The sequence below is a fragment of the Clostridium sp. genome (genome assembly GCF_018372875.1).
GTDB lineage: Bacteria > Bacillota > Clostridia > Clostridiales > Clostridiaceae > Clostridium.
In genome coordinates this window covers 57,672-101,790 of record NZ_JAHAIF010000005.1, presented here as the reverse complement: position 1 = coordinate 101,790, position 44,119 = coordinate 57,672, and the positions used below count along the sequence as shown (strand labels likewise).

The 44,119-nt window shown below is 29.8% G+C and carries 36 protein-coding genes, 2 pseudogenes and 1 riboswitch (1 of these 39 running past the window's edge); of the genes and pseudogenes, 3 read left to right on the top strand and 35 right to left on the bottom strand.

Annotation, left to right across the window (positions count from 1 at the left end):
* Positions 1 to 102: 102 nt before the first annotated feature.
* Entirely contained in the window at positions 103 to 873 is a 771-nt protein-coding gene (locus KIB46_RS03300; protein WP_291670873.1) for a DUF2087 domain-containing protein, read from the bottom strand.
* 155 nt (positions 874 to 1,028) lie between these two features.
* On the opposite strand from KIB46_RS03300, the gene KIB46_RS03295 reads away from it, so the two are divergent.
* Entirely contained in the window at positions 1,029 to 2,546 is a 1,518-nt protein-coding gene (locus tag KIB46_RS03295) for a bifunctional UDP-sugar hydrolase/5'-nucleotidase (protein WP_291670872.1), read from the top strand.
* A gap of 158 nt (positions 2,547 to 2,704) precedes the next feature.
* Here KIB46_RS03295 and KIB46_RS03290 read toward each other — a convergent pair whose 3' ends face one another.
* From KIB46_RS03290 to KIB46_RS03275, 4 genes are all read right to left on the bottom strand, one after another.
* Positions 2,705 to 4,348, bottom strand: coding sequence for a SulP family inorganic anion transporter (locus KIB46_RS03290; protein WP_291670871.1), 1,644 nt, complete (start codon positions 4,346 to 4,348; stop codon positions 2,705 to 2,707).
* Between the two features lie 216 nt (positions 4,349 to 4,564).
* Positions 4,565 to 4,789 carry a PF20097 family protein gene (locus KIB46_RS03285; RefSeq protein WP_027097354.1) on the bottom strand — a complete coding sequence of 75 codons (225 nt, stop codon included), beginning with the start codon at positions 4,787 to 4,789 and terminating at the stop codon, positions 4,565 to 4,567.
* A gap of 121 nt (positions 4,790 to 4,910) precedes the next feature.
* Complete coding sequence (locus tag KIB46_RS03280) at positions 4,911 to 5,321, bottom strand: FxLYD domain-containing protein (RefSeq protein ID WP_156562465.1); 411 nt, start codon at positions 5,319 to 5,321, stop codon at positions 4,911 to 4,913.
* Positions 5,322 to 5,424: 103 nt separating this feature from the next.
* On the bottom strand, positions 5,425 to 6,486 hold the full coding sequence (locus KIB46_RS03275) for a serine/threonine-protein kinase (protein ID WP_291670869.1): 1,062 nt from the start codon (positions 6,484 to 6,486) through the stop codon (positions 5,425 to 5,427).
* 85 nt (positions 6,487 to 6,571) lie between these two features.
* Between KIB46_RS03275 and KIB46_RS03270 the strand changes: the two genes are divergently transcribed.
* Positions 6,572 to 7,000 carry a helix-turn-helix transcriptional regulator gene (locus KIB46_RS03270; protein WP_291670866.1) on the top strand — a complete coding sequence of 143 codons (429 nt, stop codon included), beginning with the start codon at positions 6,572 to 6,574 and terminating at the stop codon, positions 6,998 to 7,000.
* A gap of 17 nt (positions 7,001 to 7,017) precedes the next feature.
* Here the strand turns inward: KIB46_RS03270 and KIB46_RS03265 are convergent, their stop codons facing one another.
* The 11 genes from KIB46_RS03265 to KIB46_RS03215 all read right to left on the bottom strand — a co-directional run bounded on the left by KIB46_RS03265 (position 7,018) and on the right by KIB46_RS03215 (position 18,378).
* Positions 7,018 to 7,320, bottom strand: coding sequence for a hypothetical protein (locus KIB46_RS03265; protein WP_156562457.1), 303 nt, complete (start codon positions 7,318 to 7,320; stop codon positions 7,018 to 7,020).
* A gap of 22 nt (positions 7,321 to 7,342) precedes the next feature.
* Complete coding sequence (mgtE, locus tag KIB46_RS03260) at positions 7,343 to 8,686, bottom strand: magnesium transporter (RefSeq protein ID WP_291670864.1); 1,344 nt, start codon at positions 8,684 to 8,686, stop codon at positions 7,343 to 7,345.
* Positions 8,687 to 8,872: 186 nt separating this feature from the next.
* Positions 8,873 to 9,038, bottom strand: a riboswitch (M-box (ykoK) riboswitch).
* Between the two features lie 44 nt (positions 9,039 to 9,082).
* Positions 9,083 to 9,835 carry a tRNA pseudouridine(38-40) synthase TruA gene (gene truA / locus KIB46_RS03255; protein WP_291670862.1) on the bottom strand — a complete coding sequence of 251 codons (753 nt, stop codon included), beginning with the start codon at positions 9,833 to 9,835 and terminating at the stop codon, positions 9,083 to 9,085.
* Positions 9,836 to 9,872: 37 nt separating this feature from the next.
* Positions 9,873 to 10,502: a class I SAM-dependent methyltransferase gene (locus KIB46_RS03250; RefSeq protein WP_363290092.1), complete on the bottom strand. Its 630-nt coding sequence runs from the start codon at positions 10,500 to 10,502 to the stop codon at positions 9,873 to 9,875.
* Positions 10,503 to 10,686: 184 nt separating this feature from the next.
* Positions 10,687 to 12,087: a 6-phospho-beta-glucosidase gene (locus tag KIB46_RS03245; protein WP_291670860.1), complete on the bottom strand. Its 1,401-nt coding sequence runs from the start codon at positions 12,085 to 12,087 to the stop codon at positions 10,687 to 10,689.
* Between the two features lie 10 nt (positions 12,088 to 12,097).
* The gene (locus KIB46_RS03240; RefSeq protein WP_291670859.1) at positions 12,098 to 12,400 is read right to left on the bottom strand and encodes a PTS lactose/cellobiose transporter subunit IIA; all 303 of its coding nucleotides are present in this window, start codon (positions 12,398 to 12,400) and stop codon (positions 12,098 to 12,100) included.
* Position 12,401: 1 nt separating this feature from the next.
* Positions 12,402 to 13,490: a MupG family TIM beta-alpha barrel fold protein gene (locus tag KIB46_RS03235; RefSeq protein ID WP_291670857.1), complete on the bottom strand. Its 1,089-nt coding sequence runs from the start codon at positions 13,488 to 13,490 to the stop codon at positions 12,402 to 12,404.
* Positions 13,491 to 13,515: 25 nt separating this feature from the next.
* Positions 13,516 to 14,835 carry a PTS transporter subunit EIIC gene (locus KIB46_RS03230; RefSeq protein ID WP_291670856.1) on the bottom strand — a complete coding sequence of 440 codons (1,320 nt, stop codon included), beginning with the start codon at positions 14,833 to 14,835 and terminating at the stop codon, positions 13,516 to 13,518.
* Between the two features lie 2 nt (positions 14,836 to 14,837).
* The gene (locus KIB46_RS03225) at positions 14,838 to 15,149 is read right to left on the bottom strand and encodes a PTS sugar transporter subunit IIB (RefSeq protein WP_291670854.1); all 312 of its coding nucleotides are present in this window, start codon (positions 15,147 to 15,149) and stop codon (positions 14,838 to 14,840) included.
* 168 nt (positions 15,150 to 15,317) lie between these two features.
* Positions 15,318 to 18,065, bottom strand: coding sequence for a sigma-54-dependent transcriptional regulator (locus tag KIB46_RS03220; protein WP_291670852.1), 2,748 nt, complete (start codon positions 18,063 to 18,065; stop codon positions 15,318 to 15,320).
* Between the two features lies 1 nt (position 18,066).
* Positions 18,067 to 18,378 (bottom strand): PTS sugar transporter subunit IIB, encoded by a 312-nt coding sequence (locus KIB46_RS03215; protein ID WP_291670850.1) that lies wholly within the window; start codon positions 18,376 to 18,378, stop codon positions 18,067 to 18,069.
* A gap of 275 nt (positions 18,379 to 18,653) precedes the next feature.
* On the opposite strand from KIB46_RS03215, the gene KIB46_RS03210 reads away from it, so the two are divergent.
* Positions 18,654 to 19,766: a DEAD/DEAH box helicase gene (locus KIB46_RS03210; protein ID WP_156562450.1), complete on the top strand. Its 1,113-nt coding sequence runs from the start codon at positions 18,654 to 18,656 to the stop codon at positions 19,764 to 19,766.
* 225 nt (positions 19,767 to 19,991) lie between these two features.
* Here KIB46_RS03210 and hcp read toward each other — a convergent pair whose 3' ends face one another.
* From hcp to KIB46_RS03110, 19 genes and pseudogenes are all read right to left on the bottom strand, one after another.
* Positions 19,992 to 21,656, bottom strand: a complete 1,665-nt coding sequence (gene hcp, locus KIB46_RS03205; RefSeq protein WP_291670847.1) for a hydroxylamine reductase — start codon at positions 21,654 to 21,656, stop codon at positions 19,992 to 19,994.
* 122 nt (positions 21,657 to 21,778) lie between these two features.
* Complete coding sequence (locus KIB46_RS03200; protein WP_291670846.1) at positions 21,779 to 22,372, bottom strand: CHAP domain-containing protein; 594 nt, start codon at positions 22,370 to 22,372, stop codon at positions 21,779 to 21,781.
* A gap of 89 nt (positions 22,373 to 22,461) precedes the next feature.
* Positions 22,462 to 23,502, bottom strand: coding sequence for a methyltransferase domain-containing protein (locus tag KIB46_RS03195; protein WP_291670844.1), 1,041 nt, complete (start codon positions 23,500 to 23,502; stop codon positions 22,462 to 22,464).
* 95 nt (positions 23,503 to 23,597) lie between these two features.
* Complete coding sequence (locus tag KIB46_RS03190; protein WP_156562441.1) at positions 23,598 to 23,846, bottom strand: hypothetical protein; 249 nt, start codon at positions 23,844 to 23,846, stop codon at positions 23,598 to 23,600.
* A 179-nt stretch (positions 23,847 to 24,025) separates the two neighbouring features.
* Entirely contained in the window at positions 24,026 to 24,757 is a 732-nt protein-coding gene (locus KIB46_RS16365) for a metalloregulator ArsR/SmtB family transcription factor (protein WP_156562438.1), read from the bottom strand.
* A 131-nt stretch (positions 24,758 to 24,888) separates the two neighbouring features.
* Positions 24,889 to 25,797: a patatin-like phospholipase family protein gene (locus tag KIB46_RS03175; protein WP_156559181.1), complete on the bottom strand. Its 909-nt coding sequence runs from the start codon at positions 25,795 to 25,797 to the stop codon at positions 24,889 to 24,891.
* 29 nt (positions 25,798 to 25,826) lie between these two features.
* Entirely contained in the window at positions 25,827 to 26,171 is a 345-nt protein-coding gene (locus tag KIB46_RS03170) for a hypothetical protein (protein ID WP_291670840.1), read from the bottom strand.
* Between the two features lie 148 nt (positions 26,172 to 26,319).
* A complete protein-coding gene (locus tag KIB46_RS03165; protein WP_291670838.1) occupies positions 26,320 to 27,420 on the bottom strand; it encodes a DHHW family protein in 1,101 nt (366 codons plus the stop codon).
* 12 nt (positions 27,421 to 27,432) lie between these two features.
* Positions 27,433 to 28,809, bottom strand: a complete 1,377-nt coding sequence (locus tag KIB46_RS03160) for an MBOAT family O-acyltransferase (RefSeq protein WP_291670836.1) — start codon at positions 28,807 to 28,809, stop codon at positions 27,433 to 27,435.
* A gap of 195 nt (positions 28,810 to 29,004) precedes the next feature.
* Positions 29,005 to 29,487: a DUF4358 domain-containing protein gene (locus tag KIB46_RS03155; protein ID WP_291670834.1), complete on the bottom strand. Its 483-nt coding sequence runs from the start codon at positions 29,485 to 29,487 to the stop codon at positions 29,005 to 29,007.
* A gap of 106 nt (positions 29,488 to 29,593) precedes the next feature.
* Positions 29,594 to 31,102, bottom strand: a pseudogene (yjeM, locus tag KIB46_RS03150) (glutamate/gamma-aminobutyrate family transporter YjeM).
* Positions 31,103 to 31,230: 128 nt separating this feature from the next.
* Positions 31,231 to 35,583 carry a DNA polymerase III subunit alpha gene (gene polC, locus KIB46_RS03145; RefSeq protein WP_291670831.1) on the bottom strand — a complete coding sequence of 1,451 codons (4,353 nt, stop codon included), beginning with the start codon at positions 35,581 to 35,583 and terminating at the stop codon, positions 31,231 to 31,233.
* A 218-nt stretch (positions 35,584 to 35,801) separates the two neighbouring features.
* Positions 35,802 to 36,596 (bottom strand): hypothetical protein, encoded by a 795-nt coding sequence (locus KIB46_RS03140; RefSeq protein WP_291670830.1) that lies wholly within the window; start codon positions 36,594 to 36,596, stop codon positions 35,802 to 35,804.
* Between the two features lie 137 nt (positions 36,597 to 36,733).
* Positions 36,734 to 36,918: pseudogene (locus KIB46_RS16360) on the bottom strand (phosphoribosylglycinamide synthetase C domain-containing protein); the annotation flags it as partial.
* A gap of 156 nt (positions 36,919 to 37,074) precedes the next feature.
* Positions 37,075 to 39,702: a PRD domain-containing protein gene (locus KIB46_RS03130; RefSeq protein ID WP_291670828.1), complete on the bottom strand. Its 2,628-nt coding sequence runs from the start codon at positions 39,700 to 39,702 to the stop codon at positions 37,075 to 37,077.
* Positions 39,703 to 39,749: 47 nt separating this feature from the next.
* Positions 39,750 to 41,324 carry an amidohydrolase gene (locus tag KIB46_RS03125; protein WP_291670826.1) on the bottom strand — a complete coding sequence of 525 codons (1,575 nt, stop codon included), beginning with the start codon at positions 41,322 to 41,324 and terminating at the stop codon, positions 39,750 to 39,752.
* Between the two features lie 23 nt (positions 41,325 to 41,347).
* Complete coding sequence (locus KIB46_RS03120) at positions 41,348 to 42,244, bottom strand: YitT family protein (RefSeq protein ID WP_291670824.1); 897 nt, start codon at positions 42,242 to 42,244, stop codon at positions 41,348 to 41,350.
* Positions 42,234 to 43,700 (bottom strand): family 1 glycosylhydrolase, encoded by a 1,467-nt coding sequence (locus KIB46_RS03115; protein WP_291670822.1) that lies wholly within the window; start codon positions 43,698 to 43,700, stop codon positions 42,234 to 42,236. The genes KIB46_RS03120 and KIB46_RS03115 overlap by 11 nt, the downstream gene beginning before the upstream one ends.
* 2 nt (positions 43,701 to 43,702) lie before the next feature.
* Positions 43,703 to 44,119, bottom strand: the end of a protein-coding gene (locus KIB46_RS03110; RefSeq protein ID WP_291670820.1) for a glycoside hydrolase family 1 protein. Its footprint extends 1,020 nt past the window's final position; 417 of the gene's 1,437 nt are visible here — the last part of the coding sequence; the start codon falls outside the window, past its right edge; the stop codon is at positions 43,703 to 43,705.

The following is a 44,119-nucleotide window of genomic DNA, read 5'->3' as shown; positions in this document are numbered from 1 at the left end:
ATGTGTTTAAGTACAAATAATATCTAAAGGTTATTCGTAAAATAGGAAAAAAGGAGCTGTCGCTAACGGATTTTATTCCGCTAATGCGACAGCTCCTTTCTACTACTCCTTCACCCAATAAGCACTACAATCATTTGAACGTTCAATAAATCCATACTCTATTAATGCTCTTCTAATTGTTACATAATCATCGTATACTCTCTTTAATATTTTATTAATATCCTTCTCTGTATATTTTCTACCCTTAACAAAATTCTTAGTAACTTCCCCAAGAATTATAATCTTCTTCTTCTCCTTAGATGGATAAGTTTTTATACCACCTGTTTCGTTCATATAGTTCTTTATAACTGTTTCTCTTTCCTTCTCTGTTATATTATATCTATCATCTATAGTTGTTGCAGTTTTGTGAGCATCGCAAAGCTGTTCATTATCTAATTTTGTAATCTTTTTATTTATATTACTAGATAATAGCTCCATCATAGCAAGAAATAATCTAGCCTGCTTTTCCTTTTCTCTTAACTTGTATCTATGATTTCTTATAGTAGACTGAGCTACCCCCATCTTTATAGCAATTTCTTTATCAGATAATCCATTAGCCATTAATATTATCAAATCTCTTTGTACCTCAGAAATACCAATAAAATTATTATTCATATTTAGCAAGTATTGCAACATAGAACCGTGCTTACCCCCTATATGAATTTCTGTTGCCTTCTTTGCATCATATAGATTTTCATTTACATTATATATTCTTCCCTTTTCAAACTCATCTTCGCAAACAAGGCACCTATAACAATTTTCCTCTTCAATATACCCTTTTTTAACTTCTTCAATTGATGACTCCCAAAATAATTCTTCTCTACCCTTATTCATAGCAACTCTTCCTTTCAAATTTATTCCTTTAGTTATAATTATAGTTGTATTTATATTTTTGTCTATATATAAATAAACATTTTTACTTTTTGTCTTATCAATAATATTTATTACAATCATCCTTTTTTCTGATATAATTCAATTGAGGTGTTGATATGAAAAATTTAAAGATTTATTTTACTTCAGATATGCATGGCTTTGTATATCCAACAGACTATACTAATAATGATGATAAACATCTAGGAATGCTAAATGTAATTAACTCTTTCACAAAGGACGAAAACACTTTAATAATTGATGGAGGAGATACTATTCAGGGCTCTCCATTTACAACCTTTATATCAAAAAAAGATTTTGAAGTTCATCCAATTGGGAAAGTTTTAAACCAAGGTAAATATGATTTTGTTACCTTAGGAAATCATGATTTTAACTATGGATATGATTATCTTGCTAAATATCTAAATACACTAGATGCAACTTGTGTTTGTGCTAATGTAGAAGATAAAACAGGTAAGCTTCCTATCCTTCCATATGCAATAAAAACACTAGGCAATGGATTAAAAATAGGTATATTAGGTTTTACAACAGACTTTATAAATATCTGGGAACAACCACAAAACCTAACAAACTTTTATATAAACGATACCTATACTTCAGTAAAAAAAGTATTTGATGAAGTAAGATCTCAAGTTGATATTTTACTTGGAGTTTATCATGGTGGTTTTGAAAAGGATCTAGATACAGAGAAGATTTTAAGTAGTAGTAATGAGAATATAGCTTATAAAATTTGTGAGGACTTTAACTTTGATATCCTATTAACTGGACATCAACATATGAATATTTGCGGACGATATGTTAATGGAACTTATATAGTTCAAACGCCACAAAATGCATTTAGGTTTATAGAATTAAACTTAGAGTATGAAGAAAAAATTATTTCAATTAAATCAGAATTAAAGACTGCAGAAATAAATCCAAATAAAGAAATGTTCAATGAATTATTACCTTATGAAAGGGAAGTTCAAAAATGGTTAGATAGCCCTGTAGGATTTTTAGATATTCCACTTAATCCTTCTACTCACATAGAAATGGCTTTATCTGGCTCAAATCTTGCTAACTTTATAAATAGAATTCAATTAGATGCAAGTGGTGCTGATATAGCATGTACATCCTTTGCTAACAGCATAAAAGGATTTAATACTGATGTAACTGTTCGAGATATTGTTTCAACTTATGTTTATCCAAACACTTTAGTGGTATATGAAGTTACTGGAGAAATATTAAAGAAAGCCTTATCAAGAAGCGCTGAATATTTTTGTTATGACGGAGAAGAAGTAAGAATTTCAGACTCATTCTTAAAACCAAAGGTCGAACATTATAACTATGATTATTTTTCAAATATAGAATATAGATTTACTTTAAATTCTAACGGAAGAAATAGTATAGATTCAGTTATATTTAATGAAAAAGAAATAAATGATAATGATATATTCACATTAGTTATGAATAATTATAGAGCTAGTGGTGCTGGTGGATATGAGTTCTTTAAAGATTGTAAAATAATAAAAGAAATTCAAATAGAAATGCCAGAAATTATAATAAATTATTTTGAAAAGCACAAAAAAGTTATTGTAGATAAAACTAAATACATCCATGTTAAGCTAAAGAAATAATTTTAGAATAGAATGAAGAAGTTGTAGCAATCTTTATTATATGAATATTCATATAAACATATATTTATATATTTTTATGTTTATATATTTATTGTACAAAGGACCCTATTAAATAGATTTTTTATTCTCTACTTAATAGGGTCCTTTTTAAAATACAATTAAACTACAGCTCTGTTATCTTCAACATAGTTAATTGCTTCCACTGCACTCCAAAATATTTTGTCTTCTCCAATCTTATCCTTGAATCCTGACTTTTCTACTGTATCCTTAACACTCTCCTGCAAACCACATAAAAGAAGTCTACAATCATTTAATACCAGTTCCTCCATTATTTCTTCTAGTGCTTGAATCCCTGTAATATCTATCAAAGGAACTCCTCTCATAGATAATATTAGAACCTTAACATCCTTTAATGATTCAATTTCTGATCTTAGCTTGTCTACAGTAGCAAAAAATAATGGCCCAGTAAAATAAATCACCTTTGTTTTTCCTAAGGAATTATCCTTACTTATATTTCTATTTAATTTCTCCTCATCAACGTCACTAATAAAAATATCCACATTAGATATTTTCACCATAAATAATAGGCTTGCAAAAATTACTCCTATTAATATAGCTTGTGTTAAATCAAAAACTATTGTTGCCATCATAGTTATAAAGAATTTTATAATAGATCCCTTAAACCTTTTAGTGAACATATATTTAATATTTTCCCACTCATTCATTCTCCAAGCAGTTACCATCAAAACTCCTGCTAATGCTGATAAAGGTATCTTTGACATTATAGGTGCTAAAACAAACATTGATATTAATAAAAATATAGAGTGGAATATACTAACCAATCTAGTTTGAGCACCTGATTTTATAGCTACACTTGTTCTTGCTATTGCAGCTGTAGCAGGTACCCCTCCAAAGAAAGGTATAATCATATTACCAATACCTTGAGCAACAAGTTCTCTATTAGGATCAAAGGAATCTCCCTTCATTTTCTTACCAACTTCACCACAAAGTAAACTTTCAATCATTGCTAAAGCAGCTATACTAATAGCAGGAACCACTAATCCCTTAATAGATTCTAAATTAATACCTGCAAAAGTTAATCTATCATCTAAAATCAATTTTTGTGGGATATCTCCTATAACATCAACTGGTAAATTAAATAACATATTAACTATTAAAGCTACTATAAGACCAATTAAAGATGATGGAACTTTTGCATTCCACTTTTTAGGCCATAGAATCATTATAGATACTACAAGTATTCCAATTAGTAATGCATACATATTAGGATTTATAGGTCCTCTTACAAAGTTAAACACCTTTATAATTGCACTATCAGAAGTTTTTGTAGTTACTCCAAAAAAGTTATCTAGTTGTCCAATTGCAATAGTTAATGCAATACCAGATGTAAAGCCTGTAATTACTGGTAGTGGAATATAAGATACCACTTTTCCTAACTTAAGTATACCTGCAACTATTAAAATAAGACCAGCTATTAAACTAGCCACCCATATTCCTTCTAATCCATATTGTTGTCCAAGCAATATTAATATTGCACTCATAGCTCCAGTTGGTCCTGAAATTTGAAAGGAACCTCCCGAAAGAGCACCAATTACTAAGCCAGAGATTATGGCTGTTATAATTCCAGCACCAGCAGATGCTCCACAGCTTACACCAAAGGCTAATGCTAAAGGAAGTGCAACTGCTGTAACAGTTATCCCTGCCATTAGGTCCTTTTTAAACTTTCCTCCATTGTAATTCTTAAACTCGTTAATTAAATCATTTTTGTAATTAGTAAACATTTCTTGCCCCATTTCTTATACTTTTTTCAAACACATGCACTATTTTATACTTTAATGTAAATAAAAACAAGCTTTACATTAAAGTACAAAAAATGTGGGGGATATTTATTTTGCTTGTTCCGTCGCTACGCTCCAAGCCACATCAAAACAAATATCCCCCACACTACTAAAAGTAAGGAAATTATAAAATTATTATTCTTTATTTTATATATGTTACTATACAGCTTGAGTTTCAAGATCAATAACTAGCTTTTTGCATTGTTGACAAACATAAGCTTCACTTCTAGGTCTTCCAAAAGCTGAATTAGTCTTTAACTTTATGCCCCCTTTTGACCATATACCTGCTACTAACTTCTTATCTTCTGCTTGCCACTTTAGTGCATATCTATCACCAAAAAGATTTCCCTTTACCATTTCATTACCACAACTTGAACAAACCATCTTTTTTCCTCCCATAATATATAAAAAGTTAATCACTTAATATATATTATTTATATCCCCTAATAATAACAACTAATTTCTTACTTTTAAGTGAATGACTAGTCCATGATTACAATATTACCTATATAGCACTTGATACTACATCTATCTCATATTTACTAAAATCTTTTTTTATTAGCATAATCTTTACTTCCCTTTTTTCTCCTGGCTTTATATCAGTTTCATTTGTAAATGAACTCTCTATGGTAACCCCATTACTATCGTATAATTTATAATTAAATTGAATGTAATCTATTTTTTCATCTGAAGTGTTCTCAAATATCCCTACTATTTCACTTGAATACTCCCCCTTTTTCACTTCCCAATTAATCTTTTTTGCCATCTCATTATATAATTCATCTTTAGATTTTTTATCATCTTCCATCTGATTTATTGTATCAGAGGCTGACTTTGCCATTCCCCCCATTAATGCTGTACATCCCCCGACTAAAACAATAAGTGTTATTACTACCCCAATTAAAATCTTCTTCATTATTATTCCTCCTTTAAAACAAAAAATGATACTTGTCCATTTTCTTGGACTAGTATCATTATAAAAATAATTAAAATTTCATTGGTATGCTGTCAGCATACACCTATTGAAATATATTTAACATCATGCCAGCAAACATTATAATTAGTATAGTATAAATAGTAAATCCTACTTTTCTCATACTTTTATTATTTCCTTTTAACAAAGGTAACATAGATTGTATATTATTATAGTTTCCATAAAGAAAAGTCAATCCTAATAATGCCATAACCATACTGATATCACCAATAATATAAAAGAAACTTTTTGTACCTATATCAATAAAAATAGCAAATACTAAAAATATATACCATAATGATGCAGCTAAAATATAAGAAGGCTTTCCTCTTCTAAATCCAGGTAAGTTTCTAATAAACATTTTACTCTTTCTATATTTTATTTGTTTGCCACTACATAACTCTAGATCCTCCTTAAGCTCAAGACATGTTTTATATCTTTCATTAGGAGAAATCTTAACACATTTTTCAATTACTTTAGCTAATTTTTCATCATTCTTTTTATCCCTTGGAAGTTTTCCTGTTGTTAAAACATTCATTAAAACACCAATAGAATAAATATCACTTCTACTATCTGTTTGATTAAACCCAAATTGCTCTGGGGATGCATACCCTTCTGTTCCTAATATTTGAGTATCCCTGTTTTCATCACTTTTATGTATTCTTGACACATCAAAGTCTATTAATTTAACTATACCATTATTATCTACAATAATATTAGAGGGCTTTATATCCCTATGAATTATTGGACTATTTAAATTATGTAAAACTTCTAATATTTCGCAAATCTTTATGCTATATTCTATAACCTTATCCTCTGATAATACTCCTTCCCCCTGAATCTCCTCTAGAGTTTTACCATTAATAAATTCTTCAATTACATAAAGTATATCCTCATCCTCAATAACTTCATAAACCTTTGGAATACCTATGTTATCAATCTTCTGCAATTCTTTAAAAACCTCTATTTTATAATTTGATAATTTCTTTTTTACATATATCTTATTATCTACTATATTCTGAACCAACTCTATTTTACTTTTATCCGATTCATTTATTACTGTTAGTTCCTTATACAAGGATAATTTATAACCAATATTATAATTCATCTCCATGTTCCACCTAAACTTTCACTTAACTATAATATACTATATAATATTATTATCTCATTTTTTATTTAAGGATGGAATAACTATGATTGATAAAAAGACTTCTGAATTATTAAACACTCTTAATTCTATAGATAATTATAAAAGTTTAAAAACATATATTTCTAAGGACTTAGATATTAAAGAATTGACTATTTCTGAGTACTTAGTTAACCTTTGTAATAAAAAAGATATAAGCAAAAGTACTCTAATTGCAAATGCAGATATTGATCGTACATATGGATACCAAATTTTAAATGGGAGTAAAAATCCTAGTAGAGATAATATAGCTAAGCTTTGTTTATCCCTACAACTTACATTAGAAGAAACAGATAGAGCCCTTACTATAGCTAAAGAAGGAAAACTCTATCCTAAAGTTATTAGAGATACTTTTTTAATATTTGCTATAAATAACAAGCTTACTGTCTTAGATACAAATATATTATTAGAAGAAAACGGACAAGATATCTTATAGATATCCTGTCCTTTACTTTAAAAAATATAAGTCATATTTTGTGGTTCATAATAAGATAATCCATGTTGTTTAGCTAATCCCTTAATCAGATTATCAATCTTTTCTGCATCTTCAAGTAAACATCCAATAATTATAAAACCTTTCCCCTTATTTATATCTAACTTTTCTCCCTTAGATATTAAATCTTCAAAAAACTCCTCTATTATTTCAATATCTCCAACTAGAGAATCTTCACCTTGGCATAACTGCTCATATAAAAACTGGGCTCCCATTACATTACTTACCTTATCACTATTCCATACTGCACAATACCACTCCATAAAATCCCTCCATTTATCTAAACTATATTAAATAATTAATAAACATAGTCGCAAGTCCAAGGAAGAAGAAAAATCCTAAAACATCTGTAACTGTTGTTACAAAAACTGCTGATGCTAGTGCAGGATCTATCTTAAGCTTCTTTAATATTACTGGAACTATAAAACCTGACATTGTTGCTACCATCATATTTAATATCATTGCAACTCCAATTACAATACCAAATACAATATTTCTTTCCCATATAAAGCCTAAAACTGCTATAATTGATCCAATAACTACTCCTGTTGTAAGCCCCACTAATAGCTCTTTTATAAAAATTCTCATTCCATTATCTTTATCTAATTCACCTAATGCAATACCACGAACTACTATTGTTAAGGATTGAGTTCCTGCGTTCCCTCCCATTCCTGCTACAATAGGCATAAATGTTGCAAGAGTTACAACTTGACTTATTGTTCCTTCAAAAGCTCCTACTACAGAAGCTGCAAGAATTGCAGTAATTAAATTTACTATAAGCCATGGTAATCTACTTTTTATAGAGTTTCTAAGAGAACCATCTACCTTTTCCTCTTCATCTACACCTCCAAGACGATGTATATCTTCTGTAGTTTCCTCCTGCATAACCTCAACTATATCATCTACAGTTACTATTCCTAAAATCTTATTATTTTCATCTACAACTGGCATTGTCATAAATCCATACTTTTCAAACTTGCTAGCCACTTCTTCTTGGTCCATATAGTAAGGAACTGAAATTACATTAGTATTTGTAATTTCAGATATCTTTGTGTTAAAGTCATTACATACTATATCTCTTAAAGAGACTACACCTTTTAAGACATTTTCCTTATTAATAACATAAAGATAATATGCAGATTCAGCATCTGGAGCTTCCTTTTGTAAATACTTTAGAGTTTTTTCAATAGTTTTATTTTCTCTTATTGATATAAACTCAGTTGCCATAATACCACCAGCTGTATCTGGATCATATGAAAGAAGCTTATAAACATCTTTTCTATCTTCTTCATTTATTTTCTTTAAAACATCTCTAGTTTCTTTTTCATCTAAAACTCCAACAAGATCTGTTAACTCATCAGATGACATTTCACCTAAAATCTTCTTTTGCTCACTTTCAGAAAACTTCTTTAAAATTTCATACTTTTCTTCATCCTCTTCTTCCTCAAGAATAGCTGCAATAAACCAATCCGGTAATCTTTTTAATATCTTAGAGAAATACTCTTCGTTATCATGAAGTAAATCTAATACATCAGCAGGATGAATATCCTCAATCTTCTTTTCTAGCTCCTCCTGAGTATAATTTAGTAATCTTTCTAATAAATCTTTTTCATTTAATTCTTCCTTCATTATAACTCCTCCTTACATAAGAGGATAAAGCATCCTACAAGGCGAACAAACTTCATCCTCATCCTTTATTTTGTTTTCCGTCTTAACTTTTATACTTCTACTGGCATCAGATTCCATTTGATTCACCACCTTATTTTATAAATATAAAAAGACCTTTTAACCCTACGTTAAAAAGTCTTAAAATATAACACAATTTAATTGTAGAGCTTTAGCACTATAAAGCTTTGACATTTTCTTGTCAGCTACATTAAAAATTACCTTGGCGATAATTATTGTTAACCCATTGGAATCTCTCGATTTTTCTGGGCAGCAGCATCTATCTTTATAGGAGCCTCACCTAACAAATTTTCTTACTTTATACTATTATTTTACTTAAAATAAGTCAATACTTTTGAACTAATATTCTAAGTTTTTAAGCATTAATCCTTTCCCTGGAACTTTTAATCCTGAATTTTCTCTATTCTTAGACTCTAGTATTTCTTTAATATCCTCTGGCTTTCTTTTATGAAGTCCAACCTCTACTAATGTACCAACAATTATTCTTACCATATTTAATAGGAATCCATTGCCACTTACCTCTATTTGAACCAATCCATTATTATTTATTATTTCTATATTCCTTATAGTTCTTATAGTAGATTTTTTACCATTCTTTACTTTTAAATTAGTAAAGCTCTTAAAATCATGAGTGCCTATAAGGTGCTTTGAGCCTTCTCTCATACTTTCTACATCTAATTCTTCTTTTATATGATAAGCAAATCTCCTAGAAAATACATCTTGATAATTTGTATTTTGAATTGAATATACATAGGTTTTTCCCTTTACATTTAACCTAGAGTGGAACCTATCACTTGCTATCTTAAGTTCTTTAACCACAATATCATCTGGTAAATATTCCTCAAGGTATTTCATCATTTCCTCTAAAGTCATAGTTGAATTAGTAAAGAAGTTTGCCACATAATTATCTGCATGAACCCCAGAATCTGTTCTTCCACAGCCTATTACTTCTATTTCCTCTCCTGTCATTTTATTTAAAACATTTTCAATTTTTCCTTGTATTGTTACAACAGTGCTACCTTTTTGATTCTGCTTTTGCCATCCCTTATATCTTGTTCCATCATATTGTAATAACATTTTTATGTTTCTCATATTTTCCTCCTAAAGAAAAAAGAATCTAGATACTATTTTACCTAGATTCTTTAATTGCTACAACATATGCTAATTCAAAAGTTCCTTTTATTTTTTTGCTTTTCTTTATTTTAAAACCATTACTTTTTATAAACTTAATATATTCATCAGTTGTCCATTTGCTATAAGCCTTAAAACCTACAATAGACATAAGTTTAGATAGTACTTTAGATTTTATACTACTCTTATGTGCAAAGGTTGGTGCTATTAAAATGCCATCATCCTTTAATACTCTTTTAATATTACTAAGTGCTTCTTCAGGCTTTGGCATTATATGAAGTGCATTAGATATAAGTACACAATCAAAGGTTTTAGAACCATAAGGCAAATCACATGCATCCTCTACTGAAAAATTAAGATTATCTGGTCTCTCCTTTTGTTTTGCTTCTTTTATCATTTCTTCAGAAAAATCAGTAGCCTCCAAATACTTCACTTTATCTGCTATTCTTAAAGCAATTAATCCTGTACCTGTTGCAAGCTCTAACATTTCCATTTTAGAATTTACATCTCTCCTAATAAGCTTAATCATCTCTTCATAAGCTTGTTCATCTTTTTTTATTATAAGATCATATTTACTAGCAAATCTATTCCAAAACTTTTTATTTGAGTTCACCTCTTGTTTCTCCATATTCTCACCAGCCTCTATAAATTCCAATGTTTGTATACATTTTACCATAATTATCCTTACTAGCAAATCTAAATTATAATTTCATTTTTAACTTCTTATTAATATCACTTTTCACATAGACATATATAGAAAGAAGTAGAATTTACACTGTAAATTCTACTTCTTTCTATATATAATATTAGTTTTAAAGTTTTTCCCCATTACTTTCAATTACTTCTTTGTACCAGTTAAAACTCTTCTTTTTTCTTCTCTCTAAGGTTCCATTTCCTTCATCATCCTTATCTACATAGATAAATCCATAACGTTTTTTCATTTCACCTGTAGATGCACTCACTAAGTCTATTGGCCCCCAAGATGTATATCCTATAAGGTCAACGCCATCATTTATAGCCTCTTTCATAGCACTTATATGTTCTCTTAAATAGTCAATTCTATAATCATCATTAATTGAGCCATCTTCCTCAACAACATCTACTGCTCCAAGTCCATTTTCAACTATGAATATAGGAACTTCATATCTATCATATAATGTATTTAATGAAAATCTTAATCCTTCTGGATCTATTTGCCATCCCCATTCTGATGACTTAAGATAAGGGTTTTTAACCATTTTAAATATATTTCCCTCTGCTTTTTCAAGATGTTCAGCATCAGTACTTGCAACCCTACTCATGTAATAACTCATTCCAAGGAAATCTACAGTATTTTCTCTTAATATCTTTTCATCCTCTTCTGATATTTTTATTGAGATATTGTTTTCTCTAAAAAATCTCTTTTGATAATTTGGATATTTCCCTCTAATTTGTACATCAGCAAAGAATAATGTTCTTCTATCTTTATCTAAAGCATCTAAGGCATCAAGTGGATTACAAGTCATAGGATATACACATCCATAATTAATCATGCAACCTATTTTTCCACCCTCTACTATTTCATGACAAGCTTTAACTGCTAAAGCACTTGCAACTAGTTGATTATGTGCCCCTTCATAGCTTAATTGCCTTGGATTCTCATCTTCCTTAGGAATGATTCCACCACATGTAAATCTCATTACAGTTATACTATTAATTTCATTAAAAGTCATCCAGTACTTTACCTTATCCTTGTATCTTGTAAGGACAGTCCTTGCATATCTTTCAAAAAATCCTATAAGCTTTCTGTTTGTAAATCCACCATATTTGCTACATAGACCTAATGGCATTTCATAGTGAGATAAAGTTACTACAGGTTCTATACCATTTGAGATTAATTCTTCAAATACATCATCATAAAACCTTAATCCTTCTTCATTTGGAGTTTCTTCATCTCCATTAGGAAATATTCTACTCCAAGCAATAGATAACCTCAAACATTTAAAACCTAATTCTTTGAAAAGCTTTATATCCTCTTTATATCTATGATAAAAATCTATTGCTGTATGAGATGGATAATTTCCCTCTGGTGGTATAACTGGTGAACTTATCATTCCTTTTGGAAGTACATCTGCTGTAGATAAGCCCTTCCCCCCCTCTAGGTAAGCTCCTTCAACTTGATTAGCTGATATTGCTCCTCCCCATAGGAAGTTTTCTTTAAAACCTAAAGTCATAATATCACTCCTATTCTATCATTAAAATAATTTGTTCTGCTAAATCCTTTGCAAGCATCGCATTCATTAAATGATCTTGAGAATGTACTAATAATAAACTAAATTCACATGGATTACCTTGCATTTCTCCTTGAAGTAATTCAGTTTGAATCTTATGAGCTTCAAGTAAATTTTTTTTTGCTTCCTCAAGTAACTCTAAGCCTTTTTCCTTACTTTCTTCTCTTGCTACCTTCAATGCTGTTATAATTGAGCTTCTAGCATCTCCCGCATACATAATTATGTTCATTGCACTATTTAAAGTTCTTTCGTTCATACTATTCCTCCAACTTAAACTTTTTCCCTGATTTTATATACTTTAGTAATTCTATGTGAGAGTTGCATACAGTTGCTATTACATTTCTTCTATTATCTAACGTAATATTCTTGCAGGCTACAAGTACCTCTCCTTTATAATTAAAATAATCATTATTATTAATTAAGACAGTTCCTATAGGAACAATTCTATCTTCTTTAGTTGTTGATTCTATTTCTTTATCCTTAAATTCTTTTCTTCCCATTGTATGTCTTATTACAGACTCACTATAATCCCATCTGTTTTGAAGCACCTTATTAAATATTGACTTCTCTACCTCTGAAACTTTTTCTATAGTAACTTTTAAAGATATAACATCTTCATCAAGCTTTGCAAGCGACTCTAACTCTTCATCTGTTGCAAAAGCATTACCTATTATTACATCATCTATTCCTAAGGCAAACAATTCTTGCGCTTGAACCGTTATATCTATTCCTCTATGCTTTTCTAAAGTACATAAGCCATCATTAGATAACCATGGCCCTAGCCTTCCTCCTTTAGTTGCATCAACAAACGCAGCTGTATGCAATCCTAAAGACTTATGTCTCCTATGACAAGCCTTAAAATACTCTAATCCTAAACCTGTATCTTTTTCAGGGTAGAAGTTGTGACAAGTCATAAGCTTCCCCCTCTTACATCCTATATCTATAATATTATTAACATATCCACTATCAAAGGAGCCATTTATTTCAATATCTAAATCAAATTTATTAAACGTAACCATTGATTCATAGAATCCATTAAACATTCCATCTAACCTAAGTCCAGTTGCTCCTAAATCTTTAAAGAATTTTAAATCCATAGGATTTATATCTATTATCTTAAGGACTTCTGGATTTATATCTATAAACACTCTCATTCCTAAATCCTTTGAAAGATTTAACAATTCCCTATATTTTTCAACTTGATTTAAAGCTTTTTCCTTATCGCTATCTAATTCTAGCATAGAAGTAAATACTCTACTGTATCCAAGTTTTGCTGCTTTTTCTATATAAGCTTTATTTTCTTCAACAGTACTATTTAATGGATATATACTAATTCCTATTCCCATATGATCTCCTTTCTAATGAATGTTGTTATTTATTTAATAATTGTTTTTCTTCATTTCTTTCTATTAACTTTAAGAATGGTATATATAGTAATACAACAACTACTATATTAACTACTGATAATGCTGCTCCGGTCCAATGCATACCTGTTGCTAAGAATCCATTTAATATTGGAGGTGTTGTCCAAGGAACTGATGCTACAACTGGGTGAACTAATTGGAATTTGATTGCTAAATATGAAATTGCACTAATAATTGATGGTCCTATTACGAACGGTATAAATAAATATGGATTTAAAACTATTGGGAATCCAAATATTATTGGTTCGTTTATATTAAATGCACCTGTAGGACCTGCAAGAGATAATAATACTTTATGTCTCCTTCTATTTGTAATAAACATAGCAACTATTAAAGCTATTGTACATGCTGCTCCACCCATATTAACAAATGAGGATATAAATTGATAAGTTAACACATTATATTGAGACCAATCAGTAACACCTTGAGCATACATTTCAATATTTGACATTCCAAGTGGTGCTAAAACAGCTGCAAGTATTGGTCCCATAATATTTGAACCATGAATTCCAAAGAACCATAAGAATGATACAACAAATGGTGCTACTATAGCCGTTATTAAATTATCACTAAATCCTTGTAGTGGCTTTGTTATAGCTATTGTTATTAATTGATTAAATGATTTACCATCAGCAAATCTCATAATTAAATATGATATTACCGCAAATATAATAACTGTTAACATAGTTGGTATTAATTTTGAGAATGAATCACTTACTGCTGTTGGAACTACATCTGGCATCTTAATCTTAAATGCTTTAACATTTGATAATCTATGAAGCATTTCAACTGATGCAAGAGCTATAATCATACAAGCAAACAATGAATCTGCACTAAAATTAGTATAATTAATGAATCCAAAAGCTTTAATTGATGCTTCTTTTCCATTTGGAACTTGTGCCATCCATGGAATTAATACAAAATATGAAGCTAATGCTACACATAAACCATCAAGTCCATTATGACCATAGTTTTTCCAAAGTGATTGTCCAACTGTTGCACAAACAAATAGCCCATACATAGCAAGACATCCCCACCAAATATTTTGTGTTATATTCCAAATTACTTGTCCTGCTTCTGTATTAGTAATAAAGTTTTGATATGATTCCACTTGTAAATTTTGAACTAATGTAGCAATTGAAGCAAGTATAATAATTCCTACTAAGCTAACCATACCAGCTGATATTGCTCTGATATGTACTTGGTTACCAATTTTATTAGCTATAGGCATTACCTTTCTTTCCATATAATCCATGATTTTTTTCATTATTAATTACCTCCCTTTAAACTTAAAGCTAATTCTAAAACTGCCTTTCCATTCATCATTCCATAATGTTGCATTGGAACAACCTCTACTGGAATATTTTGAGGAGCAGCTATTGCTCTAATTTCATCAAGCATAAACTTTACTTGTGGTCCAAGTAATATAACATCACATTCATTTAAATGTTGTGATATCTCTGCTTCTGGAATAGCTTTTATTGAAGCTTCAATATTTTCTGCCTCTGCTACCTCCTTCATTTTATTTACTAATAGTGATGTGGACATTCCAGCTGCACATGCTAAGATAATTTTTGTCATATATATCTCTCCTATATAAATATTTTTCTCACCATTAATTCAAAGCAAGTTCCATGCCAAAATGAAAAAACTATAAAAAAGGAGGGCTCCCCCCTCCTTTTTTATACACTATTTTAATTTTAAAATTATACACTAGCATTCATTTCATACACCACTTTTTAAATCTCTCTATAATTTATACAGTATGGTAAGTATATAGCAAAGCTCATCTAATTTAAACTCAATTTCTAAGGTGTCCTCTATATTCTTAAGTGCATACTTAATCTGCTTTATTTCATTTGCATAATAAATCAATAGATATTCTTTATTTTTATGCTCCTTACACTTTCTCTTTAAAACTAAATTCTCTGTTGTTGCTAACAAGTGGAATACTACAGCTATTAATGTATCTTTATCAAACTGATAGCTTAATTCACTTTCTATCCATCTTTTGAAAACTCCAAAGTCCTTTTTAAATACATCTATATTAAATCCATTAATTTTATCTTTTAGCTTATTAAACACCTGTTCAATTATTAAATTTAAATCCTCATTTTCTTCAACCTTTTTCTGTACTACAGTTGTTTTTATCATCTTCTCAAGTTCACCATATTTATTTAGCATAATTAAATCTGTTATAGATATGAATGGTACACCATATAACATTGGATCAATACTTCCTACAACAGCTATTATATTTTTATCCTTGCCTAGCTTACCTATAATATTACTTATGTTTTCATGACTTGTAATTGCTGCTGTAATTATTTCAGTATTGGTTCCTGAGATATCTATATTATCCTCTATTAATTTCTTAATCTTTTGAGCACTTCCTTCACCAGTAGTACAAGCTGCAATAATTATATTTTCTTTTTTAGTTTTAGTTTCATCCTTATACCTATTACCCATTAAGGTCATTCTTTGCTTATTTAAAATAGAATTATATATAACATCAATATCTCTTTCAAACTCAGCATGTCTTGCAACCTCTAACGCTGTAATTGTTGTCACACAATCTATTACCCTTACCTTAACTAAAAGTTCCTCTTCAATTAAATCACCAAACATAATTAATGATCCCATATCTACCAATAATAGAACTCCAGCGTCATTACTATTTTTTCTTACTACTTCCTTTAATTCCTCATAGCAAATTCTCGAATCTTTATCAAGCTCCATATCATAAGCTTGTACGGTATCTATTCCTAATAAAGAATTCACCGTTTCCGCCATAGATGATGCTGTACTCTTTCCATGCATGCTTATTATTACCTTAGGTAATTGGTTCTTAAGATCACTCTCAATTGCATCTATACATAAGAACATTGCTATAAAAGCTATCTCATCAAGAGGTACCCTAACCTCTAACTCTCCTTCAATTCCTTTTATAAAGTTTCTAACTAACTCAAACTCTCTATGATGATTTTCTATCACATTAAGAAGATTCTTATTTACTACAGTTTTATTTTCACCCAGTCTTTTTATGCTTGAATCAAAGTGCATACAAAGTCCATAAAAGACTTTTTTAGAAAACTTTTTGCATAGCTCCTTTTCAGCCAATGCTAATAGAGTTTCCATATACATAATACTTTTCTTACTAACTACTTTCTCAAGTTCAATATTATTATTTACACCTTCTATATAATTTTTAAATTGTCCATTAATCTCAAACCTAATTATTGTATCAATATCATCCTGATTATCATATTTCGTACTTAAATCCTTTAATCTTTTTTCTATCTTGTCATAAAAAGACTCATACTTAATCTTATTTTTAGAATGGCCTATCTTTCCTTCTCCATCACCAGTGAACACTAAGAAATCATTTTTTCCTACTATAACTTCTATCTCACTTTCGAAATCATTTTCATAAATACCATACTTTCTTATATGATCTGGAAGGTGTATAACCTCAATTTCAACCTTATCTCTATTTAAATGAATAGCATCTAAAAAAGCATTAGCACATATTAGCTTTATATCACTTTTCAGTTGACCTATATTCCCTAAGCACTCATAGTTTAAAAGATTTTTTAAAACAGCATTATTAACAACTATTTCTTTCTTTATCCTACTAGCCTCTTCCTCAATAAAAGCTTGAGCTATTTTAAATCGCTCTTTTTTACTTCTCTCCTTTAATGAAGGTATCTTTATAGACATAGGAATTCTTCTTGTGAATGTATCTAATAATGAATCCTCTTTCCTAGCTGTAGTTGCACAAATAATAAGAACATCTACATGCTTTCTCTCCGTTGATCCTACCGGAGAAAAGACTCCTTTATCCATTAGATAAAATAGAGTTTCTTGTCCCTCTGGCGGTAATCTATGTACTTCATCTAAAAATAATATTCCATTATCTGCAGACTCAACAAGCCCAGAATAATCTTTATTAGCTCCAGTAAAGGCTCCCTTTACATATCCAAAAAGCTGTGATAGTAAAAGCTGAGGATTATTACTATAATCTGCACAATTTAAAGTAACAAAAGGGGCATCTTCATTTAATTGTCCCTTCTCTTTAGCATACTCATACATTTTTTCTGCAAACATTGTTTTACCAACACCTGTTGGACCAAGTAATAAGGTGTGAAGTCCTCTTGGCGGATAACTAATAGCCGCTTTTGCCTGCTTTATTGGCTTCTTTAAACTTCCCTCGCAACCAATAAACTTATTAAATGCATCAACTTCATTTCTACTTATGACTTCAACTTCTTCATCATCCTCAATACATTTATATACTACAGGCCTTCCTTCTTCTTTCTTTATTAACCCATCTCTTACAAGTTTGTTTAACTCACTACTTGCATTAGTTCTCTTTATACCAATTCCCTCTGCCACCTCATTTGTTGTTACACCTATTCTTTCATTATTCTCTCTTTGTAATTTAGTTGTTTCTAATATGAAATGATATATTTCTTCATATCTATTATCCTTAGTCATATTATTCTCCTTTGAATAAACTTATAAGCTGTATGGCCTTATTAAGTATTTCTTCTCCTCTACATAATCCATAATCCATGCTATCTATTATTCCAACGGGTATATTCTTATCTTCTACAACTTTTTGTATCGTTTCTAATTTATATTTAATCTGAGGTCCTAATAGGATTAAATCACAAGATTCAACATTATCTTCAAATTCCTCTATTCCCTTTGCAGCAATTTTAATATTTAGATCCCCTACTGCCTTTTTTACTGATTCTACAACTATATTACTTGATGTTCCTGTTGCACACAAAATTAATATTTTCATAGCCTCCTCCTTCCACAAAGCACAAAGTATGTATACGATTAAATAAATATTAAAAAATATATGTTAAGTTTCTATATTATTCTAATATATCAAACAATTCGACATATTTCAAACAATCCATATGCTCATTTTTAATCTTTATACATTTGACTATAACCTTATTAAATGATATCATTACTAAGCAATTGGTATGTGTATTCCAATTAAGATAGAGCTTGGTTATCTGTCAACTGATACCAAGCTCTTATTTGTTTTACAAGAAAGGATGGTTAATTGTGGCTTTTAAAAGCTTAGGAATAAATGAAAATATAGTTAATAAATTAAGTAAAAATGGAATTAAAACTCCAACTCCTATACAAGAGGAAAGCATCCCTCATATTTTACTAGGTAAAGATTTAATAGGTGAAGCAAAAACTGGTACTGGAAAGACTCTAGCTTTCTTGATACCAATATTCCAAAACCTATCACCAAAATCTAATTCTACACAGGTGCTTATATTATCTCCTACTAGAGAATTAGCAATACAAATTACTGAAGAAGCTAAGAAGTTAAATGTGAATGAAGAAATTAATATTTTAGCTGCATATGGAGGGAAGGATATTGGAAGCCAACTAAAGAAGCTTAAAAACAATATTCATATGATAATAGCTACTCCTGGAAGACTTTTAGACCATATTGAAAGAAAATCTGTTGATTTATCTAAATTAAAAACTATTGTAATTGATGAAGCTGACCAAATGCTTCTTATGGGATTTAAAAATGAAATAGAAAAAATTATGAAGGCGTGTTCTAAAACCAACCAAACACTTTGTTTCTCAGCTACTATGGATTCCCAAGTTAAAAAGTTAGCCTACAGATATATGAAGGAACCAGTATTTATAGATATAAAATCACCAACTATAGCAGTAGATACAATTAAACAAGAAGTTGTAGAAGTTAGTGATAGATGGAAACAGGAAGCCCTTTGTTCTACATTAAATGAAGACAACCCATTTATGGCTATTATTTTCTGCAGAACTAAGCGTAGAGCTGATGCTTTAGAATTAGCTCTTCATCAAAAAGGTTACAATTGTCAGAAGATACATAGTGATGTTCCTCAACCAAAACGTGAAAGAATAATAAAGGCTTTTAGAAATGCAGATATTCAATATTTAATTGCAACTGATGTAGCTGCTAGAGGTATTGATATTTCAGGTGTAACTCACATATATAACTACGATACTCCTGAAACTTCTGAAAGCTATATTCACCGTATTGGTAGAACAGGACGTGCAGGTGAAGATGGATATACATGCATGTTTGTTGCTCCAAAGGATGAAAATCAGCTAAAAGAAATAGAAAAAAAAATAGGTTTTAAAATAAATAGACGTGAAATAAAAAAGGTGTAGCAGATATTTATTTTGCTTGTTCCGCCGCAAGCTCCAAGTCACATCAAAACAAATATCCACCCCACCCGTACTAAAGGTAAGGAAATTATAAAATTACTATCCTTTATTTTATATTTTTTAATATAAAAATGTAATAATACCTTTGATTTATAGCCAATTGAAATTTTATACTTTCCTCGACAGTAAAAAAGATAAGTTGACCTTTCAACTTATCTTTTTACAATTTTATAATCCAATTCCTTGTTGTAAACAAGTTTTCAAATCATCATCTGGTTGACTTATTTGTTGTAAATTAAATGTATCAACTAAATATTGAAGTACATTAGGACTTAAAAATGCTGGTAAAGTTGGTCCTAAAAAAATACCTTTTATACCTAAAGAAAGTAAAGCTAAAAGGTCTGCAACTGCTTTTTGCTCATACCATGATAAAATAATGGATAAAGGTAATCCATTTACATCAGTATCAAAAGCATCTGCAAGGGCAGTTGCAATTCTAACAGCAGAATAGGCATCATTACATTGGCCTACATCTAATAACCTTGGTAAACCTGCCACCTCACCAAAATCCAATTTATTAAATCTATATTTACCACAGGCTAAAGTTAATATAACACAGTCTTCTGGAACCTTTTGAGCAAATTCTGTATAATAATTTCTTCCAGGTCTTGCTCCATCGCATCCACCAATTAGAAAGAAATGTCTTATCTTTCCATCCTTTACTGCATTAACAATCTCTCCAGCATGACTTAGAGTTTCATTATGGCCAAAACCTACTAAAATTTCATGTGGTTCTTCTGATTCAGTGAAACCACCAAGTTCTAGGGCTTTTTCAATTATTGGAGTAAAATCTTTGTGTCCATCCTTATCAGCAGGAATATACTTAACACCATCCCATCCTACTACACTTGTTGTAAATATTCTATCTTTATAAGTTTCTCTTGGTCTCATTAAACAATTAGTTGTCATTAAAATACATCCTGGTATTCCATCAAATTCTTTTTGTTGATCTTGCCATGCTCCACCATAATTTCCCACAAGGTGTTTATATTTTTTCAATTCTGGATAACCATGAGATGGTATCATTTCACCATGAGTATATATATTTATTCCTCTTCCTTCTGTTTGTTGTAATAACATCTCTAAATCCCTTAAATCATGTCCTGAAACTATAATAAAAGGTCCTTTTTCTCTCTTAACATTAACCTTATGTACTGTTGGATTTTTATAAGTATTTGTATTTGCTTCATCAAGTTTTTTCATTACAGCAACACTCATATCTCCAGTTCTCATAGTCATACGAATCATTTCTTCTACACTTAAATTATCATTAGTAGTACACTCTAACCCCCTAAAATAAAAGTTATCAACTTGATCATCAAAGTATCCTAAGAATCTAGCTTGGTGTCCATAGGCACTTATTCCTTTTAATCCATAAATAATTGTCTGCCTTAAAGATCTGATATCTGCATCTAGTGTTTGATCAAACATTATTCCTGCCCTTACTGAATCTTTAAGCATTTCTTCTTTTGTAGAACTAATATTATATGTAGCTTGTTCAGGATATTCTTTATTGTTAGAAGCTTTTTCTCTTAAAGCTTCTTTTATCTTCTGAGATTCTTTAAGCATTTCAACGTGTACTTCTGCATCAAAATTCACGTTAGTTAATGTAGTAAATAATGAATTTTCAACAAAACTAACAATACTTTTATCTATGATTTCGCCCCTCTCAATTAAATCCACTGCATAAGCGCTTATTCCTTTACATTGATAAACTAATAAATCTTGAAGGTTAGCTACTTCCGGTGTCTTCCCACATACACCCACTTTAGTACATCCTTTTCCCCCTGCTGTTTGTTCACATTGATAACAGAACATTGGATTTTCATCCATAATAAATCACTCCTCTAAACTAAATAGATACTAGTATTATTCTCTCAAAATATTAAATAATTCACAAAAAAAGAAATACTGCTGTAGCAATATTTCTTTTACTTACACATATTATTAAATTTCTACTCTTTTCTAAGCCATCCTACAGGAGTTCTATGTCCTCCAACATAATAATTATTTCCATCCTTCTTAAGTTGAAACTTATCTCTTGTCTGAGTACCCATATTTTGCTGTATTACTTCAATGTAGTCATCTCCAACTTCTGAAATAATTACTATATGACCATATGTTGTATCATTAAATATTAATATATCATTTACCTTAGGCATCTCATTATGGCCATTCCTATATTGAACAAGACCTCTTTTCTCATTTACTTGCCCTTGTGGAATACTATTATCAAAAAAATCCTTTGCATTCCCATATCCATCTGGCATCTCATGGCCTAAATAATCATAATAATATCTTTTTATAAACTCAACACACTGCCACTCATATCCATAATAATATCCATCTTTACTGTAATGTTTTCCATGAACATTTCCATATTCTGAACCATTATAGTATACCTCTACCCCATTAAATGCATCAATTGTTTCTCCAATTCCATTTTTATTATCTTCATATTTTTTATAACCTTTATATGATGTGTATCCTATAACGCACCCCAAAAATAGAAGTATAGTAATAAATTTTAATACCTTTTTCTTTTTCACAATCACCACTTCCAATCTCATGGTAATTATATCCTAATTATATATTAAAATACTTACTTTTTAGATATTTGTAATATTTTTTTAATTTTCTAATTTACTTCAATTACACTTATGAATCTATCTATCTTTTCATAGTTAAGCTTTTTATTATATTTCATAAATTCACTTTCAAGCTCATCTATATATGAATAATATTCATCTTTTATTTCATTTACTTGTGCTTCTGTTAACTCTTTTAATATTCCCTCTTCTTCAATTCTATTTTTAAACATTAAATCTCCTATTACTATCTTCCCATTATCTTTTAAAACTCTTATCATCTCTTTAACAGCTAATGATTTTTCTTCAGAATTTAAGTGGTGAAATGCGTAAGTTGATACAATTATATCAAATACTTTATCATTAAAAGGTATCTTTAGAAATTCTCCTAATCTCACTTTTAAATTAGGATATTTATGTTTTGCTACTCTTAACATTTCTCTAGATTGATCTATTCCAACTACTCTATAGTTATTTTCTAAAAACTTTTTAGCTAAATTTCCTGTTCCTACCCCAATATCTAACACTGATATACCATCTCCAGCTATAGTAGATTTTTCATACACCTTATTCAAAACTTTATTATAGTTTTCATAAATCTTTAAAGCTCCCCTATCAACCTTCACATCTTCATCATAACTATCTGCCCAACTATTAAAGTTCCACTTATCCTTCCATCCCTCTCTAATAGATGCTACCTTATTTCCTTTCTCAATAATAGGAAAGATTTTATCAGAGTTCATTTTCTCATCTTCATATAATATATCTATTATTTTCTCAAGTGATTCTCTAATAGTATTTAATCTATGTATCTCATCATTCACCATAATCCATTGTCTATTAAAGTGCTCCAAATAATCTATACTATCATTACTTTTAATTATTTCCTTTATAGTTTTAATTGATAGTCCTATAGATCTGTATAATAGCACTGCTTGAAGTTGCATAATATCTTTCTCTCTATAAATTCTATAATCATTTTCCTCATCTCTTATAGGATTAATTAATTCCTGTTTCTCATAATATCTAATTTTATTGGTTGTTATATTAAATAACTTCGCTACTTCCTTTATATTATATTTTTTACTCATGTTCTTTCCCCCTTTACAACTAAGTTTAAACCTTAGTCTTAGGTTAAAGTCAATAAAAAACTCACAGCAATTTTCATCACTGTGAGTTCTAACTCTTATATAGCCAAACTATCTATATCTACGTAATAATTTTCTGCTTTGTTACTGCACTCATTACACACTGGAATACTATAAACAATTTTTCCTTCTTCCACATCATTTATTTTTACATTTGATATTACATCTGCCTTTTGTATACATCCCTTGCAAGAACATAATGTAACCTTTTCTCTTTTCTTTTCTTCCCAAATCTCTTTTTTTAATATTTTGCTCTCATTAATATTATGTACCTTTATAAAATTCATTTTAATCCCCACCTTATTATGTATAGTTATAATTACATATCTATTTCCATTGTACTCCTTTTCCAGTTATTATATTATTTATTCAGAAAATTAAAATTAGTTATAAAATACAAATTATTCTACAATTAGAAAAAGCCTACAGAATAATCTGTAGGCTTTTATACATAAGTATTTAATTTTTAGTGAGAACATCCATCATGATTACATACATGAGTACTAGGAAACTCTTTTAATTTATTTTCCTTAAATGCCTCTAGATTTTTTTCTAAATCTCCTTGAATTGCTTGAAAAACTTTTATTCCCATAGAATTTAATTTATTAATAGCTCCTGCACCAATTCCTCCAACTACTACTGCATCAACTTCTTCACCTGATAACGCTTTCATTGGTTGGCATTTACCATGTTCATGACCTAAATCTCCATTACCTACTGACTTAACTGTATTAGTCTCTAAATCACATATTACAAAAAGTGGTGCTGTACCAAAATGACCATATGGTATACTTTTTACTCCTTCATTTGATTCAACTGGAAAACAAACTTTCATTATAGGCTCCTCCTTAATTTTATTATTACTAGCACATTTTATATGCTTACATCCATTTAGACATTTTAAGCCTGCAATATTTGTTGTACTAGTTTTTTCATTATCTATTGTTGATTCTAAAAACTTAATTGAAGAATTTATTTTTTCTTCATTTAAGTCATAGATAATATGATAACCAATTTTATATCCTTGAATTAAACCAATATCTTTAAGTATTTTTATTTGTTGAGATACTGCTGCTTCACTTATTTCAAGATGTCTTGCTATACCTTTAGCACACATGCCTCTATTTGAAATTAAAAGCAATATATTTACTCTAGTTTCATCCCCTAGTGCCTTAAAAATCTTTATAAACTCTTCCATTGCTCCTCCATTTTTTAATTAAGTGGTTGCTTAAGTAAATCTTAACACTATTGTATGTTAATTTCAACCATTTTATAGTTTATATGTAAAAAAGCCATTATACTTTGTATAATGACTTTTTATATAACTATTTATTTTTCTTTCCTTTTAAAGGAAACAGACTTTAGCTTTCCATACATTTTATACAGCATTGGATTTTCTTCTTCTTCTTCTTTTTCATTAATAAACCTTATAAGTTCCATAACAGGCTTAAGCCTATTCATTGTATCCTTATATCCTTCATTAATTCTAACTCTTTTAGCATCAGTATCTAAATTTAAAGTACCATTAATAGTATTTTCATCTAGATTTTCAGGCGCTATTATAATTAACTTAGAATGAGGATATAAATCTCTATCAATAGTTGCTTCTTTTGAAAGTAAAACAACGATTATAACATCACACTTTTCACCATAAACTGGCTGTATAGGTGTATTATCAGCAATACCACCATCAATATACTTTTCCCCTACAACCTCTGTACTATCATATATAAGCGGAAGAGATGCAGATGCTAACACAATTTTTTTCCTTGTATCCTCATCATAATCATTCAATCTAAAATACTTAACATTATAATTAGGTAATTCTGTACAAGCTGCAAAACAAACCTTATTAGTATTGTCAAAAACACTACAATCAAGATATTTTTCTATAACCTCTACAGCACCTTCATTACTTATTGCTCCATGTTCTATCTTATCACTAAGAAATCTCTTAGCTAACTGAAGGTTCTTCCCCCCTAAGTACAGCCCTATTCCTCTTTTTATTAATTCTACCTTACTAAGAGGAACTAATTTATCCATTGTTACTTCTTCCCATAACTTATCTGCTTTTTCCATATTATCCATAGCAAATAGCACTGAATTAAATGCGCCTATAGATGTACCTGAAAAGACAGATATGTATTTACTTATTCCTAATTCCTTTAGGGCTCTCCAAACGCCTAACTCATAAGCGCCTTTTCCGCCACCACCAGAAAGTACTAATCCTATTTTCATAATCCCCCCATATTTCTAAATATTTCGTTTTATATACCATAATGAATTATATATTTTCCCTTAATCTTCGCCTCCATAATAAGACAAGTTAAGTCTGTAAGCTCTTGTGACCTCTTAAACCTATTTAGTGTTGATGCTATATCATGTAAAAACATTAAAGAAGTATCTGGTATCAAAGTTACTCCAGTATATGCAACTCCAAAACTTGGGTTTTTATACTTATGATGATATGTTCTTAAGTTCTTAAGATACTTTAACATCTCAGTTACTAATTCATCATCTACTTCTATACAATTATATTCTTTAGGATCATAATTGCTATAATCTTTTTCTTTATCAAGCTTATCTATTATTCCAAATTCATGTTTTGCCATATCTCATCACCTGTGTTCTTTATTCATCTTATTATTCATTATTATAACAAATTAACTCTATATATGAAAACAGGATTTCTACCTATTTAATGAAATCCTGCTTTAACACTTTAAACTTATTAAATAAATATAATCCTATTTGATTTCCTTAAGACTTAAGCTTTATTATATTAGTATCTCTAGTAAAATTAATAAAATTATACAATACTAATACATTATCAAAGCTATTATTATTTATATATTCACTAACAGATTCAGAGAAACTTCTTAAATCTATAACATGAATTTCTTCAAAATTTTCTGTTAAGAATGGAATAAAAGAATTCGCATAAGAGTCCTTAAAGATAACTAATTTCTTTCCATTTTTCAAATTGGAATTATTAATTATAGTCAATGGATTATTTCCATATAAAAACAATGAATATTTATCTCTTATATCTAACTTAGAATAATCATATAAAGAATTATATAATTTATCATCTATCTTCATTGTTATCCCTGAAAAGTTATAATAAGTTAACTTATCCGAGGTAATATTAAAAGGTTTTGCCTTTGAAAAATAAGTTCCAAAAAAACCTTCCACCTCATTCTTATTATACTCATCTAAATTTATAGCTTTATAACCTATACTTTCTATAAAATCTCTATAAGCTAAGTAGGCTCCCTTTGTAGTCCAGTGATGGTCAGTTTTATAATATAAACTTTCTTCGCTTTTCTCTATAAACTTTTCAGTAAGATTAATCTTATTTCCACCGTTAATACCTATATACATCTTCTCTAGCTCATCCCTTTGATTAATTACAGGAGCACCTAAGGGCAATTTTTCTTTATATACTTCATATGAATTTGGCGCTATTAATACACTTACAGGTGTCTTGCTATTCTCTATGAGCTTATTAATAGAATCTATATTAATGGTAACTCTTCTTTCATCTAACGCTGTAAACTTTTCGAAAAGATATCCATCTTTTCCATAAATAATACTATTGTTTTCTAACTTTCCTAATAAGTACTCACTTCTTGATTTTAAATCTATCCAGTTATCTCTTAAAATAAATTGATCACTCATATACTCCTCATACTTTTTAGGATAAGTGCCATTAAAATACTTTTCTAAGGAAAACTCAACCTTTCCTCTTAAACTTCTATTTTCTAACTCTGAAAATCTCTTATCCTCTTTACATATATCTATAATAGTAATTACTAGAAGGAAAATAAAAAAAGTATATAATAAAGGATTTCTTCTCATATTTAATACCTCCTAGAATCTAAAATAAAGGAATGGATTATATGTTGCATCAACTAAATAAGCAACAGATATTATAAAAATACCCATTAGAATTATTGTCTTTATCCATTTAAAGTTTTCTATCTTTTTATAAAACATCGAAACTAGTGGTAAAGAAAAAATAATTGCAATAATTAGTGAAACTCCATAGTTTCTAAGATAATAAATCCACTCTTCTCCATTTGAATAGAAAAATAACTTACTAAGGTATTCATAGATACCATTAAAATCGGTTATAGCAAATAAAGTCCATCCAATTAAAAGTAAAAATATTGTGTATATGTGGGAAAATACTTTATGCTTATTTAAAAAATTTATAACCCCTAACTTTTCAATACTAATAAGTAAGAAAAAGAATAATCCCCAAAGTAAAAAATTATAACTTGCTCCATGCCATAACCCAGTTAAAGCCCATACAATAAATAGATTAAAAGTAACCCTAACTTTACCTTTTCTATTACCACCTAAAGGTATATAAACATACTCCTTAAACCATGAACCTAAAGTAATGTGCCATCTTCTCCAAAATTCAGATATGCTTCTTGATATATAGGGGTAATTAAAGTTTTCTGGAAAATTAAATCCTAACATTTTACCTAATCCAATAGCCATTAAAGAATATCCGCTAAAATCAAAATAAATTTGTAAGCCAAAGGATATAATCCCAAGCCAGGCTAGCGGTGTTGAAATATTTTCAAAGCCTATTCCTTCAACTTCTGTCCAAAGCATTCCTATATTATTTGCTATTAGAACCTTTCTACCAAGACCTAAAATAAACTTTTCAATTCCTACTTCAACATTATCCTTAGTAATAACTCTCCTACTTATCTCCTTATTTATATCGGTATACTTTACAATTGGACCAGCTATAAGCTGTGGAAATAAGGTTACAAATGCTGCAAAATTAATAATGTTCTTTTCAGGAACTACCTTGCCCCTATAAACATCTATACTATAGGACATTGTTTGAAAGGTATAAAAACTTATTCCTAAAGGTAAGGTTATCTTTACTCCTTTTATAGCTAAATTAAAAATATTATTTATGTTGTCTATAAAGAAATTAAAATACTTAAAAAAGAATAATAGACCAAGATTAAATACTAAGGAAATACACAAAACTATAGTTTTTTTCTTAATTTCACTTTTATATCTATAAATAAGCCTTCCAGCTGTGTAATCAATAATAATTGAGGCAATCATTATTAAAAAATATTTACCTTCTCCCCAAGAATAAAACACTAAACTTAATAGAGTTAAAATTAAGTTTTTATATTTCTGAGGAGTTATATAATATAGTATTAGTGCAATAGGTAGAAACCTAAATATAAATAAAATACTACTAAATATCAAAACTTTTCTCCTTTTTAACTAATTATCCATCTTGCTCTTGCAGGGGCATATATTTTATTTTTTATTCTTTAGGAAGAAAAGAACTAATATATCGCTAAATTGTTGAAGTTATCCACAATTTAATAATAGATATAATTTCCTAAAGAATAAAAAATTAATGCTTTAAGAATGTTTCCATTCCTAAAGCATATTTGACTATTTTAGAGCTTCTTCAAAAACTTTTGCTGCCTTTTCAGCATTGTTTTGTCCTTCTTCGTAATCTGGGATAATGAAAAGTCCTACATAATTTCCATTTACCTTTAATTGTGCTGCTTCAACTGCTTCAGGCTCTCCTGGATAAAATGCTGATGCCTTCTTATCCTCAATAACTTTATCTAATGAAGCCTTTACAGCATCAACCTTTCCCTCTTTAGCTTTAACAACTGCAACTACTTCTAATCCGGTATTAATCACACCATTTTCTACAGTTTGTTCTTCTACATCATCAAGATTTAAATGGAATTTTTCTGTTAAAAGTTCTCCTTCAACTGTTCCTAATGCTCTCATTTCCACTTTTTCTTTAATACTTTCAACAATTTCACTTGTTGGAACATTTTTAGCTTCTTCCTTTGCTCCACATCCTACAAATGTTGCTCCTACCATTAAAGTAGCTAATAAAATTGATAATTTCTTTTTCATAATACTCCTCCGTCATCTTTTGTATTCCTTTACAATGTATCACATATTTTTCACTTTGAAAAGTTTCAAAATCATTACAATGTTAGTACTCCTACAAAACTTTTAACTATACTTTATTATTCTTATACTTTTTTTCATAAATACTATATAAAATTAATGCAACCACAGAAAAACTTATTGGTCCTGCTAACATCATTATAGTATCAAATATTTTTCAAGACATTGCTGGCTCTATTATTGTAAATATGTTAGCAAAGCCCACTATTATGCATATAATAACTGCCACAAAAATTGAAGCTCCATAGGAGTTATAAAATTCATAGGCTTTGGGAACCTTTCCTTCTAATTGCTTCTTTTTAAACTTAGGAAAAGCTGCTGCTAAAAATAAATATGGTATAGTCATGGCAACATTGGTCATTAAAACTAGTATCCTAAAGAATTCTTTTGCGCCTTTTCCTCCAAATGATACTAAAAGTATTATAAAAATTACTATAATAGCTTGAACCCACATAGCATTTATAGGCATTCCACTTTTTATTTCTCCAACTTTTCCTGGCCAAATTTCCTTTGGTGCTCCTGAAATCAATGTTTTTAATGGGGAATAGGTTAATGTAAAGAATGCTCCACTTAAAGCTAATAACATTGATAACCCAACAAATCTAGCAACCCAAATGCCCATTTGTAAAGAAACTGTTTCACTTAATCCCATTGCATTTCCAAGTTGAACTCCAAAGTTATTCATTAGAATATAAGCTACATTACTTAAATTAACATCTTGAGATGATAATACATCATTCCAATTAGTAAAAACTCCACAGGCAAATATTCCTATGGCATATCCTACTGAAATAACAAGAGCAGAAACAATTATTGCCTTAGGGAAATTCTTTTCTGCATCCTCAGTTTGGTCAACCAATCCTCCTAATACTTCAAGACCTCCAAATGCAAAAATAGCAAAGGTTACAAAAGATAAAATTTGTATTATTGATTTATAGTCTGGATTTGGTGAAACAAAAAATGCTTTTACTCCATTATTAATTGGTTCTGAAAATTCTCCACCATTTAAAGCAAATACTACAATAGCTCCTATAATTAAAACTACATTTAATATTGCTATAAAGGTGCCACCAACAGATGTAATCTTAGTTATTTTCTCTATACCCTTGGTAGATATAAATGTGACAAAAATTATCCATAGTACTCCTAGTATTCCTAATGTTTGAGTTGAATTTAATCCTAATAATGACCATGTAGATGTTAAATCCTTTCCAAAAAATGCATTTGATAAAGGAATCCATATAGACGATGCCACGTTTACCATCCATACTATATAAGATGCATACCACATAAAGGTACCAATAAATGCATACTTAGGACCTATAGACCCTTCCATCCAAGAATAAATTCCACCACTTTCTTTCTTAAAGGCAGAACCATATTCAGCCATAATAAAAGCATATGGTATAAAAAATGCTATTGCACTTATTATATACCATGGAATAGCGGCATATCCCATTAGTAAGAAGGACCTTGGCATATTAGCAAATCCAAATACAGATGTAAAAATCATAAGTATTAAAGCCATTAATGTTAGTTTTTTTGTATTATTGTTCATTCTATCACCTCTATTTAACCTATCTACAATAGGTTGAACAAAATGAAGAGATATTATTTATTAAAGATAATAAAAGCTATAAAATTCATTAAAAAGGAATTTTATAGCTTTTCTATCACATTACTAACTTAAATTACATCAAAGAAACTTACCTGATCACTTTCTGATAATCCATTTAAACAACCAAATTTTCTAAGTAAATCTACTGCAGAATTACCTATTTTAGCACGTTTCTTTAAATTATCAATTGAACTAATTGGAGTTTCTTCATGAACAGCATTAAATATTGCTTCTGCTGCCACATTACCCATTCCCGAAATACTATTTAAAGGAGGTCTAAGGGCATCCTCTTCTACTTTAAATTTATCCCAATCTGATTTATATAAATCTATTGGTAGGAACTTAAAACCTCTTTCATACATCTCTAATACAATTTCTAAATCATCATACATATCCTTATCCTTTGGAGCTGCATCATTTCCTTGTAAGCTGATTTCCTTCATTTTTTCTCTAACCTTTTCTTTTCCAAAAATCATATACTCTGCATCAAAAGCCTTAGCTCTTATAGAGAAATATGCTGCATAATATGCTAAAGGAATATGTACTTTAAACCATGCAATTCTAAATGCCATCATAACATAAGCTGCTGCATGGGCCTTAGGGAACATGTATTTTATCTTTCTACAAGAATCTATATACCATTCAGGTACATTATTATCTCTCATCATCTTTTCATACTCTGCCCACTTTTCAGGATCCTTTAAAGCCTTACCTTTACGAACAAGCTCCATTATCTTGAAGGATGTATTAGGTTCAAGACCCATTTTAATTAAGTAAACCATAATATCATCTCTACAACATACGGCATCACTTATACTTGTAATTACTCCTCCATCAATTAAATCCTTAGCATTTCCAAGCCATACATCAGTACCGTGAGATAACCCAGATATACATAATAAATCTGAAAAACTCTTAGGAAGTGTATCTAAAAGCATTCCTCTAACAAACTTCGTACCAAACTCAGGTATACCAAAGGTACCAACCTTAGAATTAATTTGTTCAGGTGTTACTCCAAGTGCTTTAGTTGATGAGAAAATAGACATAGTTTCTTTATCATCTAAAGGTATTTTTTGAGGGTCTACCCCTGTAATATCTTGAAGCATTCTAATTACTGTAGGATCATCGTGTCCTAGTATATCAAGCTTAAGTAAGTTTGAATCTATTGAGTGATAATCAAAATGTGTTGTTATAATATCTGAATTAGGGTCATCAGCTGGATGCTGAACTGGACAAAACTCAAATATCTCTCTTCCCTTAGGAACAACTATTATTCCTCCAGGGTGCTGACCAGTTGTTCTTTTTATTCCAGTACATCCCTTTGATATTCTAGTAATCTCTGCTTTATTAGCTTTAGTATTTCTCTCTTCAAAATATTTCTTAACATATCCAAAAGCAGTTTTTTCAGCTATTGTACCTATTGTTCCTGCTTTAAATGTTGTACCCTTACCAAATATAACTTCTGTATATCTATGGGCCTTTGCTTGATATTCTCCAGAGAAGTTTAAGTCAATATCAGGCTCCTTATCCCCATTAAATCCAAGGAAGGTTTCAAAAGGTATATCCATTCCATCCTTATCCATCATTTCTCCACAAACAGGACAAGCCTTATCAGGTAAGTCAAAACCATTCTTAGCTCCATAATCATTGAAATCTGAATGCTTACACTTAGGGCACCTATAATGTGGTGGTAATGCATTAACCTCTGTAATACCAGTCATATAAGCAACAACTGAAGAACCAACAGATCCTCTTGAACCAACTAAATATCCATCATCATTAGATTTCCAAACTAGCTTTTGAGCAATTATATACATTACTGAGAACCCATTTTGAATAATAGAATTAAGTTCCTTCTCCAACCTCTGCTGTACAATATCAGGTAGTTCTTCTCCATATAACTCATGAGCCTTACCATAAGCTATATCCTTTATTTCCTGCTCACATCCTTCAATGTGAGGAGGACATTTTTCTGGAGATATTGGACTTATTTGCTCACACATATCTGCAATTAAGTTTGTGTTTGTTACTACTACTTCATAAGCCTTATCTCTTCCTAAATAAGAGAATTCTTCAAGCATCTCTTCAGTAGTTCTTAAATATAAAGGAGCTTGGTTATCTGCATCCTTAAAACCTTGACCTGCTTCTAAAATACGTCTGTAGATTTCATCCTCTGGATCCATAAAATGAACATCCCCAGTTGCTACAACAGGTTTATTTAGCTTTTCTCCAAGGGCTACAATATTTCTATTAATTTCTCTTAAATATTCTTTATCAGGTACTTCACCATTTCTTATAAGATAATCGTTGTTACTTAATGGTTGAATTTCTAAATAATCATATTCTCTTGCTATAGCTTCAATTTCTTCATCAGACTTTCCAAGTAGAATTGATTGATAAAGTTCTCCATCACTACAAGCACTACCTATAATTAAACCTTCAGAATACTTCTTAAACATACTTCTTAATATACGAGGTTTTTTATAGAAATAATCTAAATGTGAATAGGATACTAACTTATATAAATTCTTTAAGCCAACATAATCCTTAGCAAGAATAATAGCATGATGAGTTCTTAGCTTCTTAAAAGCTTCCTTTTTGGCAGTTTCATCAGATGCATAAATTTCTATATCCTCTAAGGTATTTACTCCTCTTTCCTTTAACATATCAAGCATTACCTTAAACACCTTAACTGTTGTATCAACATCATCTAAGGCTCTATGAGCAACATCAACCTTTATTCCAAGATTTTTAGCTATTCTTCCTAGCTTATATGTTTTATACTCTGGGAATAACTCATAAGCTAGTGATAAGGTATCTAAATATGTAAAGTCAAATTCATAACCTAACTCTCTTGCAACATGCCTTAAGAAACCAACATCAAACTCAGCATTATGGGCAACTAAAACGCTATCTTTAATAAATTCTAAAAGTTTAGGAAAAACCTTATCTATAGTTTCAGCATCTCTAACCATATCATCAGTTATACCAGTTACTTCAACAACTCTTGGAGGTATTGATTTCTCTGGATTAACAAAACAACTAAACTTATCAACCACCTTACCATCTTGGTACTTCATTACACCTATTTCAGTTATTTTTTCTAATCTAGGTGAAAAACCTGTAGTTTCTAAATCTAATACACAATAAGTAGTATCAAGGCTTTGCCCCTTAATATTTCTCACAGAAGGCTTTTTATCTGGAGCAAGGTAAGCCTCCACTCCATAAATGACCTTCATATCAGGATTATTTCTACCTAATAACTTATGTGCTTCAGGGAAAGATTGAACAACACCATGGTCAGTTATAGCTATAGACTTCATTCCCCAACTCATTGCTCTCTTTATTAAGTCAGCTGCACTGCTCATACCATCCATTTGACTCATCTTAGTATGAAGATGAAGTTCAACTCTCTTAACTTCTGACTCATCTCTTCTTACTACCCTTTCAAGTCCCTTTGTTTCAACTATTGTATTTGCAATCATCTCAACTTCCCCAGAGAAATTACTAAAACCTAAGTTTCCACAAAGCTTAACCCCCCTTGCCTTCTTAAGCTTAGATATTACATCATCAGCTTGCTCTGGCTTAAGGAAGGACTTACAAGTAAGAGAACCTGTTCCATCATATAAATCAAAAGAAACTAATATCTTACCACTTCTTAATTCCTTTGTCTCCATATTAGATAGTTCACCATATAAGGCAACTCTTCCCTCCTCAGGAGAGGCATCAGATATTCTTATTAAGGATTCTTTAATATTAGAATTTCTACCTAATATTAAGAAAGGATTATTCATCTTTCCAGACTTCTTATCATCTTTACCCTTATCCCCTTCACCAGGAACAGTTGGGGTTGTATCCTTAGGAATAGATGGCCCAGTAGACCTAATTTCACTCCTAATCATAGACATTCTCTTCTTCTCTTCTTCTACTTGAAGCCTAATTAATTCATCTGCATCTACATTATCAACAAACTTTATATTATAGGATTTACCATAGAAGCTTTTTATGCCTTCCCTAATTTCCCTATCATACTTTAAGTCCCTGAACATTGTTGATACAGGCACTCTAAACTTTAGTGTTATTGTATTACCACTTATTTCATAATCACAATTGTTAACAGCTACCCTAAGAAAAGGATGTTTATTAGAAACATAAGATATTATATTCTTAATTTCCTCTTCTATAGGCTTCATCTTAACTTCTTCAGTATAATTTATAGCAATCTTTGAATGCTCTAAATAAAACCTTCTTTTAATGAAGTTATTAAGTTCTTCAATTTCCTGTATTTCTATGTATCTATCTGAACTTATTGCTAACTCTAAAGTTTTAGATTTTTTCTTTAAAACTGCACTTTCAACCAAGGCAGTACTTATGTTGCTTCCAGTATTAAAATCACTAAAAACTTCATTTATCCTTTTCATAATAATTTATACCTTTCCATAACTTCAGTATGGTTCTATTATATATAATTAAGTTCATAATTGCACATACAAAAAAAGGTATAGAGTTACATATTTTTTATATAAACTCTATACCTTCTATCTTTTCAAATAATATTAAATAAAATCTTTTTTATGGTGGAGGGGAGCCATTACCATTACCTCTACTAAACTTAATAACTTTTCGCTCTTCCTAAATATTATTTATTTATCTGTTCTTTAATCTTTTTAAATTGCTCTTTATTTTTTTCATTTAATATTTTTAAATATTCACATTTTTCATCATTAATTTCCCTAGAGAGTTTAATTATCTCATCTAAAACTTCATCTTCTACATAAATAGCATTTGAGAATAATTTTATACAAACATCCATTTTATCTTTAGGAATTTTAAGTTCATGCTCTACTCCAATGCTATCTAGCATTAACCTTACTGATATCCTATCAATGCTATTTTTAATAAAATTTTTCCTACTCTTTACATTATTATTCTTAACATACTTTGGTACTAATAATAAAGAATTTATTATTTTTAGTAATTCATTTTTCTTCTTAAATCCCAATATATTTCCAACAGATCCACTATCTAAAAACTTACTATTTTTATTATCTTGTCTCATATCCTCATTAAAATATTTAGATATAATTTGATTATACAACTTAATATTCTTTTTATATGTTTTATTTTGCATAAACATTAATTTTTGAAATCCATCTATATCTAATGCGTAAAAATAAACTGTTCTTTTATCCAAATGAATTTTCAATTGATTCTTTAATACACTATTTCCAGTTACTTCATCCCTTAAATTATAATAATGCCCCTCAAATTCTTCTTTATTAGTATTTATTTTTCCTAATAAACTTTTATAATCACTTCCATATATATCTGATATGGATTTAAGTAATATTATTCTCGTTTTATTCCCATATCCACATTCCAACACAGGAACGTTTACCCCATTTATAGATACCTCATATAAATAATTAACCACATAACCCTCTCCAAAAAATTCATATATTATTAACTATTTCTTAAAGTTTAAAATTATAACCATTTTCTTACTAATAATAGAATTATAATTTCCTAAGAAATCCAGCAATCGCCGGATTTCTTCCTAAGCTTTACCATTTATTCAAATATCCCTATATCTTTTCTACAATAAGCTCCCATAAAATCAACAAGCTCAACATTTCTATAAACTTCTTCTCTAGCTTCCTCTAAAGTCTTACCCGTACCAATTACAGACAGAACTCTTCCCCCACTAGTCTTTAAAACACCATTTTAAGCTTTGCTCCTGCTAAAAAGACATTATCCTATTAATCTATACAGCATATATTGATTTTCTACATCAAGGACAAATTTAATGAAATCATAAAATATAAAAAGCAGCATATCCTGTTATGCTGCTCAATTTTCTTAACTCATAGTTTTTTCTTTTTAATTTTCTGAAAGAACCAGTTTTCCTACACTCAACATTGTCTTATAATTTGAATTATATTTGCCAATTCATCATCGTTAAATTCCACGCAAAATTCTTCTTCAATTAAATGTAAAATCTCTTTCAAATCATTGTATAGACGTTTATTTTTCAAAATAATGTGTTTGGTTTGTCCATTTTTTGCAGATTTATTTTCATTTTGCAAACGATAAATGGAACAAGCAATATGCATAAATAAACCTACTTCTTGATCAGATGATAGACCATGCACCATTTTCTTTATTCTGCGAATGACCTTTGGTAAAACTTCTTTTAATAATTTAAAATCAAATCCATCTAACTGCTCTTGAAGATATGCATAAATAGCATCATAGTTGACTGACATAACGGATTCTGCTGTCTCTAAAGATAGTAAAATATCCAGTTTATCTGGGGAAGTATCAAACAATTTAGAAATAGGAATATATGGTATTCCGTATAACTCTGGATTATACGCTCCAACAACGCAAGCAATTTTTTGACTTTTTTGAATTTGATTTACTTTTTTCAACAGATATTCATGATCAGAAATAGCTAAAGGTATGATATCTGTATTCTCCAAATAAATATGTTGTTCAATATAATTTTTTATTTGTATTGCTGCTCCCTCTCCTGTCATACATAAAGTAATAATAACTTGAGGTTTCTCTTGTTTCTGATAAGATTGTTGAATTTCTGGATACATTTGTTGATAAGAGTCCATAACTGATGTATATATATCATCTAAGGAATTATAACAGCTTGCTTTACGAGAGCAATCTAAAGCAATTAGAGTAGCTGGAATACAAACAGTTTTAATATCAATTCCAGTTTCTAAGCTTATCATTTCTGCCATAGACCTTAAAGAACCCATATCATATAACATCAATACTCCTTTTCCTTGATGAATTTCTAAAATTGTTTGGCTTAATTCCTCATAAACCTTTTGCATGTCCTTATCTAAATAAAGGTCAAAGGAATAAATATTTCCATCTCCAACCAATGTGTTTGCTACTTCAACAATACTAGATGCAGTACTACTTCCATGCATTGCTACCAAGACAACTGGTTTATTTTTTGATGTTTCACTCAAATTGTCCTGCGTTATAAACATTGTTAAAAATACTACTTCATAAATAGAGAATTCTACATTAAATTCTTTTTCTAATGTAGTTGTAAATTTAGAGCAAAAAATATATTCTTCATTAAATTCTTTGATTGTCATAACAATCTGTTCATTAGATAATTTTTGTGATTTTCCTTTTCTTTCTAATATGGCAGATAAATGTAAACAAATCGCATAAAAAAGTGAGTTTGGATAAATACGTTCAAAGCGTATTGATGCCTCTTTAAGAAACGTATCAACCATCCCAATAATTTTAGAATCAACAATCTTAGAAATCAATTCTTTATCAATTTCTTTTTGTTCAATACTGGAATTAATTTGTTTAAAATTATAGTCTAGATCAGCTTGAATAATTCCCATGATATCTTCTTCATCTATTCCATGTTGTTTCAGTTCTTCTACTTTTCGATCAATCATATTATAAAAATTTCCATCAGATTGTTTTGTATTATTATCATGGCAAGCATTTGTTGCCTGGGCTGAAAAAATATACAAATAATTATCTGGTATTATTTGTTCAATCTTTGTACGATATTTACGATATGATAAAAAACCTTTTCGAACATAATTCGGAAAATCATGAATAAAAAGCTCCATTTGATTGTCTTCTTTGTCAAAACTTCTAGCATAACCATTTGCACAACCTAACTGAATATCCTTTTTCAACTGCTTTACATTAGATTGACATGGATACAGCATTAGACAACGTAATACCTCTGCATTAATCTTAATATCCCTTTGAATACATTCTGCTTCTTTTTGAAAAAAAAGTTGAATCATATCGAATCTTTCCTCAAAACTCCTTTTGGATAGTGCTGGTAAATCCACAACAATTGAAAACTTTGAAGAATATAGACTCAAATACGAAGGATTGATGGAGTCATCAACAGAGTAAACTAAAATCATATTACTTAAAGATATTTGTGCTATCTCAACATAATTTAAAAGGTCACTTTGAATATCATGAGATAATCTATTGATGTGGTCAACAAATAGGATACCTCCTTGTGCTTTTTTCATCGCCCCATCATCTTTTGAAAAGAAAATTTCTCTAATTTTCTCATTAGATTCTTCAACTAAATATCGACAATTAATTTTAATAAATGGAGCCTCTTCTTTAATAATGTTAGTTTCTTTCGCAAATTCATAAATCAGCCTTGCTAATAAGCTTTTTCCTGATCCATCTGATCCTGTAATTAAAATAGGCAATGAATTGCTTGGATATAGCAAAGCTGCTTTTGTTAACTGAACAACTTGCTTTAAACTTGAATTATAACCAATCATCGTATGAAAACATGATTCTTCATGTTCTTTTACTAATGAATAATAAACAGGTCTACCACTAGTTTTCTTAATGCGATGTTCCTTTACCAATTCATTTAATAGCTTGCTTAAATTTGAACGTTGCATCTGTAAAACATCTGAAAGTTCTTGAGTTGTAAAATGAACATCCTCTGATTGATGTAATGATTGATTTTGTATATATTCTAAAACTATATCCTTGCTTAATTTCAACGAATAATCTCTCCTTTTCTCTAAACTGCGAATACCTTTACATTATATCATTTTTTGAATATTGTTACACCATCTACGATTGTTTCAACCACTTGTATTTTTTCTAACTCACTTAACTCTACTTCTAAAGGATTTTTCTCTAAAATTACAAGGTTTGCCTTTTTTCCTTTTTCAATGCTTCCTTTACTATTTTCTTCATGATATTGATAAGCTGCATATATTGTTACAGCTTTTAAAGCCTCCATAACACTAATACTTTGATCTTTTGACAATTCAACTCCATTTTTTGTAATTCGATTAACTGCACAGCTGATTGTTTTCATTACATCAGGAAATAATACAGGTGTATCTTGATGGAATGTATATGTAAGACCTGTACGAATAGCATCTTTTACAGGAGAAATACGAGAGGCTCTTTCTTCCCCTAAATTAGCCAAATGAATATCTCCCCAATAATATGTATGCGCAACAAAAAAACTTGGAATCATAGATATTGGTTTCATCTTTGTTAATTCCTCTTCTCTTACCAATTGAGCATGAATCATAACTGGACGATAAGAATCTATATAACTATGATTTTCCATAACTCTTGTAAATTGTTTTACATATTGTTCAGCTGCAGCATCCCCATTGCAATGTGCCAATAACTGTGCATGATCTTCTAAAGCATTGCTGATCAATTCATATATATCTTCATCTGAATGAACTGGATATCCCTTTTCTTTACTATGTTCATATGGTTCCTTCATCCATGCAGTTTTTCCTTGTGGAGATCCATCTAAAAAGATTTTATATCCGCCTAAACGAAAATGATTATTATATATATAATCTTTTGAATGATTTTGATATATATTACGATAATTTTCTAAATCAACATATCCAATAACATCAATTTTTAAAAGTTTTTCTTCAGCAAATAGTTTTAACAAAGAATATAAGGAATCGGTAAGAAAACCATCTTGAATAGTTGTAATACCATATTTTGCATACAATTCTTGCGCTAAAATTATATTTTTTCTCATCATTTCTATATCCAAGGAAGATATAGATTTTTGAAAATTAATAAAAGCATTTTCTTCCATATATCCATTCAAAGTATTTGTCCCATCAAATCTACCATATCTACCACCTTGTGGATCTTTTACATCATCATTTACATTTTCTTTACATAGTCCAAATGAATTTACAACACCCATATGATTTGAAGCATGTATTATAAGAATAGCGTGATCTTTGCTAATCTCATTAAGGACATTACAATCTGGGTGACGTTTTTCTTTTAAGAAATTATGATCATAATTGATACCAACGACCCATTTTCCTTTTTGAATATTTCGGTCTTTTATAAATTGTTTCATAATATCCACAATATCATAAAAATTTTTGGCTTTGGATAAATCACATTGTGCCAATGAATTAGCACAACCAACAAAATGAGAATGTCCATCGATAAAGCCAGGTAGAAGTGTTTTTCCCTCTAAATCATAGCTTTCATATTTCCAATCTAATGGGACTTCGTTATATACTTGTATAATTCGATCCTCTTCAATTGCAACAGCAGCTACTTTGGGCATTTTTTCATCCATAGTGAGAATTGTTCCATTATAAAATAATTTTTTCACATTATTCACACACCTTTCTTTTATCACAATCTTATTTCAAAATTTCCTAATACTTGATCTTGTTCTGTCACAACAACAAATGCATCTGGATCTTGTATCTTTAAATTTTCTTGTAATATTCTTACTTCATATTTTGACAGTACACTATAAAAAACATAGGTATCAACTTCTGTATAGCCACCTACCCCTTTCCAATAAGTTACTCCACGATTTAATTCATGTAATATTGTTTCACAAATAATCTTATTTTTTGTGAAAATCATAACGCTTGTATTTATATTTTGTAAATGTGTTTTATCAATTGCCATGGAGTAAACCATAGAATACAAAATAGAATAAATAGCAACAGGTAATTCAAATAAAATAGCACATACACTATATATGATTGCGTTAATAATCAATGCAAAACGTCCTACACTAAAATCTTTACTCTTTTTAGTAAGATACAATCCTAATATATCTAAACCACCTCCAGAGCCACCAGCTCTTAACGTAATTCCAACACCTGCTCCTGCTAAAATTCCACCCATAAGACATGAAACAGCATATTCTTCTATGATAGGCTGAGTAGGAATTGGTAAGTAAGTAAAAATAATGGTTTGTGTTATAATACTAAAAAATGTTTTAAAGAATAATGATCTTCCAAAATGTACAAAAGCTAACATTAACAATGGAATATTTAACATAAAATTCAATATTCCCGCAATGTCAAAACCAATATTTATATCTAATAACGTACGGATAATTTGAGAAATCCCTACTGTTCCTCCATTATAAAGTCCCAAAGGAACAATAAACCAATTTAATCCTGCACAAAACAAAAATGAGCCAATTAAAATAATTCCATAGTTCTTTATCCTTGTATTTATCATAATAGAACAAAAAGCGAAAGATATCTTTCGCCTTTTTTTAATCCACATCCTCTCCATTGGATTCAATAACTTTTTTATACCAATAAAATGAATCTTTTTTATATCGTTTTAGAGTTCCTGATCCATCATTATTTCTATCAACATATATGAATCCATAACGTTTTTTCATTTCTCCAGTAGATGCACTAACAAGGTCGATACATCCCCAATATGTATATGCTAATAAATCTACACCATCATGAATTGCATCTCTCATTGCTTTAATATGCTCTCTTGTATAAGCAATTCTATATGGATCATGAATACTACCATCAGCTTCAAGTTTATCTATAGCACCTAATCCATTTTCTACAACCATAAGTGGTAACTGATAACGGCCATATAATTCATTTAATAAGTATCTTAAACCTTTTCCATCAATACTCCAGCCCCACTCACTGTACTGTAAGTATGGATTTTTTGCACCAGTTGTAAAGTTTCCTTTTGCTTTTTCTGCATTTTCATCTACTGTTGTACAACCTGTAGAGTAATATGAGAATGTGATCATATCAACTTTACCTTCTTGAATATCTATAAAATCTTGTTCTTTTGTTTCAAGTTTCACATCATATTCTTCCCAAAGTCTTTGAGCATAATATGGATATTTTCCACGAGCCATTGTATCACAACAATAATAGAAATCATCTTGTTGACGTTTTTGAGTTGCTAATACATCATCTGGATTACATGTTAATGGATAACTACATACTCCACCTAACATTGCTCCCACTTTCATATCTGGTGAGATTTCATGAGCAGCACGTACAACTCTAGCACTAGCAACAAATTGATGGTGTAATGTTTGAAGTGCTTCTTTCATTTTTGATTTTGGATAATTTGGGATATAGTTTCTCAATAAAATAGGACTATTGATTTCATTGAACGTTAACCAATATTTTACCAACCCCTTATATTCATTGAATAATACACGTCCATATTTTTCAAAAAGGTCAATCAACTCTCGATTTCCCCATCCACCAAGTTCTTCTTCCAAATAAACAGGCATATCATAGTGGAATATAGTTACCAATGGTTCAATATTGTATTTTTTCAATTCTTCAAATACACGTCTATAAAATGCTAAACCTTCTTTATTAGGTTCTTTTTCAATTCCTTTTGGAAAGATGCGGGCCCATGAAATTGACATACGGAAAATCTTAAATCCCATCTCTGCAAATAAAGCAATATCTTCTTTATAATGATGGTAAAAGTCAATTCCTTCATGACATGGATAATAATATTCATCTAAAACTGCGCGATGAGCTCCTTCAGGTAATTCTTGAAACATGATAGCCTTTCCTGGCTTACCATCTTTAGTAATATACGTGGTATATCTAGGATCGGATACCGTTCCAGCAGTACTAGCATCAGAAACAGTCATTCCCTTACCGCCTACATTCCATGCTCCTTCGCATTGATTAGCAGCAGTTGCTCCCCCCCACATAAAATTTTTTGAAAATCCCATTGCTATTCACCTAAATCCTTTCCATTTGATGCAATAACTTTTTTATACCAATAAAAGCTGTCTTTTCTATAACGTTTCATTGGCGAATGCATCGCTTTCTCATCATCTTCATCTCTATCTACATAAATAAATCCATAGCGTTTTGAAATTCCTTCCCTAGTAGATACCAAATCGACAGCACTCCATGGACAATAACCAAATAATAAAGCACCTTCATCAATTCCTTTTCCCATTTCAGAAATCATACCTTTTAAATGTTCGATTCGATAACTATCATGAACACTTCCATCATCTTCTAACTTATCCGGACGTCCATATCCATTTTCAGTTATAATCAAAGGTAAATTATATCTATCACTCAATTTTCGCGCTGTCACACGAATGCAACTAGGATCAAATTTATGTCCATCCTCTCCTTT

Coding starts and splice junctions, on each gene's coding strand:
- hcp (WP_291670847.1), bottom strand. CDS start 21,656: ATGGATGAAAATCCAATGTTCTGTTATCAATGTGAACAAACAGCAGGG.
- KIB46_RS03170 (WP_291670840.1), bottom strand. CDS start 26,171: ATGGCAAAACATGAATTTGGAATAATAGATAAGCTTGATAAAGAAAAA.
- truA (WP_291670862.1), bottom strand. CDS start 9,835: ATGAGAAACATAAAAATGTTATTACAATATGATGGAACAAGATATAAG.
- KIB46_RS03275 (WP_291670869.1), bottom strand. CDS start 6,486: ATGAATTATAATATTGGTTATAAATTATCCTTGTATAAGGAACTAACA.
- KIB46_RS03290 (WP_291670871.1), bottom strand. CDS start 4,348: ATGTTTACTAATTACAAAAATGATTTAATTAACGAGTTTAAGAATTAC.
- mgtE (WP_291670864.1), bottom strand. CDS start 8,686: ATGAAGGAAGAATTAAATGAAAAAGATTTATTAGAAAGATTACTAAAT.
- KIB46_RS03235 (WP_291670857.1), bottom strand. CDS start 13,490: ATGGGAATAGGAATTAGTATATATCCATTAAATAGTACTGTTGAAGAA.
- KIB46_RS03220 (WP_291670852.1), bottom strand. CDS start 18,065: ATGACTAAGGATAATAGATATGAAGAAATATATCATTTCATATTAGAA.
- KIB46_RS03265 (WP_156562457.1), bottom strand. CDS start 7,320: ATGGAGTGGTATTGTGCAGTATGGAATAGTGATAAGGTAAGTAATGTA.
- KIB46_RS03285 (WP_027097354.1), bottom strand. CDS start 4,789: ATGGTTTGTTCAAGTTGTGGTAATGAAATGGTAAAGGGAAATCTTTTT.
- KIB46_RS03230 (WP_291670856.1), bottom strand. CDS start 14,835: ATGAAAAAAATCATGGATTATATGGAAAGAAAGGTAATGCCTATAGCT.
- KIB46_RS03115 (WP_291670822.1), bottom strand. CDS start 43,700: ATGGGATTTTCAAAAAATTTTATGTGGGGGGGAGCAACTGCTGCTAAT.
- KIB46_RS03165 (WP_291670838.1), bottom strand. CDS start 27,420: ATGAGAAGAAATCCTTTATTATATACTTTTTTTATTTTCCTTCTAGTA.
- KIB46_RS03270 (WP_291670866.1), top strand. CDS start 6,572: ATGATTGATAAAAAGACTTCTGAATTATTAAACACTCTTAATTCTATA.
- KIB46_RS03215 (WP_291670850.1), bottom strand. CDS start 18,378: ATGAAAATATTAATTTTGTGTGCAACAGGAACATCAAGTAATATAGTT.
- KIB46_RS03300 (WP_291670873.1), bottom strand. CDS start 873: ATGAATAAGGGTAGAGAAGAATTATTTTGGGAGTCATCAATTGAAGAA.
- KIB46_RS03190 (WP_156562441.1), bottom strand. CDS start 23,846: ATGAATTTTATAAAGGTACATAATATTAATGAGAGCAAAATATTAAAA.
- polC (WP_291670831.1), bottom strand. CDS start 35,583: ATGAAAAGGATAAATGAAGTTTTTAGTGATTTTAATACTGGAAGCAAC.
- KIB46_RS03240 (WP_291670859.1), bottom strand. CDS start 12,400: ATGAACGAAAGAACTTTAAATAGTGCAATGAACATAATTATGTATGCG.
- KIB46_RS03225 (WP_291670854.1), bottom strand. CDS start 15,149: ATGACAAAAATTATCTTAGCATGTGCAGCTGGAATGTCCACATCACTA.
- KIB46_RS03175 (WP_156559181.1), bottom strand. CDS start 25,797: ATGAAAATAGGATTAGTACTTTCTGGTGGTGGCGGAAAAGGCGCTTAT.
- KIB46_RS03195 (WP_291670844.1), bottom strand. CDS start 23,502: ATGAGTAAAAAATATAATATAAAGGAAGTAGCGAAGTTATTTAATATA.
- KIB46_RS03280 (WP_156562465.1), bottom strand. CDS start 5,321: ATGAAGAAGATTTTAATTGGGGTAGTAATAACACTTATTGTTTTAGTC.
- KIB46_RS16365 (WP_156562438.1), bottom strand. CDS start 24,757: ATGGAAGAGTTTATAAAGATTTTTAAGGCACTAGGGGATGAAACTAGA.
- KIB46_RS03250 (WP_363290092.1), bottom strand. CDS start 10,502: ATGGAGAAACAAGAGGTGAACTCAAATAAAAAGTTTTGGAATAGATTT.
- KIB46_RS03245 (WP_291670860.1), bottom strand. CDS start 12,087: ATGACTTTAGGTTTTAAAGAAAACTTCCTATGGGGAGGAGCAATATCA.
- KIB46_RS03120 (WP_291670824.1), bottom strand. CDS start 42,244: ATGTGGATTAAAAAAAGGCGAAAGATATCTTTCGCTTTTTGTTCTATT.
- KIB46_RS03295 (WP_291670872.1), top strand. CDS start 1,029: ATGAAAAATTTAAAGATTTATTTTACTTCAGATATGCATGGCTTTGTA.
- KIB46_RS03155 (WP_291670834.1), bottom strand. CDS start 29,487: ATGAAAAAGAAATTATCAATTTTATTAGCTACTTTAATGGTAGGAGCA.